Genomic DNA, 57,671 nt, shown 5'->3' with positions numbered 1-57,671 from the left:
ATTTGTCAATGCTCGCCCCGGTAAAGGCCCCTTTTTTAAATCCGAAAAATTCGCTTTCCACAAGGTTTTCGGGGATTCCCCCGCAGTTCACCGGGACAAAGGGCCTCTGTTTGTTTTTTCCCAGGTTGTGGATGGCATTGGCCACCAGTTCCTTTCCCGTACCCGATTCCCCGTAGATGATGATACCGGCGTCCGAAGAAGCCACTTCCAGAATCAAATTGTAGATTTCCTGCATCTGATAACTCTGTCCCACAATCTGATCCAGTCCGTACCGGTTCACCCTGGGGGATTTTAAAAGCAGGTTTTCCTGCTTGAGGTGGTCCTGACTTTTCAGCAGTTCGGCTTCTTTTATCTTCCGTTCATGGATATCCAGGGCAATGATCTGCTGGGCCCGGGTATTTCCCTTTGAATCCAGCTGGGGGGAAGAAACATAGTAGTACCATTTCCCGTCCCTGGGGCTCTGGTGTTCGAAGCTGGCGGTTTCCCCGGCCAGGACCCGGTCCCGGACACACCAGGCACAGGGAGAGCTCAGGCCGTGAAGGGCTTTGAAACAATCTTCGCCAATGGCCCCGTATCCGAGGTTTCTCATCAAAGAGCCGTTCATGAATTCAATTTTATACTCCCTGGATACCGTGTAGATAAACCCTTGGAAATTGTTTACAACCAGATCAAGACTGGCCCCTGTCTGCTTTAGCTCGTCCTCTGTCTGTCTTCTCTGCCGGGCGTCACGGATACTCATGATCAGCGTTTTCCGGCCTTTCCAATCAAAGGGGCGCAAAGAGATTTCCACGGGGAAGAGGGTGCCGGATTTATGCCGGTGGGTGTCTGCCCGGAGTTCCCCGGCCACGAATTCCGGGTTTGAATTTTCAGCAAAAAAACGGGAGAAGTCGGCCAGACAAAGGAATAGAAACTCTTCCCTGGAATACCCGTAGAGTTCAGGCACAGCATCATTGGCCTCGATGACCTTCAATGTTGCCGGGTCTGCCAGGATCATGGGTTCCGGACCTGCCATGAAAACAGACCGAAAAACCTTTGGGTCCATTTTCGAAGAAAGGTCCATGGCTGGGATCGGGGAAGGGTCTTTGGATAAATTTTTCGACTTCATTGGCAATCCCAAAACAGGTTAAGCAAGCAGGCAAACGCCTAAATTATTAAAATTCCGGAAACCCAGGGGGGTATATTCGAAATCGTACGGATCATTCAAACAGCAGGTTGTATTTATATATTTGATTTTTTTGATACTATTAATGATGAAACATACAGCATATGGCCGGACATGACAATTAAAATTATGGTCAAACCTTGACGGCAAAAATGCTGGCGAATATACTTGCACTGGCTAGATGGCAAAAAACAAACCATAGACCAGGGAAAAACATATGTGGAGCAAACTGGGGATATTTTCACTCTTGGCCGGATTTTTTATCGGTGTGTTCAGCGGGATTTCCAATTTCATGGGGTCGGATAATTTCTGGGTGAACCTGACCCTTTCCGATTTGATCGGCGATTTTTCAGACTCCCTTGTGGAAGCGGTTCCTGTCCAGGCTGTCCAGGACGGGCTCAGCTTCATCGTATTTGACCTCCATTTCGGGTGGCTGCTGGCCGGCCTTTCCCTGATTTTCTTTTTGATCAGCACCGTGGTGAAAGAACATTGAAAGGGTTTGATCCGGTAACCTGAATGAAAACAAGGATATCCAATGAATAAATCCATGGGGATGGATTCAGTTGCTCGCCCGGAAACCCGGTTCAGGAGAGAGGAGCCGATCCTACATCTGTCCCGGAGGGGGTTTTTAAAACATTCGGCCCTGGCCGCAGTTTCTGCTGCCGGATTTTCATTTGTCCCCGGTTGTGCCAGGGATCCGGTGACGGGCCGAAGCCAGCTCATGATGCTGTCCCGGGACCAGGAAATCGGAATTGACCGGCAGCAGACCCCTTTTCAGTTTTCTTCGGATTACGGCATTACCCAGGACAGAACTTTAAACGATTATGTGGGGGAGGTGGGAAAAAAATTGCTTCCCCAGGTTCACCGGCCGGACATGCCCTATAATTTTCAATGCGTCAATGGGGTCTATGTCAATGCCTATGCCTTTCCAGGGGGTTCCATCGCCGTTACACGGGGAATTCTGCTGGAGCTTGGGAACGAGGCAGAACTGGCCTCTGTCCTGGGCCATGAGCTGGGCCATGTCAATGCCAGGCACTCGGCCGAACAACTCTCCAGAAACCGGGTTTCGTCCATGGTGCTGGGCGGTCTGTCAATCCTGGCCGGGACCCAGGGCAGCGGACTGGGGGAACTGACCCAGCAGCTCGGTGCCCTGGGACAGGGCCTCTTTCTTTCAAAGTACAGCCGGGACAATGAGCGGGAGGCCGATGAACTGGGCCATGCATACATGGTCAAGTCCGGATACTCCTCCCGGGGGTTTGTGGGGCTCATGGAGATGCTCAACTCCATGAACACGTCCAAGCCCTCGTCTACCCAGATCCTTTTCGCTACCCATCCCATGAGCTCCGAACGCCTGACCTCCGCTGTGCACCGGGATGAAACCGTCTATAAGCAGACCCGTAAATCCCCTTTGAACCGGGACCGGTTCATGGATAAAACCGCATCTTTGCGGAAAAGGAAAAAGGCCGTAAAGCAGATGCAGGAGGGGGAGCGTCTTCTTGCCCGGGAAGATTACGATAAAGCAGAGACTGCATTTAGATCCGCCCTGATGAAATGGGAGGGCGACTATACCGCCCAGGTGCTCATGGCCAAATGCATGCTGATCCGGGAAAAGGCCAAAGAGGCCGCCTCCCATGCCGCAAGGGCCAAAGATCTGTATCCGTCAGAACCCCAGGGACACTATATATCGGGTCTGGCCCATGCCCTGTCCCGGAACTATGACCGGGCATATCAGGATTTCAAGCAGTGTGACCGGCTCCTGCCGGGCAATCCCCAGTTGATCTTCTACAGGGGATATTCCCTTGAAAAGACCGGTAAACAAAAGGCGGCTGCCAATGACTATGCCTCTTATCTGAAGATGATCAACTATCAGTCCAATCAATATTCCCAGTACGCTTATAGCCGGCTGAAAGCATGGGGATATGTCAAGTAAGCCATTGGACCCGAACCCTTTGGACCGGGAAAACTGCCTGAAACTGATCTCTTCGTCGACCGTCATGACACTGGCCACCCAGAGCCGGGGCAGACCCTGGTCGGCCCCGGTCTATTACCTGTTCACGGATCCAGAGTTCTATTTTTTTTCAAGTCCGGATTCCAGGCATGTGAAAGAGGGAGAAAACCAATATTGCGGGGCCTCCATCTTCAGGGACGCCCCCTGTTTTGAGAACCTTGAGGGCATCCAGATGGCCGGAAGGATAGAGCCTGCCCCAAGGGATGCAGAAACAATGAAAATTGCCTGGGCATACTGCCGGCGCCACGGTGTAAAGATCCCCGGGGGAACAGATCCGGCTTCCCAATCCGGGGAAATCCTGAAGATCTTTGCTTCGGCCTTTCATGCCAGGTTTTATTTCTTTGAGCCGGAACTGATATTTTACATGGATAATACAAGGGGATTCGGCACCCGGATAAAGGTTGAACTATGAAATTCAAAAGCCTTGAGCAATGTGTCCTGTTTCTTGAAAAACAGGGAGAGTTGATCCGGATCCCCCAGGAGGTGGATCCTGACCTTGAGATGGCGGAAATTACCCGGCAGGTATTTGACGGGGGCGGGCCGGCCCTTTTGTTCGAGAAGGTCAAAGACTCCCGGTTCCGGGCCCTGTCCAATCTCTTTGGTACATTTGAACGGACCCTGAAGATATTTGATCCCCAGCTGAGCCAGGTCAGGGCCCTGGTAGACCTGGCCTCCACCCCGGGGCGCGTCCTTACATCCGGGGCCGGCATCCCCAGGGCTCTTCCAGCCCTGGCCCATGCCCTGCCGCTCCGGGTAAATCGAGGTCCGGTTCTGTCCGGCCGGACAGGGATAGACCCTTTGCCCCGGATCAAGTGCTGGCCCGATGACGGGGGCGCATTTCTCCTCCTTCCCCAGGTTTTTTCCATGGCCCCGGACAAAAACTCGGTCCTTCAATCCAACCTGGGCATGTACCGGATCCAGATTTCCGGAAACGAGTATGAGGCCAACCATGAAATCGGACTCCACTACCAGCTTCACCGGGGCATCGGCATTCATCATAAAAAGGCCATGGAGCTTAACAAACCCCTGAAGGTCTCCATCTTTCTCGGCGGTCCTCCGGCCCATGCCCTGGCTGCTGTCATGCCCCTGCCCGAGGGCATGCCTGAAATCGCATTTGCAGGGGCCCTGGCCGGCCGCAATTTCCGGTATGCCGTGAAAAACGGGTTCTGCATCTCCACGGATGCGGATTTCTGCATCACCGGCAGGGTGGTCCCCGACCGGACAAAACCGGAAGGGCCTTTCGGGGATCATCTGGGGTATTACTCCCTGACCCATGACTACCCCTATCTTGAGGTTGAATCCGTTTATCACCGGCCCGGCGCGATTTTCCCCTTTACCGTGGTGGGCAGGCCGCCCCAGGAGGATTCCAATCTGGGCCGGCTGATCCATGAAATCACCCGAACCGCCGTACGGAACACCATCCCCGGGGTCACGGCAGTCAATGCCGTGGACCAGGCCGGGGTTCACCCCCTGCTTCTGGCCAAGGCCCATGAACGGTATCTTCCCTATGAACCGCCCATGCCCAGGGAACTGCTCACCCATGCCCACGCCATTCTGGGGACCGGCCAGCTTTCCCTGGCAAAATATCTTTTCATCTGCGCCCACGAAGACGAACCCGGCCTGGACGTTAAGGATGAGCCGGCTTTTTTCCTTCATATGCTGGAACGGGTCGATTTTTCAAGGGATCTTCATTTTATCACCCGGACCACCATGGATACCCTGGACTACTCGGGCCGCCGCATCAACCGGGGATCCAAACTGATCATGGCCGCGGCCGGCCCGAGGATCCGGACATTGTCCCGGGACCTGCCCCGGGATTTTTCCCTGCCCCGGGGGTTCCGGGAACCGAAAATGGCAGGTCCCGGCATGGCAGTGATTTCCGGTCCGAAATTCAGGGATTATCCATCCGGCAGCCAGGAGATCAAGGGATTGAAAGAACATCTCCAAGAGCGGTTCCGGGTTCCTGAAAAAGGTCCGTCCCTGGCCCTGATCGTTGTGGCGGATGATTCCGAATTTGCCGCAGAGTCCTTTGCCAATTTTTTATGGGTGACCTTTTTACGCTCCAATCCCTCCCACGATATCTATGGAATGGAAGAGAAAATAGAATTCAAGCACTGGGGAAGTGATGCCCCTCTGATTATTGACGCCAGGATAAAGCCTTTTCATGCAGCGTCTCTGGTCCCGGATTCCGGGATTGCCGCCAGGGTCAAAGATCGGTTCGGAAGGCGGGGAAGCCCCCTGAACGGGATTATTTAACCTTTGAGGAGAATCTGATGAGCAAGTTACGTCCAATTGGGAAATTAAAACTATGGGTCGGTATTGTCATGGCATTGGTTGCCGTCTATACCTGTTTCGGCTTTTTCCTGGCCCCTGTGCTGGGAAAAAAGATGGCCATAGAAAAGCTGGGCCTTGCCCTGGACCGGACCGTGACCCTTGAAGCCATTCATGTCAATCCCTATACCCTGACCCTGGAGATCAAAAATTTTGTCATAAAGAAGAAAGATCCGGCCCAGGGGGATTTTGTTTCTTTTGACCGGGCTTTTGTGAATCTCTCCCTGGGATCCCTTTTCAAACTCTGCCCGGTGGTCAGTGAACTGAGCCTGGAAAATCCCGTGATCCGTTTAGAGCTTCTCCCGGACCAGAGGTTTAATTTTTCTGATCTGTTGGAGAAAAAAAATGACGCCCCGGCCGGGGAGCCCGGCGCCGCAAAAGAGGATGAATCCGGACCCTTTGAATTTAGTCTGTCCAATATGCACATTTCAAAGGGGGAAGTTCAATTTTCAGACCGGGTAAGGGGGGCAGACCATAAGATAGAGAACCTTGAAATCAACCTTCCCTTTGTCAGCAGCCGGGAAAAGGACCGGGGGAAAGAGGCCAGAATGGATCTGGGATTTCTTTTGAACCGGGACGAGGCAAAAATCAGTATCCAGAGTCTTCCCTTCACGGCCGGGCTCAATACAAAGATGCAGATCAAGATCTCTTCAATGGACCTGCTCAACTACATAAAATATATCCCTGTTCCCGAAAGCCTGGCCATAAAGACCATGAACCTGGGACTCGATCTTCAGGCCGAGTACACAAGGACTGATCCGGATCATCCCTCCCTGGTCCTCAAGGGAAGGGCTGGGCTGGACCATATCAATATCCTGGAAAAAGACGGAAGTCCTGTCCTGGATCTTCCCGAACTCTCCCTGGCCCTGTCCCCCTCGGACCTGTTCAAGGGGCAGGTCACTCTGGACCGGATGACCCTGGACTCCCCCAGCCTCCACATCCGCCGGGACAAGAAAAATATTCTGAACCTGATCTCTTATTTTGACATCCCGGAGGATGGATCCCCAAAGGCAGCCTCAACGCCCCCGGAGAATCCACCCGGAAACGGGGATCCCTCCGGAAAACCGGATAAGGCTCCGGATGCGCCCCCCCCGGGGCCCGGATTCAAGTTCACCCTTGTCCAGGGAGACCTGAACAAGGCCACCCTGGTTTTTTCAGATGATGCCAACGCCTCCCCCTTTAAAACCCGGATTTCTCCACTGGATCTCCAGGTGAAAAACCTGGTTGCCGGTCCTTCTTCAGGGGAGATCTCCGGGGAGTTCACCCTCTCCCTGGAGAGCGAAGTCAGGGAGAGCCTGTCCTGTGAAGGGCGGTTTGCAAGCCTGCCCCTGGAGGCGGAAAGCACGGTTCAATTGTCAGGCCTGGAATTGAAAAAATATGCACCCTATTATGAGAACCTGGTGGGGTTTGATATCCAGGAAGGACAGCTGAGCCTGGATACCGGGGTTCAGGTATCCGGGGCACCCGGTTCTTCGGAGCCCGAAATCAGTCTTGACATGAAAGAGGTCCGGGTCCTGGCCTTGAAAATCGGAGACAGGATCAACAAAGAAACGCCGGTTCAGGTTCCGGAGTTGAAGATCACAGAATCCAGAATCGATTTGTCCGGGAAAAAAGTTGAACTGGGCAAGGTCGTTACCACCCTGGGAAAGATCCTGGTCAGACGCCAGGCCGATGGTTCCGTAAACCTGGCTGAAAATCTCATGGGCAGGGAAAGCAGCCTTCCAAAGGCGGAGACGACAGGTTCAGGATCTGGAAAACCGACGCCAAGGGACACACAGCCTTCCTGGAACATTTCCCTGGTTTCCCTGGACCTGTCCGGCGACGCTCTTGAGTTCAGGGACATGACCACGGAGCCGCCGGTTTCCATTGATCTTTCCAAGATAAGATTCAAGGCCTCTGACCTGGGGACCGATGTTTCCCGCAAGGGTGAAATTGCGCTTTCCATGGACTTGAACAAAAAAGGCAGGATCAGGGCAAAGGGGGATTTTATTCTTCCATCCCTCCAGGCCGGACTGGACCTCTCCCTTCAGGACATTGACGCCAAGTCCCTGGAGCCTTATTTTACGGATGCCGTTCAGATTATGGTCAACAGCGGGCTTCTCAATGTTGAAGGCCGGTTGACCCTGGATTTGAAAGATGAATCCAATCATATGTTTTCCTTTAAGGGGGATACTTTTCTCAATGATTTCCTATCCCTGGACAAGCAGACGGCCAATGATTTTTTCCAATGTGACTCTCTTTATGTCGCAGGACTTGATGTCTCCCTTTTCCCCCTCAAAGTGGCAATCAATGACATTTCCTTAACTGATTTTTATTCCAGGCTCATCATCTCCGACAAGGGGGATATCAACGTCAAGCAGATCTTCAACACAAAGGAAGAGAAGCAGGAACCGGAACCCCGGGAGGCAAAACAAAAAAACGGTCCGGAACCGGAAAACCCGGACCGGCCCGAGATTTCCGTGGCCGACATTACCCTCCAGGGAGGGCGGATCGAGTTTTCGGATTACCTGACCCAGCCCAATTTTACGGCCAATATGAAGGAGATTGCCGGTTCTCTCAAGGGCCTTTCATCCCTGGATACCGCACCGGCCCGCCTCAGTCTGCAGGGCATCCACGGCGCATCTTCGCCCTTGGAAATCACCGGGAGTGTGAGTCCCCTTACCCGTAAAAAATCTGCTGACATCAACGTGTCGTTCCGGGATATTGAACTGGCCAAATTTACCCCCTACAGCTCCAGGTTTCTGGGGTATAAAATAGAAAAGGGCAAGCTGGTCCTGGACTTGAATTATAAGATAGACGATACCCGGCTGGATTCCAGAAACCGGCTGTTTTTCGACCAGTTCACCCTGGGGGAAAGGACAGACAGCAAGGAGGCCACCTCCCTGCCCGTGGCCCTGGCCATTACCCTGCTCAAAAACAAGGAGGGCCGGATCGATCTGGACCTGCCCGTAAAAGGGGACCTGGATGATCCTGAATTCAGGTTCGGCTCCGTGGTTCTCAAGGTGATCACCAATCTTATCATCAAAGTGGTGACGGCGCCTTTTTCCATTTTGGGCTCCCTGTTTGAAGGGGGGGAGAAGCTGGGATATGTGGAGTTTGTCCACGGCCGGGATCAGATTGATGAGGAGAACCGGCAGAACATCGATAAACTGGTGGATATACTGGTGAAAAAGGAGTCCCTGAACCTGGAGATCCAGGGACGGTTTGATCCGGTCAGGGATGCCCAGGCTCTGGCCATAATCAAGAAGGATGATCTGCTAAAGTCTGCCAAACTGAAACAGGCCGGTACAGAAGCCCAGGACATTAAATCCCTCAAGGATGTGGTGATCCTGCCCCAGGAAAAAGAAGCCCTGATCCGGGCAGCCTATGAAAATGCCGAATTTCCCAAACCCATGGGAAAAGACGGAAAAGAAAAAGAGATCTCCGCCCCTGAACAGGAAAAGCTGCTGATCACCAACATCCAGATCAAGGAGTCGGATCTCAAACGCCTGGCCATGGTCCGGGCGGAGCATGTCAAGGATTATATCCTGTCCACCGGGAAGATCGTCCCGGAAAGACTCTTTCTCATGGACCCGGTTCCGGCCGATTCTGAAACGAGCGATGACAGGATTGTTAAAGTTAAATTTTCATTTAAATAAAGAAAGCCTATGCTGAAACGATTGAAGTTCATCATCTATACCCGGCCCTTCATCGCCTTTGCCTATTATCTGATCCGGATCTACAGCCTGACCTTCCGCTTAAAAGTGGAGAATGAAAAGCAATGGCAAAAACTCCTTGAGAACGGAACTCCTGTTCTCCTCTGCGCCTGGCACCAGCAGTTTTTTTCAGCCATCCGCCATTTCAAGACCTATGCTAAGTACAACCCCGGGCTCATGATCAGCCGGAGCCGGGACGGAGAACTGATCTCAGGAGTGGCCAACCGGAGCGGATGGATCACTGCCAGGGGCTCTTCCTCCCGGGGCGGGAGAACGGCCATGAACGCCATGATTGCCCATCTAAAAGAGCATAAGTTCGGCGCCCACATCCTGGACGGCCCCACCGGACCCATGGGAAAGGTCAAATCCGGGATCATCAAAATGGCCAGGGAAACAGACGCCCTTGTGGTTCCATTATATGCCCGGGCGGATCAGGCCTGGTTTTTCAATTCCTGGGACCGGTTCATGCTCCCCAAACCCTTTTCCAGGGTATGGCTATGTTTTGGAGAGGGGATCCGGTTTGAAGGAACCGAAGACCATGGGTTTGAAGAACAGCGCCTTTTGCTTGAAAAGACCATGCTGCCGGGACTTTTCTTCAAAAAACCGTGACGGCTTAGTTCCGGCGGAACCGTGTAAGGAGAAACCGGAGAATGGAATCGGCGCCTGAAGCGGAATCTTTTAAAACCATGGGATGATTAAGACCGATCAGGGCTGGAGTTTTTCCCGGGTTTGGGTTTTAACAAGCAGAAACAACCCCAGAAAAGCAGTGGCGGCCATGGCCCAGAAAGTCAGTCCCCAGGAGGGGATGCTGCTCCCGCCCCCTGTCCTGTCCAGGATAAATCCCACCACAACCGGGGAAAGGGATGCCGAGGCAAATCCTGCCAGGGACTGCAGCGCCATGGTGGCTCCCCTCCGGTCCGGATGGGCCGAGGTAATGACTCCGGCATGGATGGCGGCGGAATCTCCCTGGAAAAAGATGGTGTAGGTGATGCACAGGCAGACCAGGACAGGATAGGGCAGGTCTGCCGAAAATCCAAACCCCAGGCCGATCAGGCCGGAGACCGCCATTGCAGCGGATACGATCCTTGCCCGGCCGAATTTTACGGCAAGTTCACCAAAGAATATACTGGCAATCATCCCGAATATCCCGGCCACGGCCATGACCGAAGTGGGAAGCATAAAAGGGGAAGAACCGGGATGGAGGGCGATGGCAAAGGTCAGGAAGGCCACCATCCAGGAGCGGGCGGCAAACATCTCCCACATATGGCAGGCATAGGCAAGGATATAGATCCGGGATTTGGAATTTTTCCATACCGGTCTGAAATCGAGGATTCCCAGCAGGCCCGGTGATGAATTTTCAGATCTTTGGACAGGTTTTGGAACCAGGATCACAAGGCAGAGAATCAGGACAAAGCCGGAGCAGCCAGCCGCACCGAAAAAAACAATTTTCCATCCAAACCATTTGAAGATGAGGCCTGCATAGTAAAAGGAGATACTCATGCCAAGGCCGAAACAGGCGGTATAAAAGGCGATGGCCCGGGGCAGAAACCGGTTTTCCAGGCGGTCCAGGAGGGCTTTCAAACCGGGAATAAAGGTTCCGGCAAGGCCGAGGCCGCAAAGGGATCTGAAGACAAGGGCGGACCAGAATCCCTGGCTGAAAAGGGCAAATCCCATATTGGCAATCATGCCCACAAAACAGGAAACCAGGTAAATCTTTCGTGAATCCATGCGGTCGGTGAGGCTGGTGAGTACAGGAACGGCAAGGGTATATCCCCCAAAGTATATGCCGCTGATCCATCCGGCCTGACTATTGCTCAGATCCCAGAGCCCGATAAAATGGGGGAGCAGGGCTGGAAATGCAAAGACGCCCAGCATGCCGAGGACCTGGGCCGTGCACATGGCCGCCACCAGGAAATAGGCTTTTGAGGGAGATGAACCGGATGGTGACAAAGGGTTCGTCAATTTTAACAGAATTCCTTTTAACCTTGGTCCGTTATCAATATGGAGGCCTCTGTTTCCCTTGGAAGGGCATCAACGCAGGCTGATCCTGGTGTTCGGTCCGGTGATGAGCAGGTTGTTGCTCAGGGTGGACTGGATCTTTTCCAGTTTGCTGCCAAAGAGTACATCCTTTATCATGCCGTGGCCGTAGGCACCCATAACGATGAGACTGTCATGGGGCATGTCGTAAAGCATGGAATCAAAATCATTTTTTTCGTAGAAATGCCAGTTGCGGATCTGCCGGTCAGCCATTTCCCAAAAGGCCTCCTTTTGGGCAAAATCTTTATAATAGGCCTGGTCTCCCTTTTCCATCAATGTGAAAATATTCAGGTCATACCCCGAGGCAAGGGACATTTTGACCCCCAGCTTCATGGCATTTACGGCATTGTCTGATCCGCCGAAGAGCACGGATATGCATTTCCAGGGCTTAAACACCGGGCTGGAGATCACCACGGGAAAGGTGGTATGCTTGATGACCCGTCTGACCTTGGGGCCGATATGACCCAGGCCTATTTTGGTGGAGATATCGCTCACCGATCTGGGGCAGTTGAAGAAATCAAAATGGGTGGACACATCCGGCAGGGAAGAGGCGGTATAGTTTTTCGGTTTATAAAAAACCGGCTGGAGTCCGGCCTCTTCCAGCAGGGCCCGGGCATGTTTTTCTGCGGTTTCAGGGTCGCCCAGGTAAGAGGGGTCCAGGTCCACCTGGACCACATCCTTGTTAAAATAAAAAAGGAATTTATCATTTTCCGGGATGTAGACCACCGGGGTGGCATGGATGGTTTTGCAAAAATAAAGGGAGTGCAGAAAGGTTTCCCTGCCAAAGGGGGTGTCCCTGAAAATATGGAGCAGCTTATAGTTCATTTTCCGTCCTCATATAATAGATTGAAAGTTAGTGGGGGCTTGTCTGCATCATCAGTTCCCTGCGATACAGGTCAAGGATCCTTGTCTTTGAGATCATGCCGATGAACCGGCCATGGTCGACCACCGGTATATTGTCCATGCGATTGGCATCCATCACATCTACCACCTCCTGAAGTTCGTTGGCCGTGGACACGGCAGGGATATCCGTGTCCATGATCTGATTTAAAAAAAGCATGTCATATATCCCGGGATCCAGGGCATAGCGGCGGATGGAGCTGATCTGGATCATCCCCTTGTACTCTCCGGTATGGTCCCCCACCACGGGGAAAAAATGCTGTTCAGAGCCTTTGAGCAGTTCGATGAAATCCCGGAATACCATGTTTTCCGAGGCGGTTTTGAAATCCGCGTCAATAATCTCTTTGATGTTAAGGTCGGTGAGGATCCGGGCGTCGGTCCCCGGCCGTAAGAATTGCCCCCGCTCAATAAGCTCCTTGAAATAAAAAGAGGCCGGTTCAATATAATGACTGACCGTTGAGGAGACCGAAGAGACCAGAATCAGGGGCAGAATGGTCTCATATCCCCCTGTGATTTCAACGATGAGAAAAATCCCGGTTAAGGGGGCCTGCATGACTCCGCTGATCAGTCCGGTCATGCCCAGGAGGGCATAGGCCCCGCCGCTGGCGCAGCCGGCATCCGGGAACAGGAAGAAAAGGATCTGGTGGAACATGGTGCCGGTGAGACTGCCGATGACCAGGCAGGGGGCGAATATTCCGCCGGATCCACCCCATCCGAGGGTCATGGCTGTGGCAAAGATCTTGGCAAACACGGCCACAAAGGTCAGGAACAAGCCCATGGAAAAGGTATTGGATATCATGGTCTGGATATAATGATATCCTTCCCCCAGGACAACGGGAAACCCCAGGGCAATGACGCCTACGGAACCTCCGCCCAGGGCGGCCCGGATCCATAGCGGCAGGCTGGTCTTTTTGGACAGGGCACCGGATTTCCTCAATACTTTTACAAATATAACCGAGACAACAGCGGTTAATAAGGCAAGACAGACACAGGCCGGAATATCCACAAGCCCCATTTCAAAGGGATAGTGATTGAAAAGGACCTGTTCCGGAATAATGGCATGGCTGGCCTCTGCACCGGCCACCGCGGCAATGGCAATGGGAATGATGTTCACGAATTTCCATTCCCCCAGGATGACCTCAGTGGCAAATATCAGTCCGGCAATGGGGGCGTTGAAGATGGCGGCAATGGCGCCTGCTGTACCGCACCCCACCAGGGTGATCCTCTGCCGGTCGTTCAAGGAAAACACTTTGGCGATGCTGGACCCGATGGCAGACCCGCTCATGACCACCGGGGCTTCAGGGCCGGCGGATCCGCCGCTGCCGATGGTCAGAAAACTGGAGATCAGCCGGGAATAGGAGGAGCGGAACCGCAGAAGTCCGCCGTACCGGGATACCGAGTAGATGACTTCGGGAATCCCGTGGCCTGCAGCCTCCCTGGCAATCTTATCCAGGTAGAGGGAAGAGATCATGGCCCCGCCAGCCGGAAGCAGAATTGCCCAGGTATAGGCCCGGAACGGATGGAGCCATTCAATGGCGGCTTCCAGGGAGAGGCGCAGGGCCACTGCGGCCAGTCCGCTGCATATTCCTGCGGCAGATCCGGCAATGATCATCAGGAGCCTGTCATCCAGGCGGAAGAGTTTATTGTAAAGTAAAATATATAATCTTTTGAAATGGTTCATGCTGGAACTCTTTTCCGGCTTTCCGTAAAACGGCTAATGGGCCAGGAGGGTTTCTATCCTGTCTGAAAGACTGTCCAGGTCCGGTTTTGATGTGAGAAAAATTGAAAATTCTTTGTCTTTTAAACACATGGAAAGGGCTGACAGCAGGGGCAGGTGGCTTTTCAAAGTGTTGGACAAGATGATAAACAAGATGGAAACCGGCTTTTGGTCCAGGGCCTGGTAATCCACCGGGGTTTCAAGAAAACAGGCCATCACCATTGGGTGGGGCAGGTATACAAGGGGATCCCTTGGATGGGGGATGGCAATTCCATTGCCGATCCCGGTGGACAGGGCCCTTTCCCTGTCAAAAAGCCGTTCCAGCAGGTCCTGCTTGAAATCTTCGGGAATATGGTCCAGCTTTTCAACACATGACTTTAGAATGGCGGCCTTGTCATCTCCCTGGATATCGGTATAGACGCCCCCGTTCCGGACGGCCCGGGAAAGTGAGATCACCCTTCCTTCCACAGGGCTGTCTTTTCCATCCTCGGGAATGTTAAGGCGGATATTCTGTCTGGCCGCCCAGAGCTTCACTTCTTTTATGCGGAACTTTAAGTCGTCCTCCCCCTTGCTGTAAGCCAGCAGTTTGCCCTGCTTGACCCAGCGTTCGATGGTGGCCGGTGACACCCCCAGGTATGTTGACAGTTCTGTGATGGATATGGTCATGGATATTTCCTTAAAACAGTTTCTATTTCCTCCAGAAATCAGGAATGAATAAAATGATTATGGTATAAATTTCCAGCCTTCCCACCAGCATGCACCAGGAGAGCAGCCATTTTCCCAGGATGGGAATCTGGGAAAAATTTTCTGCAGGCCCCACGGTCCCGAATCCAGGACCGATATTGCCGATGCAGGCGGCCACGGCGCCCAGTGAGGTGACCATGTCCACTCCCATGGATGCCAGGAGAATGCAGGACAGGACATAGATGCCGATATAAAGACCCAGAAATCCCATGATGCTTCTGAGCAGGTCATCCGAGATCATCACCCCGTTGATGGTTACCTGGCTGATGCTCCGGGGGTGGAGGATCTTGAACAATTCCCGGTAGCAGTATTTAAAACAGACAATGATCCTGGCGCATTTGATTCCGCCTCCGGTGGAGCCTGCCGATGCCCCGACAAACATGCAGATAAACAGGATCAGCTGGCTCAATCCCGGGAATTTTTCATAGTCTGCCGTGGCAAATCCCGTGGTGGTGATAATGGAACTGACCTGAAAGCTGGCAAAACGAAAGGCCTCGCCCAGGCTGTCATAGACCGGCCCGTAAATGTCCCAGGTCATGATGATCATGAGTCCCAGGGTGAGGCCTATAAAAAAGCGGCACTCCGTGTCTTTCCAGAAAGCCAGGGGCTTTCCCCGGATAAGCTGGTAGTGAAGTGAAAAATTGATGCCGGCAACGATCATGAAAACAACGATGACATAATCAAAATAGGGGTTGTTGTAAGCGGCGATGGAGGCGTTCCTGGGAGAAAACCCGCCAGTGGGCATGGTGGTGAACGCGTGGTTCAGGCTGTCATAAAAGGACATGCCCCCGGCCCACAGCATGAGGATCTCCAGCAGGGTAAACCCCAAATATACCATCCACAGGATCTTGGCTGAATCGCTGAGGCGCGGGGTGAGTTTGTCCGGCACCGGACTGGGGACTTCTGCCTTGTAAAGCTGGATGCCGCCGACACCGAGGAAAGGCAGGATGGCCAGGGACAGGACAATGATCCCCATGCCTCCCAGCCACTGGATCAGGCTTCTCCAGAACAAAAGGCTTTTTGATGCCTGTTCAATGTTGGTCATCACCGAAGAGCCTGTGGTGGTAAATCCGGACACAGACTCGAAAAAGGCATCGGTGAATAAGGGGAAGTCCGGGCTCAGGTAAAAGGGCAGGGCACCGAAGGCGCTGATGGCAAGCCAGGCCAGCGCCACGCTGGTCATGCCGGCTTTCTGGTTGATATAATCATCCGGGTCCTGGTTTCTGGAGAGAAGGATCAGGAACAGACCGGCTCCCAGGGTGATCCCCAGGGACTTTAAAAAGATGAGACAATTGCCCTCGTGAAAATAGAGACCCATGGCAAGGGGAGCGGCCATGGTAAGACCCAGAAGAAAGAGGAGAATTCCGATGGTACGGCTTATGAACTTATAGCGCATCAGGAGGGTCCCAGTTCTACGGCCAGTAACTTCTCAAGTTTTTTAACCGCCTGTTTTACGGCAAAGAGGATGATGCGGTCCCCGGGATTCACAATCGTGTCCCCTACAGGGATAACGACCTGGCCGTTCCGGATGACGCAGACCAGGAGGGCTCCCTTTGGAAAGGGGACATTTTTCAGGGGGGTGGCCGTTATGGGGGATGCATCCAGGGCAACGGCTTCGATGAACTCCCCCCTTTCCCCGAAAATGGAGATGTCTGACAGGACCTCTCCTTTTCTTACACTCTGTAAGATGGAGCTGATGGCCGACAGCCGGGGGCTGACCACCTTGTCAATTCCGATGGCCGGGAGCAGGGGAAGGTAGTTGGTCTTCCCGATTCTTGTGACCGTATCCCTGACCCCCATATTTTTGGCCAGCAAAGAGACAAGGATATTGGTCTCATCGTCGTTGGTGACCGAAATAACGACATCGGAGAGATGGATGTCCTCTTCCAGGAGCAGGGTCTGGTCTGAGCCGTCACCGTGGAGGACTACGCTGTTTCCGACTTTGGTGGACAGGGCATGGCACCGTTCCAGGTTGGATTCGATGATTTTGGTTTTAATGCCTTCGGAGGAAAGGACATTGGCCAGCCGCTCGCCGATGCGTCCCCCGCCGATGATCAGGGCATTTTTGACCGGATGGGGGGTGATTCCGAAAAGCTTCAGGTTCTGGGCCAGGGATTTTTTTTCACAGACAAAATAGACCAGGTCCCCTTCCATGAAACGGGTATTGCCCCTGGGAACGATGACCTGGTTATTCCGGATAATGGCGGCGATCAGAGGGTGATTCTCTCCCAGGCCCGAGGAGAAGTTCACCAGTTTAATGCCTGCCAGTTTGGACTTTGCATTGATTCTGACTCCGGCATAGTTGACCAGACCCTCCACGAAATAGCCGACATCAACGGCGCCCGGGACGTTCATCAGCCTCCGGATGGTCCCCACCACTTCCGTTTCCGGGTTGATGATGGTATCGATTTTGGGGTTTTCTTCCTTGAATCTCTGGTGAAAGGGGGCCAGCCCGGCATTCCTGACCCGGGCCAGTTTCTTGATGCCCGGGGCAATGAAATTGGCCAGAAGACAGGTCATGATATTGACCTCATCGCTGTCTGTGACGGCCAGCAGGATGTCGGCCTCCTGGATGCCCGCCTCCGTCAGGACCTTGGGATTGCTCCCGGATGCTTTGATGGTCTGCACGTCCAGGTTCTCGGCCAGACGCCGGATAGCGGTTTCATCCTTGTCGATGACCGTTACCCTTTTATGTTCGGCGGACAGGCGGTTGGCAATATTATATCCAACCTCTCCGGCTCCGATGATGATGATCCTCAAAAGGTCTCTCCCCTGCTTGAGATGAAAAAACGTGGACTAACTTACTAAATTGGATTTGGACTGTCAACTCGGCGCAAGGCCCTGATCTGCCATCAAAGTACCGTCTGCTTCCTTGTATTCGGACCTTTCTCCAGGGTGAGGGGTAGGGGCGGGATATAAAAGAAAACCGCCCCTATTCGCCGGGAATAGGGGCAGTCGATGTTTCAATACAATTTCAGGTTTATTCCAGGATCTCGCAGACCAGGTCAAAGAGATCGGCCAGCCGGATCACACCCACCACCTGGTTGTTCTTTGTCACCAGAAGGGACTGATGACAACCCAGGATAAACTGGTGAACGGCTTCGGCCACCGGTGCCTCTTCATCCACATATTCGCCGTTGGACGGGGTATGCATGATATCCTTTACTTTTCGTTTGCCCCCCTTTTTTACCAGCTCCTCCAGGGTTTCATCCCAGAGGTTGAGGTTTTCAATAAGGGAGGTTAAAAATTGGGTGCTGAACCCGAATCTGGACAATCCAATGGTTTCGGGATTTTCAAGCTGGCCGTACTTGGGCTCCAGGGCCTTGAAGATGCAGCGGAAACTGACCTTCCCGGTAACTTTGCCCTCGCTGTCATAGGCCAGTACGGCCCTGTGCTTGCGGACATACCGGGTGTCGTCCTGGGCTTTTTTCAATTGTTTTACGGCGGCGACAAGATTGTCGTCTTCAGATACCGTTGCATAATCAGACAGCGGAATCATGAGATCTTTTACTTTTTTTTCTTTCATGGGTCTATATCCTTTATCTCAAGATTATTGCACCAGGATCGGCATGCCCATAAGGGGCCAGATAATAAAGACCGCCATCCCGACCGCGATCATGAGGATGATGCTGGCCGGAATACCGGTAAGGAAAAACTCCCCGGTAGTGAACTGTTTGGAGTCGTAGGCAATGGCATTGGGTGCCGCACCCACCAGGAGCAGAAAAGGCATGCCCGCCGTTACGAGGGCGGCAAAGAGAATAACTTCAGGTGCCACCCCCAGGTAGGGGGCGATGACCAGGGCCACGGGCAGGGAAATGGCAATGGCTGCCACGTTCATGATAAAATTGGTCATGATCATGACAAAAAAGGCAATGCCCATCACAAAGATGAACCAGTGGGAGTCCTTGAACATGGTCAGCCAGTTGATGGCCAGCCACTCTGCGGCTCCGGTTTCCCAGAGGCAGAACCCGATGCTCATGGCTCCGCCGAAGAGCAGGATGATATTCCAGGGAATGGATTCAAGGTCCTTGATGTCCAGGATCCTGAACACGAAAAACAGGACGGTGGATACCAGGATGATGCCGTTTTTATCCAGGGGCTTCAAAGCCGGGACAAACTGCTTGATCGACATGAGAAAAATACAGGAAAAGATGATGACCGCCGCCAGGACTTCGTTGCGGGTGATCCCGCCGATGGCGGCGCTCAGTTTTTTTGCCTTTTCCCGCAGTCCGGGAATGGTCTTTCTTTCCGGCTTGAAAAAGACCATGAAAAACCCCCACAAAATGAATGTCATGACCCACCCAATGGGAAACATGTAAAAGGTGAGTTCAAAAAAGGAAACATCCCTTCCAACGATATCCTTGAAGAAACCAATGGCCACAGCCCCCCGGGCCGCCCCGAGAAGGGTGACGATGCTGCCGGCACCTGCGACGAATGCCATGCCCATGAAAAGCCCCTTGCCGAATTTGGTGGGGGTCTTGTCATCTGCGTACATCTCGTAAATGGTGATCAGCAGGGGATACATGGTTGCGGCAACGGCTGTATGGGCCATGATATGGGTCAGGGCGGCCGTGACTAGAAAACAGCCCAGGTAGATCATGCTGGTTTTTTCCCCGACGATGATCAGCATCCGGTATGCCAGGCGCCGGGTCAGCCCGGTCTTGGTAAAGACCATTCCGATGACCAGGGACCCGAAGATAAACAGGACCGACGGGGTCATGAAATCCTTGAGTGCCTTTTCCGCAGGCCGGATCATGAACAGGACCTGGAGTGTGCCGATGGCCAGGCTGGTCACACCGATGGGAATGACCTCAAACACCCACCAGGTGCCTGCCAGAAGAAAAACGGCCAGGGCGCCTTTGGCCTCCTTGGTTAAAATAAAATGTTTTCCCGTGGGATCAACGGCATCGGGCCAGGGCGGGGAGTAAAACACGATGAAAAAAAGGCCGAGCCCCAATACAAGGAAAAAGATCCGCTTCCAGTCCACGGTGGTTTTTGTCGCTGTCAATGTCTGAGTTGTCATGTGATCTGCCCCCTATGCTACCAGCCGCGGGTTTTGAGAATGTTTTCGATTTCAGCCTGGCGGATCCGCTCCTCATGACGGTGCTTGACCTCGTAGGCCGCTTTGATCTTTTCGGAAAGCTTGTCCGCCTCCGTGGGCTTGATGAGAAAATCAAAGGCACCCAGTTTCATCCCCTGGATGGCATTGTCCACGGTAGCTTCTCCGGTGAGCATGATGACCGGGGTGGTGGGTTTGAGGGTTTTTATCTGTTTGAGCGCCTCAAGCCCGTCGATTTCAGGCATCAGAACATCCAGGATGATGACGTCAAAATCGATTTTTCCCGCCATTTCTATGGCCGCTTCTCCGGACATCACCGGGGTGACGGCAAAGTCCCTGATTTCGAGGCGCTGGGCCAGGGTTTCAATGAATTCTTTTTCATCGTCTGCGATCAGAACATGTATTTTCATCTTTAATCGGTCTCCTGTTGAGTTGTAAACCAACCGAAATTTCCTAGGCGGTCGGCGTATTTTCCCTTTCAAGGATCTTGGCATGGGCCTTTTTCATGGTTTCAGTGAGCAGGTCAATGTCGGCAGGTTTCTGGAGGTAGGCAAAGGCTCCCATTTCCAGGCAGGTCTTTTTGTCTTTTTCCGTTCCGTGTCCGGTCAGGATAATGACCTCAATATCCGGCTGGGTCTGCTTGATCCTCTTGAGAACCTCCACGCCGTCTATGCCGGGCATTTTAAGATCCAGTACCATGACCTGGGTATCTTCGGCTTCCGTAAAGTCAAGGGCCTCCTGGCCGTTATAGACGATTTCACTGGTGAACTGGCGCATCTTTAACCGTTCGGAAAGGGTGTGGACAAATTCTTTTTCATCATCCACCAGAAGGATGCGCAGGGGGGTTTCAAATTCGTACTGCCTGACAATGGTGTCTTTATAGTAGTGCTTCCCGATTTTGGTTTCCACGGACAGGACACCGGGGATTTTTTCAACGGTTTCGACGATCTTCTGTTGAAAACTAGAGAGCATCAGGACCTTTTTATCGATGGTCACCGTAACATGGCCTTCCTTTGCCCTTGCAGAAAGTCCCTGGCCGATATGGTTCAATGCGATCTCCACTTCGGATATGAGTTTGAAATCTTCCAGTTCTTTTTTGATCAGGTCTTCTTCGGTGAACAGAAGTTTTTCAATGTTTTTGGATATCAGGTCCACGGATTCATCCGCCCTCAGTTTGTCGCTGGCGATCACCATATCGTAAAGGGAGGGATCCCAGGCTTTTTTCTTGAACAGGGAATTGGTCCAGAGCATGGCGTATTTGTCGGACAGGTCAATGTTTTTCTGGGCCTCGCTTTCTGAAAGTCCGTGTTCTTCAACACCTTGTGTCATGCGGGTTTTTTTGTCCGTGATTATCAAGACTTTCAGCACATGGGAGATCTCTTCGGGGATCAGGTGTCCGAGCAGGCCGTGGAGAATCAGATCCCCCTGGGAAGCGCATTCCGAGAGGGTCCTTTTGATAAAAGCCAGGCCTTTTTCTTTTTCATGGGTGAAATCGTTAAAGGCAATGGGCTTGCTCTGAACCACCTTTTGAAGGACGGTCAATTTGATATCATGGGTTTTGTGGGTTAATTCAAGAATTTCTTCATCGGTCATGATCCTGGAACCGGTTTTTTTAGCCAGTCCCTGAACAATGTTGTCCGCGTTGGAGTATAAGCCGTTGGTAATGGTAATAAGTGACATGATCGCCTCCCATTTATGATTATCTGTTTTTAGCTGTTCATCTGTCGCATTGAACAGATTAAAAGCAATAGATGTGCCAACGATTAAATGACATTTGAATTCAATTGGTTACGAATTCGATATCTCGAGCTTTAAACAAATTGATACAAATAGAAACAGAAGAGACGAATCAATATGGAACAAATCAGAACAATTTATCGGGGAGCGTTGGACAGAGTTAGGTCAATACCGGCCGGATTGCCGGTAATCTCAACCCTTCCGCCAAGCATCTGGCAGGTGCGGCTGATGTTTTCCGGAATCGGCATCTGTTCTATATTTTCCTCTTTGTCTGCCGGGGCAGATAAATTGACAATGGTATTTCCGCCATCAGACCTGAGTTCCACGGAGATGATTTCAGGGGAAAACTTCTTTACAAGAAATTCCAGGCAGGAAAAGATCAGCATTTGAAAGACAAGGGGATCTGTGGTGAGGGAGGCAACTGAATCCGGCCCTGAAAAGGAGATCGTTGTTCCTTTGAGTTTGAAGATCCGTTCTGATATCCCAAGCAGTTTTTGGATGGTTTCCACTGGATTAAAGGTGGAGACGGGATTGTCCGGAGAGTGGGCAAAGGCATTGAGATTCGAAGTCAGGCTGACTCCCCGGTAGGCCTGCTTCTTGATGGTATCCAGGCAGGAGGCCAGTTTTTCTTCCATTCCGGGAACACCTTCATTCCGGTTCATCATCAGGGTCAGGTCTTCCATTAACCCGGCGCTTTCCTTGATCACCGCCAGAACGTTCTGGATTTCGTGGGTGACGGAGGCGGTCACTTTTCCCATGAATTCCGGGGCAAGATCCTTTGGAGGCATTTTATATTTCCTTTGTCCCTTTTTCCAGGGCCAGTTTGATTCTGTCCAGGAGTTCGTTGATATCCAGGGGTTTCATTAAAAAGTCAAAGGCACCGATACGCATGCCCTCCATTCCTTCCTTGGTTGAGCCGTGACCGGTCAGGAGAATGACGGGAAGGCGTGGATCAATCCTTTTGATCTGGTTTAATGTGTCGATCCCGTTGAGTCCCGGCATCATGAGATCAAGAATGGCAACATCAAAGGAAGACTTGGCCATAAGGTCAATGCCCGATTCCCCGCTTTCTGAAGTCTCGACATCGTATCCTCTCAGTTCCAGGCGTTCGGCCAGGGTTGTAATGAATTCGATTTCATCGTCGATCAAAAGAATCCGTGGTTTTTTATTCATTGGTTGACTCCAGGTCGTTGGGTTTTTCAGGCAGATTAAAGGTGAATACCGAGCCTTTTCCCAGCTGGCTGTCCACGCTGATCTGACCCCCGAGTTTTTTTATGATTCCATAGGTGATGGAAAGCCCCAGGCCGGTCCCTTTTTCTTTCTTGGTCGAGAAAAAGGGATCAAAGATATTTTTTAAAACATCCTTGGGCATTCCGCATCCATTGTCACTGATGATTACACGGATACCGTTGTCTACAGTGTTTTCCGTCTGGATTTCCACCCGCCCCAAATCTTCAACAGCTGCAAATGCATTGCTCAGAAGGTTGATCAGGATCTGCTGGATCTGGCCGTGGTCGGACTGGATCAAAACCAGGGATTCCGATAAATTAAGACTGATATCGATTTTCCGGTAGAGAATATCCTTTTCCATGAAGGCCAGGACTTCATGGATAATATTGTTCATGTCGATTTCTTCAATCTTGATGTCGATGCGTTTTGAAAACCCTAAAAGCCGGTGGGTGATTGTCCTGCATCTGTTTACGGAATCAAGGATGGACTGGGTCAGGCCTGAAAATTTTGTTTTTTGGTGAAAGTCCTTTGACAGGTCGATCAGATCGCTCATCAGTCCGGCTTTTTCATTGATAATGGCCAGGGGATTGTTGATTTCATGGGCAACGCCGGCGGCCAGCCTGCCGATGGAAGACAACTTCTGGGCATGCTGGAGTTCTTCCAGCATGGTTTCTCTGTTTTCATCGGATGTCCTGATTCTGTTCACCATGACCGTTGCCATTTTCAATATGGAAAAGATGATGACGAAAAGGCTGATGAAAAAGATGACGATCATCTCCGTTTTCAGGGCATACCAGGATTTGAGTGCCACGGACTGGGGCTGAACAATGACAAGGACGTAATCTGCGATGGAAAATGCCGAAGATACGATAATATAATCCTGTTTCTGATCGTTCAGTTCCCTGAACCGGGAAGTCCCGGAGGGCGTCATCCTGGGGAGGCAGATATTGCAGTTTTCCAGGGTGTTGCCGAAATAGAGGGAGTTTGTCTGGAGGGTTCCCTCCCGGTTGACCAGAAAAGCGTCCGTGAGCCGGGGCAGCCCCATACTGGAGATCAGGGCGTCAAAGAAGTCCGTATCCACAGTGGCCCGAATGATCCAGCTTTGTCCTGATTCGGACAGGTGCTGAACGGCAATGACGATATGGGGATATTTTCTGTGGCCCATGAAGACGTTGGAGATATATTTGCCTTTGACCTGGGTCTCCTGGAAGGAGATCTGTTCTGAATAGTTTTTACCCACAAGGGAGTAAGGTCCGGCATAACTGACCAGGGTTCCCTCTCCGTTGATGAGACCGATATCCACAAAGCCCCTCCATTCTTTTTTCAGGGAGATGAGGATCTTGCGGATGTTCTTTTCGTCGTTGAGGTCATCGTAGTTGTACGTGGCGGAAATGAATCGGATGGTAGCCAGGTGCTGGTCCAGAAAAAGCTCAAAGGAGTGGCGGGTTTTTTCCGCCATGGCATAGAGCGGGGAAATGATCTGGGTTCTCAAATGGGAACGGTATTGAAAATAATTGATCATCACCATGGTGGCAAGGGGGAGGGTGGTGATCACCAGCATGACGATGATAAAGTTTCGTTTCAGGATGGTGTAGTGTTCCTGGGGACTTCCATTGATCAGGAACAGGGAATTGATCAATTTTTTAAACATATTTCCCCTCAACCATTCTTCGGGATAGAATTGCTCCGGAGGTCAGCTTTTTCTTGCTCCAGAGATGAAAGGCCTTTGACCAGTTGCCGCAGACAGAGTCATAGATCTTGATCTTTTTCCATTTGAGGAACTGGAAGTATTCATCCTCGATGGCGCCGCAGATCAAGGTGTTGATCTTTTCCGAGAGCAGCATGTGGCAAAGGTCGTCTGCCGAGGGCCTGGGCAGGGCAATGGTCCGTTTTTCCTCTATGACGTTTCCCTTTGTGATCAGCAGGAAAAGGACTTCCGGTGCCAGGTCGAATCTGGGGCAGATTTCTTCATGGTAGAGGGGGATGGTCAATTTGTGGATCATCGGCAATTCCCTGTTTTGCTTACTTTTAATGGAATGTTTCAGAATGTAACATATTGATTCAGATCTGTATAGAAAAAAAGATCATTCATCCAGTTTCAACTGCTTCATCTTTCGCCACAGGGTACTTCTTCCCCAGCCCAGAAGCTTTGCCGCTTCCCCTTTTCTGCCCTTGGCCTTGCGCAGGGCATTCATGATCATATCCTTTTGAACATCGGTCCAGGTATGGTGGGCCGGTGGGTTTTTTTCCAGGGGGCTCTCCCCGGGGAAATGGGGATTGTCCGTAAACGGGTCTGAAACCGGTTGCGGAAATCCCGGGTTCCCGGGATCGGCCGTCTCCAGCAGATAGCTCGGCAGGTGCCGGGGGTGAATGAAGGGCTCGGTGGTTACGTTGACGGCGTATTCCACAATATTTTTCAATTCTCTGATATTGCCATCGTAGGGGTAGTGTAAGAGGACAGCCAGGGCCTCATCGGAAAGTCCGTTGATCTTTTTATCCAGCTGCCGGCTGTAAAAGACCAGAAAGTGGTCGATTAAGAGACGGACGTCGCCTTCCCGCTCCCGCAGGGGAGGCAAATGGATCCGGGCCACGTTGAGTCGGAACATGAGATCCTTTCTGAACCGGCCCTGTTCCACCATCTGTTCCAGGTTCCTGTGGGTGGCGGCGATGATCCTGACGTTGGCCTTGAATCCTTTTGTGCTGCCCAGGGGGAAAATGATCTTGTCATCCAGAAAGGTCAGTAGCTTGACCTGGAGGGGAAGGGGAAGATCCCCGATCTCGGTTAAAAAAATGGATCCGTTGTGGGCCAGTTTGAACCGGCCGGGTTTGTTTTCCACAGCCCCGGTAAAAGCCCCTTTCTGGTGGCCGAAGATCTCCGACTCCAGAAGGGTTTCCGGCAGGGCCCCGCAGTTGATCTTTATGAAGGGGCCGGCCTCCCTTTCCGATGTCTGGTGGATGGCCTCGGCAACCAGGTCTTTTCCGGTCCCGGTTTCTCCGGTAATCAGGATGGAGGCGTCGGACTGGGCCAGGATCGGCAGGGTCTGAAATATTTTTTCCATCTGGGGACTGCGGCCCACGATATTGGAAAAGCTGTAAGCCTCTCCCACGGCCCGTCCCGGTTTTTGGGAACTCCTGATATCATCGATGGTTTCGATATATCCGATAACCCGGCCGTCTTCGGCAAAAAGGGGGGCGGTATTCATCCGGATGGGCAGCTGCTGCCGGTCCAGGTTGATCATATCGGTTTCTTTGACAATGGATCTGGGCTCATCTTTCATGGCCAGGACCGGGCAGCTGGAGATGCAGGCGCCCCCCCTCAGGATGTGGTGGCAGGGCACCCCCCGGGCCATGGAGGGGGAAAATCCTGAAAGGGCCTGGAAAGACCGGTTCAGAAAAACAACCCTGCGGTGGGTATCCAGAATCAGGACACCCGTGGGGAGTTCATCCATCATCCTTGTAAAGTCAAGGCCTTGGGACATGACGTCAATAATCTGGGGGCAAGGGACCATGGGGATTATTTTCCTATGATGTTCCTGTTTTTGTCATCCTTTGGGGTTATTAACATCTCAGGTGGGATTTATCAAACAGATTGTATTTTCAAAGGGATGCAAACAAGGCTGTTGTGCTGAATTTTGACCTGTGGTATGAAGTTTCCCATGAAGAGAAAAAACAGACAGATATCCATAAATTTTAAAAGATACGGAAACAGGGGGATGAGTCCATGAAAAATCTCAAGCTGTTGAATGATCGCATTATATCCAGGGTCAATGCCAACCTTAAAGAATTTGAATATGATACATCCCGGTTCATCCGGGGCACCATAGAATACGAGAAACTTGCCAAATTTTATTGTTTTTACGGGATCACCTCCTTTCATCCCATTGATTTTAATTTTCGCAATGCCAGCATGGCCGGAAGCTATTTCCTCGGCAAATGTTCCGTTAATCAGTCCATCATCTATAAAAGCGATATCCGGGGAGATGAACTCAAACGCGAGGGGGAGATCATGGACCATACCAATCCCCTTCCCCTGGTCGATGACGAGACCATCGTGATCAACGGGAGCCTGCTCTACAAGACATTGGTTCACAATAACTCCCATAATCCAGAGACACCTGAGGAATTCACCATCCGGAATACGGTTTCCGCCCACTATGCCAATATCCACGGAGCCACCACCGAAGGTTGTTTCCTGGGCGCCTTTTCAACGGTGGACCTGATGAACCTGCATTCCTGCATTATTGGAGAGTTTTCCTATATCCAGGCCGGTGATTTTTACCATGAAAAGATCGATCCCGGTGTGATCCATATTGAGTCCGAGGATTTCATCTTTCTCTATAAATATGAGAAAGAGGTCATTGACAAGTATATCGGTGTGAACGAGTCTTTCCAGCCCCGGGGCCTGATTTATGATTTTGTCCGGGAAAAGGAACCCGTATACGAGCGCCTTTTTAAAGTGGTTGACCTGCCGCCCATAGATGCGCCTGAAAGCTCGGCGGTCAATCGGTACGCCGTTATCAAGGGACAGACACGGATCGGGGAAAATGTACTGATCTCCCAGCGGGCATACCTGGATAACGCCCATATGGGCAACGGGTCCAATGCCCAGGAGAATTCCTTTATCATCAATTCCCATCTTGTGGGCATGAATGTGACGGCCCACGGCGGAAAAATTATCAACGCCCGGATCGGCCAGAAGACCTTTGTCGGGTTTAATTCCTTTCTCCACGGAAAGGAAGATGCAAAGCTTGCTATAGGCAAGAAATGTATTGTCATGCCCCATACCATCATCGATATCGAAGAGCCCTTGACCATCCCGGACAAGTGTCTAGTCTGGGGATATATCACCTGTGAAAAGGACCTGAAGACCAATACCCTTCCCATTGAGTTCTTTTCCGAGTTTGACGGGGATTATAGTTCCGGTTCTATGCGGTTTGCCGGAGACGGAAAGACCTTTGTGGAAGGCTTCAGCAACAGAATCGAGCATATCCTGGAGGCCAACGGCGCCTATTGTGATTATGATCACGAGCTAAGAGGGCATGCCCAGGAAGGACAGCAGATCTCCTTTAACACACTCCAGCCATATCCCACCGGAGAAAAAGAAGGCTTGTATCCTTCCATTCGTATCCAGCCCTAAAGGATTGCGGTGATATAAAAAGGGCTTTATATGATATTCAAGATCATGATCATAGATGATGATCCGGTTACCCTCAAACGGCTGAGGCAATTGCTGGAGCGTCAGGGATATGGGGTATCTTCCTATTCAGACCCGGTCCGGGCCCTGAAACACATGGAAAAAAACGCCTATCACCTGGTTGTGACAGACGTGAAAATGGCGGGTATGGACGGCATGGATCTGATGATTACCGTCAAGACCCGGTTTCCCGGAACCGATGTCATCTTGATGACCGGGTATGCCAGTATCGGACACGCTGTTGAAGCCACCCGGGAGGGGGCAACCGATTATCTTGAAAAGCCCTTTACCCCGGAAGCCTTTCTTAAAGCGGTCAAAAAGACCCTGGAAAGGATCGGCAGCCAACAGGAAAAAGGGATACTGGAGGACCTGAAAAGCGATTCTGCAGACATACCGGTGATCATCGGAAACAGCCCCAAAATAAAGGAAATTGAAAATCTGGTTCAACAGATCGCCCCGACAGACTGCAACGTCCTGATCACCGGGGACTCGGGCAGCGGAAAAGAACTGGTGGCAAAGCTCATCCATGCGGCAAGCTCCCGATCCAAAGGGCCCTTTGTCGCGGTTAACTGCGGAGCCTTCACGGAAACCCTTCTGGACAATGAATTGTTCGGACATGAAAAAGGGGCCTTTACCGGAGCGGTTGCCACCCACCCGGGGCTGCTGGAATCTGCGGACAAGGGAACCATTCTTCTGGATGAAATCGGGGAAATGCCCCATTCCATGCAGGTAAAGCTCTTGCGCGCCCTTCAGGAAAAAGAACTGATCCGGGTGGGAGGCAACAACGCTGTCTCCTTTGATGTCCGGGTGATCTCTGCAACGGCCAAAGACCTGAAAGCCGAGGTCGAAGCCGGCGGGTTCAGAAAAGACATGTTTTATCGCATCAATGTGGTAAACATTGAACTGCCCGGTCTCAAGGAACGGCCGGAAGATATTCCCCTGCTGGCCTACCATATTCTAAACCGGCTCAACCAAAGACAGGGCAATCAGATCCGTAGAATTTCAAGCCGGGCCATGTCTTTATTGGAAAATTACGTATTTCCCGGAAATGTAAGAGAGCTTGAAAATATTTTGGAGCGGGCGGCCGCCATTTCAACGGGCCAGGATATCCGGGCCTGCGATCTGCCCCCGGATCTGACAGACCTTGAACTCCATGCCTACCAGCGACCCAGGGATCATATGATGACCCTGGCGGAGCTGGAAAAAGACTATATTTCCCATCTTTTGAGAAATACCCACCATACCCGGACCAGAATCGCCCAGATCCTGGGGATCGACCGGGCCTCCCTCTGGCGGAAAATCAAAAAATTCGGCTTGGACTGAGACGTTCGAAATCGCAACATCTCTGTTGAATTTTGCAACATCTTTTTCTCTGCCATGGACGGGCCAGTCCTTGCCTGGATGTTCATCCGGGTTGCATTGTGCAACAAATTGATCTTCCAGCGGGGCTCTGTTTCATTGAAATAGCATAAAATCAGATACTTATATCTTAATTATTTCCGGCACGGATCTTGTAATCTCAACCCAGGGAAAGGAAGATTCAATGAAAAATGAAGTGCTGGTGATTTTTGAAAATGAAAAGGTTTATCCCGGTGCATTGATTTACGCCAGGGAATATGCCCTGCGCACAGACGCCAAGGTAACATTCCTCATGCTGGTGGCCATGTCTTTTTCAACACAGGATGGTATCGGCGCCAAAAGAAATGCACTTCACAAGATTGAGGCCCGGGTCGGGAAACGACTGGCAGAATTGACGGAAACCTTTATTCAGAAAGGTCTTGAAACCAGCTCCGCCCTGAAAATCGGTGATCCGTCCCAGGAACTGCTCAAGTTCCTGGCCGACAGGCCGTCCTTTCAGGCCATTGTCTGGGGAAGCGGCCAGGATTTTTCCACGTCGGGAAAATCCAGGGGCAGGCACTGGCTCAAAAATCTTTCATCCGGTCTTGAATGTCCCCTTCTAACACTCAGCCGGCGGAAAAAAAATAAGCATTAAGCGGGGAAAAAGGGGGATGCCCTTCCGCATGACAATAGCAGTTTATATGTAGAAAATCTTGAACATGGAGAGACTATGGAACAACTGACACCGGATATGATATGGGTTCTTCTGATGATTGCCCTGGCCATTTTCCTTTTCATCGTGGAGTGGGTCAGGGTGGACGTGGTAGCAATAATGATGATGGTCTGTCTTCCGCTTCTGGGGCTGGTCACGCCGAAGGAAGCCTTTGTGGGATTGAGTTCCAACGCCGTGGTTTCCATCATTGCGGTGATTATCATCGGCGCAGGTTTAGACAAGACCGGGATGATCAACAAACTGGTAAAACCGGTCCTGGCCATTGCCGGGAAAAGCACCTCCCGGATCATCGTGGCCATCTCATTTACCGTGGCCATTATTTCAAGTTTTATGCAGAATATCGGGGCTGCAGCCCTTTTCCTGCCGGCCATCCAGCGCATCAGCAAAATGCAGAACATTCCTCTCAGCCGGCTGCTCATGCCCGTGGGGTTCAGCGCTATCCTGGGCGGAACCATTACCCTGGTGGGCTGCTCCCCTCTGATTTTATTGAACGATCTTTTGATCCCGTTCAACCTTGAACCCTTTGGTCTTTTTGACGTGACCCCCATCGGGCTTGCCCTGGTGGCGAGCGGGATTTTCTGTTTCATTCTCCTGGGTCGGTTCATCCTCCCCCAGGGGGAAGTATCTGAAACCGATGAGGATAAAAATACCTGCAGCCTGGATGGGGCAGATGGATCGGGGAGCGATGAAAACTGCTTTTTTGAATTAAAAACCGCTGAGGATTTTACCCACTACCGGGATACGGTCCGTGTGGGGGATATTGGCCGCCGGTATCTGGTCCATACCGTTGCCCTGACGGAACCGCCGGAGTTTAAAACCCTCTCCCCGGGATTGGATTCCGAGATCCGTTCCAATGTGGACATGGTGGTCTGGGGATCCGGGACAGACATCAAACGGATGGTCAAGGACATGGAGATGCTTCTCAAGGACGACATTGAATCCTACTCACAGGAGTTTGATCCGGCCAACTCCGGGATCGTCGAAGCCGTCATCGCCCCCAGGTCCAATTATATCGGGCGGACCCTGGGGGAGAATATGTTCAATGACCGGTTCCGGATCACTCCGCTGACCATTCACCGCCAGGATGAAATTTTCCGGGCCAAGCTGGATGATATTGTCCTGCAGACAGGGGATGTGATCGTATTCTACGGAACCTGGGACCGTATGGAAGCCCTGCACCGGGAAGGAGGGCTTTTGTTCAGCCTTCCCTCGGACCTGGAGGAGATGCGGCCGGAAAAGGCCCTTTGGGCCGGCGGGTGGCTGGTCCTTTCCCTGGTTATGATCATGGGATTTCACATTCAGTTGTCCGTTGCTCTGATGTCCGGAGCCCTCGGCATGATTCTGACAAAGGTTTTGAGCATTGACGAGGCCTACCAGTCCGTTGACTGGCGGACCATTTTTCTTCTGGCAGGGCTTATTCCCCTGGGTATTGCAACGGAAAAGACCGGAACCGCGGCCTGGATTGCAGGCACCATCCTCAATATCATCGGGGATGTGCCGCCCATTGTTTTATTGACGGTGATCGGCATCCTTTCCACCCTGTTTACCCTGGTCATCTCCAATGTGGGGGCCACGGTTCTCCTGGTGCCCCTGGTGGTGAACATGGCCATCGCGGCCCATGCCGATCCCAGGATGGCCGCCCTGGTTGTCGGCCTTGCCACCAGCAATTCTTTTGTTCTTCCCACCCACCAGGTCAACGCCCTTTACATGGGACCGGGCCGGTACCGGACCATCGACTTTATCAAGGCCGGTACCCTGGTCAGCATCCTCTTTCTGGTGGTGATGATTGCAATGATAACCTTGATTTACGGGATTTAATAAGGAGCAGAATCAATGGCAATAATTACCATCTCCCGCGGGACCTATTCCATGGGAAAATTTGTGGCAGAAAAGGTGGCTGAGAAGCTTGAATTTGATATCATAAGCCGGGATCTTTTGTTTGCAACCAGTGACCGATTCAAGATCCCCAGAAAGAAACTTGAAAAGGCCATCCATGATGCACCTGGAATTTTTGAGCAGTACCGCCATACCAAGGAGATCTATCTGGCCTATATCCGGGCCACCCTGATCGAAAGGGTAGCCAAGGGGAATATCGTCTACCACGGTCTGGCCGGTCATCTGCTGTTGAACCGCCTGCCCCATGTTTTCCGTGTCCGGCTGACGGCCAGTCTCAAGAGCCGGGTGCAGCGGAAGATCCAGGAGGGGCTGTCCGAAGTTCAGGCCAGAACAAAAATACTGGAGGATGATGAACACAGAAAAAAATGGACCCAGAAAATTTATCATGCAGACCCCACCAACTCCACCCTGTACGATCTCGTGGTCTGTATCGATAAGTTCTCCCTGGAGGATGCCGTGGACCTGATCTGCCAGGGAGCCCTGAAAAAACCCTTTGAACCGACCCCGGAGTGCAAGCAACAGACCCAGGATCTTCTTCTGGCCTGTAATCTGAAGGCAGTGCTGGTGGAGAGTTTTCCCGAAGCCGGTGTGACCTGTGAGTATGGAAATATCCTGGTATATGCCAGGGAAGGGGACTCACAAACCTCAAAGTTTAAAAAATGCCTGCAAGCATTTCAGCAGGAAAACAAAGGTGTACACAACCTGGAAGTCCATACGGGGCTTCCCATGCCTGCTGATGCTGTATAGACTCGTCCCTTTGACCATGCAAAGGGTCTGAAAAAAAGGAGGAAACCCATGCCAGTTTTAATTTTAACATCGGACAATGAAGAAATCGAGACCGAGATCGCCCGGAAAACAGCCCGGCGTCTGGGATATAAGGCCTTAAATCGGGAGTTTCTGGAGGAGGTTGCAAATACCCATGGCCTTGACCCTAAAAAATTGGCCCATGCCATGGACAATACCCCGTCCCTGCTGAAGCGGATGCCGGAAAAAACATGGAACTATTTTCTTTCCTGTGTGGAGATGGAGGTTCTTGGGAAGCTTCTGGAGGATGACTGGGTCTGCTGGGGTCTTGGGGCCCATCTCTATGTGATGGTGGTATCCCATGTGCTGAAGGTCAAGCTTATCGGTAATCTCAACACGGGATCTCCAAAGGAAAACTCCGGCAAATCCGGCCAAGTTCGTAAAAAAATGATTGCAGACGAGACTGGCAAAAAGGATAAGTGGTCCATGGCTGCCTTTAACCGGAAACAGAGCGATGCGGATCTCTATGACATGGTCATCAACCTGGAGCAGATCCAGGAGGAGGAAGTCATTGAAACCCTGGTGACCACCCTGGGGTATCCCCGGTTCAAGGCCATGACCTATTCTAAAAACACCCTGTCGGACATGGCCCTTGCGGCCCGGGTAAGAAATGCCCTGCTCAAGACCCTGACCGATATCCGCGTCACTGCCGACAATGGTACGGTGGTGGTAACCACAACTTCGGTTAAACGGGAAAAAACCAAAAAAATTGAGGCCATCAAACGCATCTCGGAAAAAATAGAGGGTATCGGGTATCTTGAAGTTCACTGGAACAAAGATATACTGACGGAAGCCTCGACCAGTTTCCGCTGATCAAAAAGGCAGCAGACCTTTTGGCTCGGCCGATTGTTGTCCGGGAATGAATGTGATAAGAAAACTGTAAAGAAAAAAGGAGATTCCAATGTCCAGCCCTCTTGAAATTCTTTTGTTGGATGATGAAGCCATTGTGGGGAAACGACTCAAACCTGCCCTTGAAAAAATCGGCTGCAAGGTAGAGGTCTTTTTAGATCCCCAGCTCGCCGTGGCCCGAATCCAGGAAAAAACCTTTGATATCGTTGTCACGGATATTTATATGGATGAAATGGACGGCATGCAGGTGATGGATCTGGTCCATGAAAAATCCCCGAGGACAAAGGTGATCATGATCACGGGATATGCCATGATATCCCTTGCCAGGGATGCCATGGAAAAAGGAGCCTTTGATTTCATTGCCAAGCCGTTTAAACCCGATGACCTGAGGGCTGTCATTGCAAAGGCGGCCAAGGCCCTGGGGATGGATATCGATCCGGCCCCGGGGACCCAAGGATAAGATTTTGAAATTTCTGGGGTATGAAAATACCGATCCGGCCATGGAAGATCCGGATATTCAGGAAAACACCCGGGCGGTGTACGGCCGTATGGAAGAGATCAAAAAAGCCCAGGAAACCTTGCTGGCCCGGCGTCATTTCAGTGTACGCAACCAGATTTACATGGGCAATGTCATGGTCTTTATCCTGGCCCTGATCATGGTGGTGGTGGTGGTGGTGAACAATGATCAGGTTGAGAAGCGGTTGGAATTTCTGGAATTCGTCAATGACTTTGCCTCTGAAATCCAGCAGGCCCGGCGGTATGAGAAAAATTATTTTCTTTACGGCACCAATCTCAACGATGCCATTGAAAATATTCACCTGGCTGAATCCATTTTCACCTCAGAGTCGGACCGGTTTTCAAAGCTCCTGGGCGGGCAGCATGCCCGCAGGGAGATTCTGACCAAGATCGGATCCTATGAATCTCTTCTGGATCAGCTTTTTCAACGGGAACAACAGGGAGAGTCCGGGATCCATACATCAGACTTTTCCAAAAAAATCGAACTCCAGCTCAGGGACCGGGGCAAGGAGATCCTGACATCGGCCCAGACCATGATGAGCATTGAAAAGCAGGCCCTGGAAAAGACCCTCAGCCGGTCCAGGTACATTCATATGCTCTCCATCCTGGGGCTGCTCATCTTTCTGGCCATCAACACTTCGCTTCTGGTCAAGCGGATTTACAGGACCCTGAACCGGTTTGCCGCCTATGCCAAACGGATCGCCGCCGGGGATTTCAGCCCCATTGTGCCCCAGAGGGATTTTAGGGACGAGTTTACAGATCTGGCCCTGGCCATCAACGATATGATCCGGGAAATAGACGCCAGGGAAGCGGTCCTGATCCAGACCCATAAGCTGAAAGCCGTGGGAACCCTGACCGCCGGGGTGGCCCATGAACTGAACAATCCCCTCAACAATATCATGCTCACCGCCCACATGCTCCTGGAAGACTACGACAATTTATCCAGGGAGGAAGCCGTTGACATGCTCCGGGACGTTGTCGAGGAGACGGACCGGTCCAAGAAAATCATCCGGAATCTCCTTGATTTTGCCAGGGAGAGCAGTTCGACCATGGAATCCCTGAACCTGTCCAACCTGGTAAAGAATACGGTTAAACTTTTGGAAAACCAGCTCCGTTTTTCAGGAATCCTGGTGGATCTCAAGTTTACCGACAACCTGCCCAAGATCCAGGGAGACCGGCAAAAACTGGAACAGGTGTTCGTGAATCTTCTGCTCAACGCAGTGGATGCCTCCCCAAAAGGGGGAAAAATCCAGATTCTGGGAAGGGTCGGGGAAAAGGGAGATACGGTCAAGGTCAGCGTGATCGACTATGGTCACGGCATCCCCAAGCACATTCTGTCTTCCGTGTTTGATCCCTTTTTTACCACCAAAGAGAAGGGCAAGGGAACAGGGCTTGGATTAAGTGTATCCCAGGGAATTATCGCCAGGCACGGAGGAAAGCTCACCGTGACCAGCGAAGAAGGTTCGGGTTCCTGTTTCACCATCACCTTTCCGGTGATTGGGTTTTCATCCACAGAGGCTGTGATTTGATAAAAAAAAAGGCGGCCTTTCAAGGAATCTCCTTGAAAGGCCGCGGTCTCTGCAAACAGGATTACGGATTAATCCAGCAGGAGAAGATCACCCCTGGATTTCCACCGGCATATAGCTTTTCAGGGGGCAGTCTCCGCAGTCACCCTTGGAGTGGATCTGCTGGTAAATGGATTCAAGGGCTGCCCGGGAATCCGGATAGATATTGTCCCGTCCCAGTTTATCGATGAGATGGGTTCTTTCCATCACGGCCATGACCTCTTCCTTTACCCCGCAGAAGGAGATTTCCCTTCCAGAGCTTCTCACCGTATCAATGAGAATGGAAATGGCGTCCTCGCCAGAAGCATCAATATCATTGATCCCCCTGGAGGCGATCAGAATATGTCTCAGATCGGGCTTGTCTGCAATATACTCCAGGACCTTGTCTTCCAGGTAGGTGGCATTGGTAAAGATCAAAGAGCCGTCGAACCGGACCACGGCAATGTGGCGGCATTCCCTGAGTCCCGCTTTTAATGCGTCCTTCAGGCTTTGGTCCTTGGCTCTGGAGAGCAGGGCCACCCGGGGCCTTAAGTGTTTGTAGATAAATAGGGCAAAGGTCAGGCCCACACCGACCATGATGCCTTTATCCAGATGGGGGGCAAAGTAGAGGGTGCAGACAAAGGAGATCACCGAGATGATGCCCTCTGATTTCTTGGCCTTCCAGGCATGGATAAACCCGGATGTGTTAACAAGCCCGATCACGGCCATCATGATGACGGCGGCAAGAACGGCCTGGGGCAGGTGAAAGAGAAGGGGGGTAAAAAAGAGCAGGGTCAGCGCGACCATGATACTGGTGACCACCGAGGAGACTCCGCTCACCGCATTGGCCTGGAGGTTGACGGCGGACCGGGAAAAAGAGCCGGATACGGCATAGCTCTGGCCAAAGGCACCGATAATATTGGCCAGCCCCTGGCCGATGAGTTCCTGGTTGGGATCCAGTTTCTGTCCGGTTTTGGCTGCCATGGATTTGGCAATGGCAATGGCCTCCATAAACCCCAGCAGGGAAATGATCACGGCAAAGGGGAGAAGCTGTAAAAAAGCGGCCAGGTAAGATGTGTTTTCAGGGGCCTTGGGGATGCCGATTTTCAATCCCTTGGGGATCTCGCCCACTATGGCTCCGGCACCGATCATCTTCAGGTTAGCTGTGTCCAGGGTCTTGTTGGAAATCTTGAGCCGCCATTTGCGGCCGTCGGTTTCAAGACCTTCCGGTAATGTGGCATCCGTATAGAAAACAGGGGATTCTCCGGCATCTTTAGGCAGGGAAAAGTGGATCAGTCTCAGGTTTTCGCGCTTGATGTGGGCCGCTCCCTTGAGCTGTTCGATCCTGGCCTGGAGCAGGGCCAGTTCATGCTCAATGTCCAGTTCTTTTATCGATGCAATGTGCACCCCGTGTTCTTTTTCTTCTTTTTTCACGGCGGCAAGATCGTTGTTCAGGTTTGCCCGAAGAGTCCCCAGTTCTTTTATGGCCTTTATGTCCCCATTGAACAGGGAAATGGCCTCCACGATCCTGGCATCCTTGATCCGGTCAACAGGGACAAAGGTGTCGTTGTTGAACCCGGTGAACTTGGATATCAAAATGGTGACGGCCACGGCCACAAGCACATTGGGAATTCTCGGGTTCACCCGCTTGAGAACCACCATGATGGTAATGGCCAGAATGCCTATGGCCAGGGTTGGCAGATGGGTATAGTGCAGGGCGGACTTGCAGACATTGATGATGGTCTGGTAGTGGTGGGGGGCCTTGTCCACATAGACACCGAACAACTTTGAAAACTGGGAAGAGGCAATGACAATGGCGGCCGCATTGGTAAATCCGTTCACCACGGGATGGGAAAGCAGGTTGACCATCAGGCCGAGCCGGAAAACGCCTAAAAAGAGCTGAAAGGTTCCCACGGTAAGGGCCATGATAATGGAGTAGGCGATGAACTGGGAGCTTCCGGCGGTGGCAAGGGGTTCCAGGGAGGCGGCAGACATCAGGGAAACAATCGCCACCGGACCGGTGGCCAGCTGGCGGCTGGATCCGAAAAGGGAGGCCACCATGGGCGGCAGAAATGCCGCATAAAGACCAAAGTATGCGGGAAGGCCGGCCAGCTGGGCATAGGCCATTGACTGAGGGATCAGAACCATGGCCACTGTGATTCCGGCAATCACGTCTGCGCTGAGCTTTTCCTTGTTGTAGTTCGTAAACCACAAAAGGAAAGGAAATAACTTATAGATCATGTTTTTCTCCTAGATTAAAATGGTATGTCTTTTTATGTCTTTGAACAACAGCACCTCGGCCTTGTCCATTAAAATCTAAAAAACGTCAGATGTTTTGCATCTGGCGACTCAGGTTAACCTAATTATATGAGGATATTTTGTTTGTCAACGGGAAGAAAATCTAAAACCCGCTTCTGGAACATTATAAGACATTATGAATCAAGCCGCAAAAAAGACATAGTTTTCAGTGAAAACAGGTTGAAAAGCCCCTCTTATTCATTTGTCCCATGGGGGATATCTTCCCGGCGCCCATCTGTCCTTTTTTTTCTTCATGCTTGAGTGGCAGGCCGACTTGTGAGATAGTCGGGTTCAGCCTTTCCCATGCAAAGGTTTTGAAGAGGCGGAATAGGGACATTATTCGGATACGGGAGGTTTATATATGTTTGCAACCCATACCCGGCAAGGCTATGCCGAGCCGGTCGAGGGAATCAGGATGAAGACCCTGGTCCATGGGGAAAAGAGTCTGCTGGCCCGGTTTGAACTCACCAAGGGGGCCAGCCTGCCGGCCCATTCCCATGCCCAGGAGCAGACCGGTTATCTGGTTTCCGGAAAAATTATTCTCCACATCGGTGATGACTCTTTTGAGGCCGGTCCGGGCGATTCCTGGTGCATTGGCGGGGATGTGGAACACAGGGCCGAGATACTGGAAAACAGTGTGGCCATTGAGGTCTTTTCTCCGGTGAGAAAGGATTATTTGCCGGGGAACTCAAACGCCTGAAACCCATTGACCCTTATGTGGAGAACTTGAAATGCCAGAGTTTCGACCCGTAAAACCCGGGGATACCATCGGGGTGGCCGCTCCTTCGGCCCGGTTTGAATCCGGCCGGTTTGAAAAGGGGGTAGCCCGCCTGGAGAACCTTGGGTTTAAGGTCCATGTACCCGAGGGGGTCTTTGAAAAAAAAAGGTATCTGGCAGGGGAAGACCCCCTTCGGGCCCGTATCCTCAATGATCTGTTCAAAGCTCCGGACATCAAGGGTATTATCGCTGCCCGGGGGGGATTCGGATCCATGAGAATGCTCGAGTATCTGGACTGGAAAAGCATTCAGGCTCATCCCAAGCCGGTTATCGGTTTCTCCGATGTCACGGCCCTGCTGAACAGCCTGATCCAGAGGGCCGGACTTGCCGGGATCCACGGGCCGAATCTGGTTTCCCTGGCAGATGCCTCTTCCCAGACCCTGTCCTCTTTTGTCCGGGCCCTGTCCAATCAACCCCTGGATATTGAACTGGAACAGGGAATCTGTCTGGCGCCGGGCAGGGCAGGGGGGATACTCAAAGGCGGCAACCTGGCCACCCTGGTCCACATGATCGGAACCCCGTATCCGCCTGATTTCAGCGGAGCGGTTTTATTCCTTGAGGACACGGGCGAGCCTGCTTATAAGATCGACAGGATGCTCTCCCAGATGAGGCTGGCCGGCCTTTTTAAAGGGATCCGGGCCCTGGTGGCCGGCTCCTTTGCGGATTGCAGGAATTCCGAGTATATCCCTGAAATTTTTTCAGAGATCTTTGAACCCTGTAATATCCCGGTACTCATGGGACTTAAATCGGGACACGGCCCCTGCAACCTTTCCCTTGTCATGGGCAGAAAGGTGGAGGTTGACGCCTCGGCCCGAACCATCAGGTGGGAGTAAGACAATGAGGTCCAATCCTGTCGGAGATATTATGGAAAACGGAGTCAGGGAATCCGTGTTTCCGGGAGGGGTTATCCTGGTGGCAAGGGGGAAGAAGATCCTCTTTCATGAAGCCTATGGTATGGCCGATCCCAAAGAAAACCGTAGGGTTAGAAAGGATTCGATCTTTGACCTGGCCTCCCTGACAAAGCCCCTGGCCACGGCAGCCCTCATCAATATCCTGGTGAAGCAAGGAAAACTCGGGCTGGAAACAAGACTGGGGGAGGTCATTCTCGAGGCCGGATCCGGCCCCAAAGCAGGGATTACCATTGATATGCTCCTGCGCCACACCTCGGGTCTGCCTCCATACCGGGAGTACTACAGATCCCTGATCCGCACCGGTGCCATGTCCCGTAGGGATCTGCGGAATATGATTTTAAAGGAACCCCTGGAAGGATCTCCCGGAAAACACCAGAATTACAGCGATCTTGGATACATGTTTCTGGCCTGGGTCATTGAAAGGCTTATGGAGTTGAGACTGGACCGGGCCGCAGCCCGGTTCATATATGAGCCCCTGGGCATCCGGGATCTTTTTTTTGTGGAACTCAAGGCCCGGGAAGGGGATGGGTTTGATAAACTACCGGTGAAGGAATCCGGTAATAAGCTTCGCATGGTATCCACCCAGTCCTGCCCCTGGCGGGGGAAAATCCTTACCGGTGAGGTGGATGACGACAATGCCTGGGCCGTGGGCGGAATCGAGGGACATGCCGGTCTTTTCGGGGATGCCCCGGCCATCCATGCCTTCTGCTGTGAGGTCCTGGACGGCTTGCACCACCGGTCATGCAAGGTCCTGAGTCCCGGGGTGCTGGCCTCTTTTGTAAAAAAATACAGGGGCCAGGACATGGTGGCCGGATTTGACAGTCCGTCACCGTCCCGGTCCTCTGCGGGCAGGTTTTTCTCCAGGGCCTCGGTGGGTCACCTGGGGTTTACCGGGACCTCTTTCTGGATCGATCCTGAGTCGGATTTTATCGTGATCCTCCTCACCAACCGGACCTATCCGTCCAGGGCCAATGAGGAGATCAAGAAGTTCCGCCCGAAAATTCATGATGCCGCGGCTTTGTTTTTTTTATAAAACTGATGCGACCCATCTTTTGTTCTTGTAAAAAAGATGCAATTTTGTTAGCAAATATCTTTTAGCAACCTTTTAAAAACGGACCAACCAACACACTATTTCTTGAAAGAGGTAAAATGAACTTTATAACAGACTCTTTACTCGGGGCTTTTTCCAATGACCTGGCCATTGATCTGGGTACGGCCAATACGCTTGTTTACGTTAAGGGAAAGGGGATTGTACTGAGCGAGCCCTCGGTTGTGGCCGTGAGAACGGACAAGCGGTCAAAGAACAAGGTCCTGGCAGTGGGTCTTGAAGCCAAGCGCATGCTTGGAAGGACTCCCGGGAACATAGTGGCCATAAGACCCATGAGAGACGGTGTGATTGCGGATTTTGAAGTGACCGAAGCCATGCTCAAGCACTTTATCCGGAAGGTTCATAACAATAGGAAAACTTTGGTCCGTCCCAGGATCATCATTGCCGTGCCTTCGGGCATCACCCAGGTTGAAAAACGGGCGGTCAGGGAATCTGCCGAATCAGCAGGGGCCAGGGAGGTCTTTCTCATTGAAGAACCCATGGCTGCCGCAATCGGAGCCGGCCTTCCCATTACCGAACCCACCTGCAACATGGTAGTGGATATCGGAGGGGGTACCACGGAAGTGGCCGTGATTTCCCTGGCCGGTGTGGTCTACACCCGTTCCCTTCGGGTGGCCGGGGACAAGATGGACTCTTCCATCAGCCAGCATATTAAACGCAAGTATAATTTACTCATCGGAGAACGCACAGCAGAGATCATCAAAACCACCATCGGAAACGCCTATCCGGATATGGAAAACCTTGAGACCATTGAAGTCAAGGGAAGGGATCTTGTCTCGGGTATTCCCAAGATCCTGGCCATTGATTCCGAAGAGGTGCGGGTGGCCATATCCGAACAGATCGATGCCATTGTCGAGACCGTGCGCATTGCCCTGGAACAGACCCCGCCGGAACTGGCCGCCGACATTGTCGATTCCGGGATTGTTCTCACCGGAGGCGGGGCATTGTTGAAAAATCTTGACAAGCTTCTCCGGGAGAAAAGCGGTCTTCCCATTGTGGTCACGGAGGACCCCCTGTCAACGGTGGCCCTTGGGTGCGGCAAGGCGCTGGACTGCATTGATATCCTTAGAGAAGTGGTCATAAGCTGATCGAATGTTTTCACGGAAAATGTTTATCTTTATCGGCCTGGCAGTTTTTCTTGCCGTCAACCTGACGGTGATTACCCTGACAAGCCGCCAGACCGTGCCTGCCACGGGTCTGGAAAGATTTGCCATTACCCTGACTTCCCCCTTTCAATTTTTGTTTACCCGCACCGTGGGAATTGCCGAGTCCCTGTGGCAGACCTACTTCATGTCGGTCCATGCAGTGGAGGAAAATAAAGACCTCAGGTTAAAACTCTCCCGGACCATGGAAATCCAGAACCGGAATGAAGAACTGGAACTTGAAAATTCCAGATTGAAAAAACTGGTCAATTTTACCCGGTCGGTTTCAGACACCTATGTGGCGGCCCAGGTCATTGCCAGGGACCCCTCTCCCTGGTTTAAAACCATCATGATCGACAAGGGCGGGAATGACGGACTGGAAAAAGGAGCCCCTGTCCTGGTTTCCGAAGGGATCGTGGGGCAGATCACCAAGGTGGCGGACAGCTTTTCCAGGGTCTTGCTCATCATTGACCGGAACTCGGCAGTGGATGCCCTGGTTCAGAATACCCGGGTTCGGGGGATGGTAAAGGGAAGCAACAAAGACACCTGCACCTTTGTCTACGCCCTGAGAAAAGATGTGGTCAAACCCGGTGAGATGATTGTTTCATCCGGGCTGGATCAGGTCTTTCCCAAGGGCTTGAAAATAGGCCGCATACTCGACGTAAAAAAGGAACACTCCCAGCTTTTCCAGGATATCACCATTGAGACCAGTGTTGATTTTGACAAACTGGAAGAGGTGCTTGTGTTAAAAAATGGAGACTGACCCCCTTGGCAGATTTCAAGGGCTTTTGCATGTACAATGAACGGAACATCCTTGAATGAACCTTGCTTTTTTCATCATATCGGCTCTTTTTTTTATCATCGTTCAGACCATTGTCCTGCCTTCGTTTCCATGGTTTTCCCACTGCTTTGATCTGGTCACCGTCAATATCATATTTTTAAGCCTGCTCTATTCCCATTACGGGGTCCTGGCCGCCGTTATCCTGATGGGCCTGATCATGGACAGTATTTCAGGATGTGCCTTTTTCTACCATGTCTTTTCCTATGCCTGGATTTATCTGGTCATCCAGTTGCTCAAACAATTTGTCTTCCAGAAAAGTGTGGTCTTTATTCTGGTGATCAGTATGGTTTCCGTCATCATCCAGCAGGCCCTGATTTTTTTTTCCATATTCATCATCCAGGGCAGGGCCTCCCAGACCGACTTTTCCATGCTGCTCAACCAGATCATATGGGCCCTGATCGTCATTCCGCCCAGCCTCTGGCTCCTCAACCTATCCAGGAGTCAATGGCATATTGCGGGCCATACCCTTAAAAAGAACATCATACGGAAATACAGGGATTAATTTGGGCAGTTTAACCAAAAATCAGGACAGGGACTGGCTCAAACAGAGACTCATGGGAGTGAGCCTTTTCATTCTCATGATTTTTGTCCTTTTGTTTTTGAGATTGATTTACCTTCAGCTCATCAAGGGAGAGGAGTTTCGGCGTCTGTCTGAAACCAATTGTATCCGGCTCAAGAGCATTAAATCCTCCAGGGGGCTGATCTATGACAGGAATATGAAACTGCTGGTGGACAACCGCCCGGCCTTTGATCTGAATATCGTTCTGGAGGATGCCCGTCCATTGGAGGAAACGGTCCAAAAGCTTTCCTCCCTGATCCGGGTTCCCTTTGAGGATTTGATGGAAAATATCTCCAAGGCGGGAAGGTCGGCCTTTTACAAACCCATCACCCTGGAAAAAGACGTTTCAAGGGATCAGCTGGCCATTGTAGAGGCCCATAAGTTTGATTTGCCCGGCATCCAGATCGATATTGAGCCCACCCGTCATTATATCTACCCCAAAACCGCCTCCCATCTTCTCGGTTATCTGGGACAGATCAACCGGGAAGAACTCGATTCCGGGAAATACCCCAACGTGAAAGCCCAGGATGCCATTGGCCGGTACGGGATTGAAAAGAGCTTTGAATTCTTTCTCCAGGGAAGGAGGGGAGGGCGCCAGGTGGAGGTGGACGTCAACGGCAGGGTGATCAAGGAACTCGAACGGGTGGAGCCTGTTTCGGGAAACGACCTTTACCTCTCCCTGGATCTGGAACTTCAGCAGACGGCCGAAAAACTGCTTGAGGGCCAGCAGGGATCCGTGGTTGCCCTTGATCCTACCAACGGGGACGTGCTGGTCATGGCCAGTGCCCCGGGGTTTGACCAGAATGATTTTATCGGGGGGATCTCCACAAAGAAATGGAGGGCCCTCATGGATGACCCGGGCCGGCCCATGAACAACAAGGCCATCCAGGCCGAGTATCCCCCGGCATCGACCTATAAGATTCTCACCACCCTGGCCGCCCTGGAAGAAAAGGTGATTGATCCGCACACCACCACGTTCTGTCCGGGATTTTACCGGTTCGGCAACCGGCGTTACAATTGCTGGAGCAAATACGGTCATGGCGATTTGTCTGTGGTGGATGCCCTGACCCAATCCTGCGATGTCTTTTATTACCAGGCCGGGGAAAAGCTGGGGGTGGACAAACTGGCCCAGTACGCCAGGGGATGCGGACTCGGCCAGCGGACCGGAGTCGATCTCGACCATGAAAGGTCCGGCCTGATTCCCACGGCTGCCTGGAAAAAGAAACGGTTCAAAGAACCCTGGCAGGCCGGAGAAACCCTATCCATCAGCATCGGCCAGGGGTTTAACCTGGTGACCCCGATGCAGATGGCCGTATTCATCGCAGCCGTGGGAAACCGCGGGACCCTTTACAAACCCAGGGTTGTAAAATCCATTATGGACACCAAGGGCAATGTGATCAAGAAAATAGAGCCCGAGATCATCGGAGGCCTGCCCGCCGGCGAGGACACTCTGGATCTGGTGAGAAAAGGGCTTTATCAGGTTGTCCAGGGAAACCGGGGTACGGCAAGGGGCATCCGGATAAAGGGAGTGGATATCTCGGGAAAAACCGGTACTGCCCAGGTCTTCTCCAGAAAAAAGGGGGAGAAATTCGACAATGAAAGCCTTGGCCGGGAGTTGCAGGACCATGCCTGGTTTGTCTGCTATGCCCCTTCCGAAGATCCGAAGATTGCCATTTCCGTGATCATTGAGCACGGGGAGCATGGGTCCAGCACGGCTGCACCTGTTGCCGGGGCATTGATCCGGCAGTACCTGGGAGTTGACGGGTCCGGGGGAGACGAAAAAATAAAGGAGGATATTCCTGAATAACTCCGGTTTTTTATACCGGGCGTTTTAACGGGACAGACCTATGTTTGACAGGCGGCTGATAGAAAATTTCGATTGGGGATTCCTGGTGGTGGTTCTGCTCATAGGAGGAGCCGGCCTGGTCATTCTCTACTCTGCAGTGACCGCAGGGTATGGGGAGAGCGGCATTCATTATCTGTTCAAGAAACAGGTGATCTGGATGGGGGCCGGGTTTCTGGTGATGCTGAGCATCCTGGTGATCGATTTCAGGCAGTTTGACAAACTAAATTCTCTGATCTACGGACTCTGCGTGGCCATGCTCATCGCTGTTCAGGTTTTCGGTCACACGGGCGGCGGTTCCCAACGCTGGCTTGTGCTGGGCGCCATCCGGGTCCAGCCCTCGGAACTCATGAAAATCGCCCTGATTATCAGCCTGGCGTCCCTCTACTCCAATATTGTCTCCCAGGAGGGGCTGGGATTTAGAAATCTTGTAAAGCCGGCGGTGATATGTCTGATTCCCTTCTGTCTCATCGTTATCCAGCCGGATCTGGGAACCGGGCTTCTTCTTCTGCTCATCGCCGGGTCCATCACCCTGTTCATTAAAGTTGAAAAACGGGTGTTTTTTACCTTTCTGGGGCTGGGTCTGCTCATCGTTCCCCTGGTCTGGTTTGTGGGGCTCAAGGACTATCAGAAAATGAGGATCATGACCTTTCTCGATCCGGACCGGGACCCCCTGGGTGCCGGTTACCACATTATCCAGTCAAAGATTGCCATTGGTTCGGGCATGATCACGGGCAAGGGGTTCCTGCAGGGGACACAGAACGCCCTTTCCTTTCTTCCGGAGCAGCACACGGATTTTATTCTTTCGGTCCTTGCCGAAGAGTGGGGTCTCATGGGATGCAGCGTGCTCTTGATCCTCTACTTTATCCTTCTTTTCTGGGGACTCAATATCGCCTATACCTGCCGTTCCATGTTCGGGTCGATTCTCGCCTTTGGGGTGACCATCATGATTTTCTGGCAGATTTTCATCAATATCGGAATGGTCATGGGGCTCATGCCCGTGGTGGGAGTTCCCCTGCCTCTGGTGTCCTACGGGGGATCCTCGGTGATTACGAATATGGCGGGATTCGGCATCCTTTTAAATATCAGCATGCGCAAATTTTCAGGCTAGTAAAGGGGCGATATCATCCGGATAAACAGGCCGTCGCAAAGGGCTTGTCAGGGGCCCAAAGTTTTTATTATTCCGTGTTGACAAATTATTACCCTAGTGGTACTCAAGTCACGATTTATGCTGAATTTAAGGCTGTTTTGGCGAAAAACAGCCGGTAAGATATAAGTAGTTGATTTTTTTATAATTATTAACTGGCGGAGGGAATTTTATGATAACTGTTATCCCTGATATATCCTTATTATATCAGATGATTAATTTCCTTATCCTCCTCTTTGTCCTGAACCTGGTTCTGTACAGACCCATCCGTAATGTTCTTCTGGAAAGAAAAGCAAAAGTGGAAGACCTTGAAAATGGTGTAGACAAGGCTTCTTCTGATCTGTCTTCCCAGAAGGAATCGTACAAAGACGGTCTGAAACAGGCCAGGACCCAGGGCCTAAAAGAGAAGGATGCCTTCATTGAAGAGGCATCCCAGGAGGAAAAGGAGATAATCGAGCAGATCAACAAGAAAGCTCAGGCCAATCTTGCACAGATCAAGGAACAGGTTGCAGGAGAGACCGAGCAGGCCCGAAAAGCCCTGGAGGGTGAGGTTGAGGCGTTTGCCAAGGCCATCGGCGAAAAGATCTTGGGGAGGGCCTGCTGATGAAAAATTTTAATCCCAAAAGGCAATGTTTGAAGATTGCAGGTATTGCGGCGGCTCTTGTGGCCGGTATCTGCTCCCTTGTCTGGGCATCTACGGAAGGCGGTCATGGCGGAGTTCATAACAGCTGGCTGACCGTTGATACCTGGAAAGTGTTGAATTTCGGCATTCTTGCCGTAGCCTTGTTCGTTATCGGTAAAAAGCCTGTTAAAGAGTTCTTCTCATCCCGTGCCAAGAGCATCGAGGATGAGCTGAACGAACTGGAACAGAAAAAAGCCGAGGCTGTAAAAGAACTGGCTGAGTACCAGGCCAAGTTCAGGAATCTGGACCAGGAATCCAAGCAGATTGTTGAAGATTATATTCAACAGGGCCAGGATGCCAAGAAAAGAATCCTGGCCGAAGCCGAAGCTCAGGCGGCAAAACTGGAAGATATGGCCAAACGGAATATCGAACAGGAGTTCAAGGCTGCCCGGACTCAGCTCCAACAGGAAATTGCTGAAAAGGCCATGGAAAAGGCTGAAGAAATCATTAAAGGATCCATCTCGTCTGAAGATCAGGATAAACTTGTTGACGATTATTTGAAAAAGGTGGTGGCATAATGAAAAATTTAGCAGTTTCAAGGCGTTATGCCAAGGCATTGATTCTTATCGGCCAGGAGGACGGCCAGGCGGAACAATACAACGAAGAACTGAAATCCCTGGTCGGTCTTTTTGATACCCAGGAAGGGTTTGAAAAGGCATTGATCAATCCCCTGTTTAACAAAAACGACAGAAAAAAGGTGCTTGAAGCGGTTTTGGCCGCCATTGACCCCTCTGCCGTGATGAAGTCATTTATGATTCTCTTGTTTGACAAGGGCAGAATCGGTTTTTTAAGGGAAATCGCCTCGTATTACAATGATCTGGCCGACGAACTCAAGGGAGTGGTCAAGGCCAGTATCGTCTCTGCAACCGAACTCTCGTCGGAGGCAGTGGAAAAAATCAAAGGCGCCCTGTCTAAAAAGACCGGTAAAACTATTGTTCTGAATGTTGAGCAGGATCCAAGCCTTATCGGCGGTGTAGTTACAAAAATTGGCGATCTTGTTCTGGATGGCAGCGTGAAAACTCAGCTGATCAATATGAGGGAAACTTTAAATAAAGGTGAGAGTGTCTAATGGAAATTAAAGCAGAAGAAATAAGCCAGATAATAAAAGATCAGATCAAAGGATTTGATGCCGAGGTTGATCTGAGTGAGACAGGTGTCGTTCTTTCTGCGGGTGATGGTATTGCCCGTGTATATGGTCTGGAAAAGGTCAAGGCAATGGAGCTGGTCGAGTTTCCCGGTGGAATCCTGGGCCTTGCCCTGAACCTTGAAGCAGACAACGTGGGTGTGGCCATCCTGGGAGATGACAAGGTCATCAAGGAAGGCGATGTGGTAAAAAGAACCGACCGTATTGCATCCGTTCCCGTGGGCGAGGCCCTTCTGGGACGAGTCGTCACCACCACGGGCGAGCCTGTTGACGGTAAGGGACCCATTAATTCCGATATCTACATGAACATGGAGCTGGTTGCTCCGGGTGTTATTGCCAGAAAGTCCGTACATGAACCCTGCTACACCGGTGCCAAGGCAGTCGACGGAATGACACCGGTTGGCCGCGGTCAGCGTGAGCTCATCATCGGTGACCGTCAGATCGGGAAGACTGCCGTGGCCGTTGATGCCATCCTTGCCCAGAAAGAAACGGACATGAAGTGCATCTACGTGGCCTGCGGTCAGAAAAAATCTACTGTTGCCCAGGTTGTTGCTGCCCTTGAAGAGCATGGTGCCATGGAATACACCACAGTTGTTGTGGCTTCCGCGTCTGAATCTGCTGCCATGCAGTACCTGGCTCCCTACGCCGGCTGCGCCATGGCTGAGTACTTCAGGGATAAAGGTGAGCATTCCCTGATCATCTACGACGATCTTTCAAAACAGGCGGTTGCCTATCGTCAGGTGTCATTGCTGCTGAGACGTCCGCCGGGACGTGAGGCCTTTCCCGGTGATATTTTCTACAACCATTCCCGTCTGCTTGAGAGATCTGCAAAACTGAGTGATGAGAAAGGTGCCGGTTCAATGACTGCCCTTCCCATTATTGAAACCCAGGAAGGGGACGTATCTGCATTTATCCCGACCAACGTTATCTCCATTACCGACGGTCAGATTTTTCTGGACAAAGACCTTTTCTTCGCCGGTATCCGGCCGGCCATTGATGTTGGGCTTTCCGTATCCAGGGTTGGCGGCGCCGCCCAGGTAAAGGCCATGAAACAGGTGGCGGGTACCCTTCGTCTGGATCTGGCCCAGTTCCGGGAACTGGAAGCCTTTGCCGCATTCGGTTCCGATCTTGATGCTGCCACCCAGAAACAGCTGACCCGTGGAGAGAGACTGGTTGAACTGCTCAAACAGCCTCAGTTTAAACCCCTGCCCATGGAAAAAATGGTAACAGCCCTTTATGCCGGCACCAAAGGGTATATTGATAAATATCCCAGAGAAGCGGTTGCCAAGTATGAAGAAGGTCTGTATGTCTTTGTTGAAAACAGATTTCCTGAAGTGTTCTCCGGTTTGAAAGAAAAACAGGAGATCACCGCAGACATCGAAGCCAAACTCAAAGAGTGCCTGGAAGCCTATGACGAAGAGTTCAAGGAGACCGTTTAAGGGTCTTTGGGAATTGTCGTGAAAATTAATATAAATAATAGGCTTGAAAGGTAGATCATATGGCTACATTAAAAGAAGTACAATCGAAAATAGTCAGTGTAAAAAAGACTAAACAGATTACCTCTGCCATGAAAATGGTCGCCACTTCAAGATTGCGCGGTGCACAGAACTCAATGGAGCAGTTTAAGCCCTATGCCTCTAAATTTTCAGAGGTTCTGGGCAGTATTGCCGGCAAATCCGGCGGTGATGCAAGCCCCCTGCTGGTTCCCCGCGAAGAAGTTAAAAAGGTGGCCCTGATTCTCTGTACATCGGACAGAGGTCTTTGTGGCGGTTTTAACAATAATCTGATTGATAAAGCTGAAAAATTTGTTAACTCCGAGCTTGAGGGTAAGGATGTTTCTTTTTACTGTTTTGGTAAAAAGGGTAGAGACTGGGCAAAGAAAGGTCCTGTCCCCATTGATGAGCAATACATCGGTGTGGTGGGCGGATCTGTTGAGTTCTCAGTGGCATCCACCTCCGGGCAAAAACTGATTGACAGTTTCCTTGAAGGAGCTGTTGATGAAGTATATCTGATTTATTCCGAGTTCCAAAGCATGGCACGCCAGGTGGCGACTCTCAAACAGATTCTTCCCATTCCCTCCCTTGACGAGATGGTGGAAGAAAAAGAAGTGGTCCAGGACGATGCGTTTCTTCCGGAACACATTTGTGAGCCTTCTTCTGAAGCGCTTTTGAGTGAAATGCTGCCAAAGAATATTTTTATTCAGATATATGATGCGCTGCTTCAGACCAGCACCAGCGAGCATGCCGCCCGTATGCGGGCCATGGAAAATGCAACCAAGGCATGCGAAGACATGGTGGATGAGCTCCAGACCATATTCAATAAAACAAGACAGGCCGGTATTACAGCCGATCTGATGGATATTGTCGGCGGTGCAGAGGCACTTAAGGGATAAATTAGGTTACTTTAATAGATAAAACAGCTTTTAAGGAGAAAAAAATGGCTGAAAATATAGGAAAAATAGCACAGGTCCTCGGTGCTGTCATTGATGTTGAGTTTGAGCCCGGAAACCTTCCTCCGGTCTTAACCGCCCTGACCGTAACTAACCCCACCATCGGTGACGAGGAAGATAACCTTGTCGTTGAGGTTGCCCAGCATCTGGGTGACAATGTGGTTCGCTGCATTGGTATGGATGTCACCGATGGTCTTCAGAGAGGAATGCCCGTAAAGGATACAGGTTCCCCCATCATGATGCCTGTTGGCGAAGCATCTCTTGGCCGGGTCCTCAATGTTGTGGGCAAACCTGTTGACGGTCTGGGTGAGATTTCCCAGGAAAATATGCTGCCCATTCACAGGCATGCACCCAAGTTTACCGAGCAGGATACAACGGTTAAGGTTCTTGAAACCGGTGTAAAGGTTATCGATCTTCTGGTTCCCTTCCCCCGGGGTGGTAAAATGGGGATGTTCGGTGGTGCCGGTGTGGGTAAAACCGTTATCATGATGGAAATGGTTCACAACATCGCCATGCAGCACGGTGGTATTTCTGTTTTCGGCGGCGTAGGTGAGAGAACCCGTGAGGGGAATGACCTGTACCATGAGATGAAAGACTCCGGCGTTCTTCCCAAATGCGCCCTGGTATACGGCCAGATGACTGAACCTCCCGGAGCCCGTGCACGGGTTGCCCTGTCTGCCCTGACCTGTGCCGAGTATTTCCGTGATGTGGAAGGCCAGGATGTGCTTCTCTTTGTGGATAATATCTTCCGTTTCACCCAGGCCGGTGCAGAAGTTTCCGCCACCCTGGGTCGTATGCCTTCTGCTGTTGGGTATCAGCCCACTCTGGCCGTTGACATGGGTGAGCTTCAGGAACGGATCACATCAACGGATAAAGGGTCCATTACAGCGGTTCAGTGCGTTTACGTACCTGCCGATGACTTGACCGACCCTGCCCCTGCCACGACCTTTGCCCATCTTGACGGAACCGTTGTTCTGTCCCGTCAGATTGCAGAGCTGGGTATCTACCCTGCTGTGGACCCCCTTGACTCCACCTCCAGGATCCTGGATGCAGCCTACATCGGTGAAGAGCACTACGGGGTTGCCCGGGTGGTTCAGCAGACCCTGCAAAAATATAAAGAGCTTCAGGACATCATCGCCATCCTGGGTATGGATGAGCTGTCTGACGAAGATAAGATCACGGTTCAGCGCGCCAGGAAACTGCAGAAGTTCCTGTCCCAGCCTTTCCATGTTGCAGAGACTTTTACCGGCATGCCGGGTAAATTTGTAAAGGTTGAGGATACGGTAAGATCATTCAAGGAGATCATCGACGGCAAACATGACGATCTTCCTGAGAATGCTTTTTATATGGTCGGTTCAATTGAAGAGGCCATTGAAAAGGCTAAATCCGCTTAATTAATTCGGAGGAATATTATGGCCGAGAAACTGATTCTTGAGGTCGTAACCCCTCAGAAAGCAGTGGTGAGTGAAGAGGCTCAGATTGTTGTGGCGCCAGGTTCGGAAGGTGAATTTGGAGTTCTCAAGGGGCATACGACCTTCCTGACTTCTCTGAACATAGGGACCATGCGATATGAAGATGCCAGTGGAAAAGAGAGGTATCTTTTTGTCAACGGAGGGTTTGCCGAGGTGCTGCCGGATAAGGTGACCATTTTGGCTGAATCTGCTGAAAGACGGAAAGATATCGACCTTGACCGGGCAGAAGAGGCCAGGCAACGGGCTGAAAAACGGCTGGCAGATCAGTCTGAGAAAGTCGATATTGCCCGGGCCGAGGCTGCCTTGAGAAGAGCCGTACATCGGATATCAATCAAAAACATATAGAAGCATGAGCAGAATGGGGTAACCTCTGTTTTGATTCTGTAGCCTTAAAAGGGAATGCTTTCCCAATCAAAGCATTCCCTTTTTTTGTTTTCCCAATCAATAGGACACAATTTATGAGCCATGAACAATATGAATACCTATAATAAGTTGGCAGTGATTGTTCTCGCAGCAGGCAAGGGAACCCGGATGAAGTCGGACCTGGCCAAGGTGCTTCACAAGGTGGCCGGCAAAAGCATGGTGAATCATGTGATTGGGTGCGCCCGGAAACTTGCCCCGGAGCATATCCACGTGGTGGTGGGACACCAGGCCGGCAAGGTGAAAGAGGATATCGAAAAATATTTTAAGGTGGGCTTTTCCCTTCAAAAAGAGCTGAAAGGAACCGGAGATGCGGTGAGATCCGCTCTTCCCGACCTGGCCGATCCCATTGAAGACGTCCTGGTTTTGTGCGGGGATGTCCCTTTGATACAGGAAGACACCCTGGGCCGTCTGGTCAAAGACCATATTCGGGAGAGGGCCCGGGTCACCGTGCTGGCCGTTGATGTGGAAAACCCGTTGGGATACGGACGCATCGTCCTGGATGAACAGAAGAATATGGTCTGTATCCGGGAAGAGGCAGACGCAAATGAAGATGAAAAAGAGATCAAAAAGGTAAACACCGGGATCTATTGTTTTAACAGGGCCTTTCTTGTGTCGGCCATTGATCAAATCAAACCGGACAACAATCAGGCGGAATATTACCTCACCGATCTGGTTGAAATTGCCCGGAGCCAGGGAGATAAAATTCATGTGGTTTCCATGGATGATCCGCGCCAGGTCATCGGCGTGAATACCCTGGATGAGCTGACCACAGCCGGGGCCCTGATTCTCCAGCTTGAAAATGAATTATCTTGACTTTGAGCAAGATTCTGAACTATACTGAATACCGACTAAAGGCTTTGTGGGACTATGAAATTGGATAATGAACTCATTAAAAACAGGTTTGATGACATTGGGCTTAAAGTCGATGCGATGATTGATCTTTGCCAAAGGCTTCAGGAGGAGAAAACCCAGATGCTTTCAAGGATAAAAGAACTTGAGGCAGAGTTAAAGGAGAGGCAGGAAACAGAAATACAAATCTCTGAGCAGGACGCCTTGATTCAATCAAAGATTGACGGACTTTTGACAAAACTGGATGATTTTGGAAATGAACAGCCCTCTGATCGTTCACTCAACCTGGGGCCCTAAAAAGTAGAGCAAAGGAATTTCATTGGATGAAATTGTTAAAATTGATCTTTTCGGTGAGGAGTTCAGATTCAAACCCGATGAGAAGGTAAAGAATCCGGACAGGGTTGCACAAGATTTAGAGGCGTATATAGACCAAGCCCAGGACCTGGTAAAGAACAAATCAGGTGCCAGAAACAAGCTGATCATCCTTCTTCTGGCCGCCATGAACCTGTCCCGGGATTACCACGAATTGAAACTGCAACATACCCAGCTTGAGAAAGATGTGGAAAAAAAGATTTCATCACTGATATATAAAATTGAAAAAGGACTTGATAAACAAAAACCTTAAAAACCCCTGCAATGTGCGTGATTGTACGACAGACTTTGTCCCAACGCATTGTAAAAAGGGAGTCCACCCTTATGCTGGTGTGCAGGTTCCTGACTGCAAGGAAAAGCCTAAAGGCATAATTGGACGCCCACCTTTTGGACCAACGGTTCAAAGCCTATTAAAGCAACACGGCAGCCTGTGGGGGTAATTGTCCTTCCAATATTTTTATTGCCCTGCCTTAAGAATCATTATCCCATTCCATATTTTCATGAAGTGATGCCGAATACCTGTATTGGCGGCATTGCCATAACAATCTTAGGAGATCTTTAATGGAATATATAGTAATCCTTTCTTTGATCATAGCGGTGTTGCTGGGGTTGGGTGTGGCTGGTATCTTAATATTAAAGAAAAAGGTCAGCCGGGAAAATCTCAACCTTGAAGAAGAACAGAGCAGGCTCATTGAAGAGGCAAAAAGAAAAGCGGAAACACTTTTAAAGGAAGCAAAACTGGAAGCCAAATCCAGGCTCCTGGAAATGAAAAGTGATTTTGATACTGAAACGGAAGAGACCCGTGCCGAACTCAAGACCGAGGCCCGCCGGCTTTCGAAAAAGAGCGAAAAATTAGATGTATTGGAGGATCAGTTTTCCAAGCGGGAGGCTGAGCTCCAGAAAAAAGAAAAAGAGACCGGCCGGAAGTTCGATACTGCCACCAGAAAAGAAAAAGAGTACTCAGTCCTTTTGGAGGAGACCAAAAAAGAACTTGAGAAAGTGTCCGGTCTTACCCTGGAAGAGGCAAAGGCCCTGCTGCTCAAGGCCATGGAAGAGGAGGCCAAGCATGAAGGTGCCAAGCTGATCAAGAAGATCACCTCCGAGGCAAAGGAAAAGGCAGACAAGGAAGCCAAGAAGATCATATCCACGTCCATCCAGCGCTATGCCGGTGAGTATGTGGCCGAAAGAACCGTTTCCGTGGTCCATCTGCCCGGCGATGAGATGAAGGGCAGGATCATCGGCAGGGAAGGGCGCAACATCCGGGCCCTTGAGGCTGCCACAGGCATTGATCTTATTATCGATGACACACCCGAGGCCGTGATCCTCTCCGGGTTCAACCCGGTCCGGAGGGAGGTGGCCAGACTCTCCCTTGAGAAGTTGATTTCAGACGGCAGGATCCATCCTGCCAGGATTGAAGATGTGGTGGAAAGGGCTGCCGAAGAGGTGGATCAGACCATTAAAGAGTCCGGGGAACAGGCTGCTTTTGACCTGGGTGTCCACGGAATCGATCCCGAGTTGATCAAGGTGATCGGCAAGTTGAAGTTCAGGACCTCCTATGCCCAGAACGTTCTCCAGCATTCGGTTGAGGTGGCTTTTTTGTCCGGCGTAATTGCCGCGGAACTGGGCCTTGACGTCAAACTCTCCAAGCGGATGGGGCTGCTCCACGATATCGGCAAGGCTGTTGACCATGAGGTGGACGGTGCCCATGCCATTATCGGGGCCAAGCTGGCCAAAAAATACGGGGAGTCCGAAGCCGTAGTCAATGCCATTGCCGCCCATCATGAAGACAGAATGCCGGAATCGGTTTACGATTTCATTGTCCAGGCGGCCGACGCCCTGTCCGGGGCCCGGCCCGGTGCCAGAAAAGAGAGTCTTGAAAATTATGTCAAGCGTCTTGAAGATCTGGAAAATATAGCCAATGCATTTGACGGGGTTATCAATACCTATGCCATCCAGGCCGGTCGTGAGATACGGGTGATCACGGAAAGCGAAAAGATCAGCGATGAAGATGCCGTGCTTCTTTCCAGGGATATTGCCCGGCAGATCGAAGAGAATTTAACCTTTCCGGGACAGGTAAAGGTGGTGGTGATCCGGGAGACCCGGGCGGTGGAGTACACCAAGAAATAAAAAAACATTTCCAAAGGATCAGCTAACATGAGCGTGTTGGACATATTAAAAGACCGCGGGTTTATCGACGCAACCACCCATACCCAGGAATTGGAAGAATACCTGGCCAACAACCGGGCCACCTGTTATATCGGGTTTGACCCGACCGCCTCAAGTCTTCATGTGGGAAGCCTGGTCTGCATCATGGCTCTGGCCCATATGCAGAGAAACGGGCACAGACCTGTGGGGCTTGTGGGGGGAGGAACCGGTCTGATCGGAGATCCTTCCGGGAAAACCGAGCTGCGTAAGGTCCTGACCCAGGAAGAGATCAATGAGAACAAGGCCGGGATCCGGAAACAATTGGAACGGTTCATTGATTTCTCCGAAGACCGGGCCCTGATGATCGATAATGCAGAGTGGTTGACCCAACTGGAATATATTCCTTTTTTACGGGATATCGGCCGCCATTTTTCCGTCAACCGGATGGTTAAAGCGGAGAGCTACAAGGCCAGGATGGATTCCGAAGACGGCCTGACCTTTATCGAGTTCAACTACATGCTTCTCCAGGCCTATGACTTTATGGTTTTGGCAAAGGAAAAGGACTGTCTCCTTCAGATGGGGGGCAGTGACCAGTGGGGCAATATCGTGGCAGGGATTGATCTGATCCGCCGGACCCTTGGAAAGCAGGCCTTCGGCATCACCTTTCCCCTGATCACCACGGCCAGTGGAATTAAAATGGGAAAAACCCATAAGGGAGCGGTCTGGCTGGATCCAAACCGATTTTCTCCCTATGATTATTACCAGTTCTGGGTCAATGCCGATGATGCGGATGTGGTCCGCTTTCTTAAGCTGTTCACCTTTCTTGATTTGCCGGAAATTGAAGCCGTGGACAAGCTCCAGGGAGCCGACCTGAACAAGGCCAAGGTGGTCCTGGCCTATGAGGCCACCGGGATCGCCCATGGCCGGGATGAGGCCGTCAAAGCCTTAAAGGCGTCCGTGGCCATGTTCGGCAGCATTGAAATCCCGGAAGAGCTTCTTCCGGGCAGTTCAATCCCCAGGGGAATCCATTCTGCAGAGGACGCAGACTCCGTACCCTCTTCCAGCCTCATCCACGGGGATGTGGTGGATACGCTTCCCGTGGTGGATCTTTTTGTCCAGACCCAACTCTGCAAATCCAAATCCGATGCAAGGCGTCTGATCCAGCAGGGCGGGGCCTATATCAACGGAGACCGGGTGGCCGAATCGGGTCAGCTCATCCGGGAAAATGATGTCAGGGATGATGAAATCCTGATCCGGGCGGGCAAGAAAAAATACCATAAAATTATTTTGGCATGATGGTAAATATCAATTGACAACCATTTCTAATGCCTGTATATTATCTTGGTTTTTTGGTCACGGAAAATTGTGACCTCAGGTTTGATCTTTGAAAATTGGTCAGTGAAGAAGTTTTGAAGCGGGTCTTGAAAAGACCTTAAAGTTTTAGTTAAAGGATTATAACTGGAGAGTTTGATCCTGGCTCAGAATGAACGCTGGCGGCGTGCTTAACACATGCAAGTCGAACGAGAAAGGGATTGCTTGCAATCCTGAGTAGAGTGGCGCACGGGTGAGTAACACGTAGATAATCTACCCACAAGCCCGGAATAACTATTCGAAAGGATAGCTAATACCGGATGAAGTTTGTTTACACAAGTAGACAAATGAAAGATTGCCTCTTCCTGAAAGCAATTGTTTGTGGATGAGTTTGCGGACCATTAGCTTGTTGGTGGGGTAAAGGCCCACCAAGGCTGCGATGGTTAGCTGGTCTGAGAGGATGATCAGTCACACTGGAACTGGAACACGGTCCAGACTCCTACGGGAGGCAGCAGTGAGGAATTTTGCGCAATGGGGGCAACCCTGACGCAGCAACGCCGCGTGAGTGAAGAAGGCCTTTGGGTCGTAAAGCTCTGTCAACAAGGAAGAAGTTAAGATTGTTTAATAGATGATCTTATTGACGGTACTTGTGGAGGAAGCGCCGGCTAACTCCGTGCCAGCAGCCGCGGTAACACGGGGGGCGC

Annotated in this window: 51 protein-coding genes, 1 rRNA gene and 1 other RNA gene (1 of these 53 running past the window's edge); 36 read left to right on the top strand and 17 right to left on the bottom strand. The window is 51.4% G+C overall.

Annotation, left to right across the window (positions count from 1 at the left end; all coding sequences use genetic code 11):
• A protein-coding gene (locus F608_RS34260) for a sigma-54-dependent Fis family transcriptional regulator (RefSeq protein ID WP_084680932.1) crosses the window boundary here: on the bottom strand, positions 1–1,105 show its 5' portion. Its footprint begins 674 nt before the window's first position; only the first 1,105 of its 1,779 coding nucleotides appear in the window; the start codon lies at positions 1,103–1,105; its stop codon lies beyond the left edge, outside the window.
• Between the two features lie 274 nt (positions 1,106–1,379).
• Between F608_RS34260 and F608_RS0100260 the strand changes: the two genes are divergently transcribed.
• Genes F608_RS0100260 through F608_RS0100235 form a run of 6 tightly spaced genes read left to right on the top strand, consistent with a single transcriptional unit; the run spans position 1,380 to position 9,805 of the window.
• A complete protein-coding gene (locus F608_RS0100260; RefSeq protein ID WP_022663608.1) occupies positions 1,380–1,655 on the top strand; it encodes a hypothetical protein in 276 nt (91 codons plus the stop codon).
• 42 nt (positions 1,656–1,697) lie between these two features.
• Complete coding sequence (locus F608_RS0100255) at positions 1,698–3,092, top strand: M48 family metalloprotease (RefSeq protein WP_022663607.1); 1,395 nt, start codon at positions 1,698–1,700, stop codon at positions 3,090–3,092.
• A complete protein-coding gene (locus tag F608_RS0100250; RefSeq protein WP_084680930.1) occupies positions 3,082–3,582 on the top strand; it encodes a pyridoxamine 5'-phosphate oxidase family protein in 501 nt (166 codons plus the stop codon). Before F608_RS0100255 ends, F608_RS0100250 begins: the two co-directional genes overlap by 11 nt.
• On the top strand, positions 3,579–5,426 hold the full coding sequence (locus tag F608_RS0100245; RefSeq protein WP_022663605.1) for a UbiD family decarboxylase: 1,848 nt from the start codon (positions 3,579–3,581) through the stop codon (positions 5,424–5,426). Before F608_RS0100250 ends, F608_RS0100245 begins: the two co-directional genes overlap by 4 nt.
• A gap of 17 nt (positions 5,427–5,443) precedes the next feature.
• Positions 5,444–9,139: a DUF748 domain-containing protein gene (locus tag F608_RS0100240; protein ID WP_022663604.1), complete on the top strand. Its 3,696-nt coding sequence runs from the start codon at positions 5,444–5,446 to the stop codon at positions 9,137–9,139.
• 9 nt (positions 9,140–9,148) lie between these two features.
• Entirely contained in the window at positions 9,149–9,805 is a 657-nt protein-coding gene (locus tag F608_RS0100235; RefSeq protein ID WP_022663603.1) for a lysophospholipid acyltransferase family protein, read from the top strand.
• A gap of 96 nt (positions 9,806–9,901) precedes the next feature.
• Here F608_RS0100235 and F608_RS0100230 read toward each other — a convergent pair whose 3' ends face one another.
• From F608_RS0100230 to F608_RS0100160, 15 genes are all read right to left on the bottom strand, one after another.
• A complete protein-coding gene (locus tag F608_RS0100230) occupies positions 9,902–11,158 on the bottom strand; it encodes an MFS transporter (RefSeq protein ID WP_244154214.1) in 1,257 nt (418 codons plus the stop codon).
• Between the two features lie 69 nt (positions 11,159–11,227).
• Entirely contained in the window at positions 11,228–12,058 is an 831-nt protein-coding gene (locus F608_RS0100225) for a universal stress protein (protein ID WP_022663601.1), read from the bottom strand.
• A 28-nt stretch (positions 12,059–12,086) separates the two neighbouring features.
• On the bottom strand, positions 12,087–13,814 hold the full coding sequence (locus F608_RS0100220) for a chloride channel protein (RefSeq protein WP_022663600.1): 1,728 nt from the start codon (positions 13,812–13,814) through the stop codon (positions 12,087–12,089).
• Positions 13,815–13,847: 33 nt separating this feature from the next.
• A complete protein-coding gene (locus tag F608_RS0100215; RefSeq protein WP_022663599.1) occupies positions 13,848–14,516 on the bottom strand; it encodes a PTS sugar transporter subunit IIA in 669 nt (222 codons plus the stop codon).
• A gap of 22 nt (positions 14,517–14,538) precedes the next feature.
• Positions 14,539–15,990, bottom strand: a complete 1,452-nt coding sequence (locus F608_RS0100210; protein WP_022663598.1) for a TrkH family potassium uptake protein — start codon at positions 15,988–15,990, stop codon at positions 14,539–14,541.
• On the bottom strand, positions 15,990–17,354 hold the full coding sequence (gene trkA, locus F608_RS0100205; protein WP_022663597.1) for a Trk system potassium transporter TrkA: 1,365 nt from the start codon (positions 17,352–17,354) through the stop codon (positions 15,990–15,992). The genes F608_RS0100210 and trkA overlap by 1 nt, the downstream gene beginning before the upstream one ends.
• Positions 17,355–17,574: 220 nt before the next feature.
• Positions 17,575–18,120, bottom strand: a complete 546-nt coding sequence (locus F608_RS0100200; RefSeq protein ID WP_022663596.1) for a CBS domain-containing protein — start codon at positions 18,118–18,120, stop codon at positions 17,575–17,577.
• 24 nt (positions 18,121–18,144) lie between these two features.
• Positions 18,145–19,617 carry an SLC13 family permease gene (locus F608_RS0100195; RefSeq protein ID WP_022663595.1) on the bottom strand — a complete coding sequence of 491 codons (1,473 nt, stop codon included), beginning with the start codon at positions 19,615–19,617 and terminating at the stop codon, positions 18,145–18,147.
• 17 nt (positions 19,618–19,634) lie between these two features.
• Positions 19,635–20,063 (bottom strand): response regulator, encoded by a 429-nt coding sequence (locus tag F608_RS0100190; protein ID WP_022663594.1) that lies wholly within the window; start codon positions 20,061–20,063, stop codon positions 19,635–19,637.
• 43 nt (positions 20,064–20,106) lie between these two features.
• Positions 20,107–21,333, bottom strand: coding sequence for a response regulator (locus tag F608_RS0100185; protein WP_022663593.1), 1,227 nt, complete (start codon positions 21,331–21,333; stop codon positions 20,107–20,109).
• Between the two features lie 194 nt (positions 21,334–21,527).
• Positions 21,528–22,178 carry a sensor histidine kinase gene (locus F608_RS0100180; protein ID WP_022663592.1) on the bottom strand — a complete coding sequence of 217 codons (651 nt, stop codon included), beginning with the start codon at positions 22,176–22,178 and terminating at the stop codon, positions 21,528–21,530.
• A gap of 1 nt (position 22,179) precedes the next feature.
• Positions 22,180–22,563 (bottom strand): response regulator, encoded by a 384-nt coding sequence (locus tag F608_RS0100175; RefSeq protein WP_022663591.1) that lies wholly within the window; start codon positions 22,561–22,563, stop codon positions 22,180–22,182.
• Positions 22,556–24,271 carry a sensor histidine kinase gene (locus tag F608_RS0100170; protein ID WP_022663590.1) on the bottom strand — a complete coding sequence of 572 codons (1,716 nt, stop codon included), beginning with the start codon at positions 24,269–24,271 and terminating at the stop codon, positions 22,556–22,558. The genes F608_RS0100175 and F608_RS0100170 overlap by 8 nt, the downstream gene beginning before the upstream one ends.
• Positions 24,264–24,623, bottom strand: a complete 360-nt coding sequence (locus tag F608_RS0100165) for a NifB/NifX family molybdenum-iron cluster-binding protein (protein WP_022663589.1) — start codon at positions 24,621–24,623, stop codon at positions 24,264–24,266. The genes F608_RS0100170 and F608_RS0100165 overlap by 8 nt, the downstream gene beginning before the upstream one ends.
• A gap of 81 nt (positions 24,624–24,704) precedes the next feature.
• Entirely contained in the window at positions 24,705–26,129 is a 1,425-nt protein-coding gene (locus F608_RS0100160; RefSeq protein ID WP_022663588.1) for a sigma-54 interaction domain-containing protein, read from the bottom strand.
• A 212-nt stretch (positions 26,130–26,341) separates the two neighbouring features.
• Here F608_RS0100160 and F608_RS0100150 point away from each other — a divergent pair, with 212 nt between their 5' ends.
• The 8 genes from F608_RS0100150 (at position 26,342) to F608_RS0100115 (ending at position 35,479) form a co-directional block, all read left to right on the top strand.
• A complete protein-coding gene (locus F608_RS0100150; RefSeq protein WP_022663586.1) occupies positions 26,342–27,757 on the top strand; it encodes a transferase in 1,416 nt (471 codons plus the stop codon).
• 30 nt (positions 27,758–27,787) lie between these two features.
• Positions 27,788–29,137, top strand: a complete 1,350-nt coding sequence (locus F608_RS0100145) for a sigma-54-dependent transcriptional regulator (protein ID WP_022663585.1) — start codon at positions 27,788–27,790, stop codon at positions 29,135–29,137.
• A gap of 220 nt (positions 29,138–29,357) precedes the next feature.
• Positions 29,358–29,807 carry a universal stress protein gene (locus F608_RS0100140; protein ID WP_022663584.1) on the top strand — a complete coding sequence of 150 codons (450 nt, stop codon included), beginning with the start codon at positions 29,358–29,360 and terminating at the stop codon, positions 29,805–29,807.
• Between the two features lie 75 nt (positions 29,808–29,882).
• Positions 29,883–31,703, top strand: coding sequence for an SLC13 family permease (locus tag F608_RS0100135; protein ID WP_022663583.1), 1,821 nt, complete (start codon positions 29,883–29,885; stop codon positions 31,701–31,703).
• 15 nt (positions 31,704–31,718) lie between these two features.
• Positions 31,719–32,528 (top strand): cytidylate kinase-like family protein, encoded by an 810-nt coding sequence (locus tag F608_RS0100130; RefSeq protein WP_022663582.1) that lies wholly within the window; start codon positions 31,719–31,721, stop codon positions 32,526–32,528.
• Between the two features lie 48 nt (positions 32,529–32,576).
• Positions 32,577–33,398 carry a cytidylate kinase-like family protein gene (locus F608_RS0100125; RefSeq protein ID WP_022663580.1) on the top strand — a complete coding sequence of 274 codons (822 nt, stop codon included), beginning with the start codon at positions 32,577–32,579 and terminating at the stop codon, positions 33,396–33,398.
• A gap of 88 nt (positions 33,399–33,486) precedes the next feature.
• A complete protein-coding gene (locus F608_RS0100120; RefSeq protein WP_022663579.1) occupies positions 33,487–33,894 on the top strand; it encodes a response regulator in 408 nt (135 codons plus the stop codon).
• Positions 33,895–33,898: 4 nt separating this feature from the next.
• Positions 33,899–35,479 (top strand): sensor histidine kinase, encoded by a 1,581-nt coding sequence (locus F608_RS0100115; protein ID WP_022663578.1) that lies wholly within the window; start codon positions 33,899–33,901, stop codon positions 35,477–35,479.
• An 87-nt stretch (positions 35,480–35,566) separates the two neighbouring features.
• Here F608_RS0100115 and F608_RS0100110 read toward each other — a convergent pair whose 3' ends face one another.
• Positions 35,567–37,735: a SulP family inorganic anion transporter gene (locus F608_RS0100110; RefSeq protein ID WP_022663577.1), complete on the bottom strand. Its 2,169-nt coding sequence runs from the start codon at positions 37,733–37,735 to the stop codon at positions 35,567–35,569.
• A 418-nt stretch (positions 37,736–38,153) separates the two neighbouring features.
• On the opposite strand from F608_RS0100110, the gene F608_RS0100105 reads away from it, so the two are divergent.
• The 22 genes from F608_RS0100105 to F608_RS0100005 form a co-directional block, all read left to right on the top strand.
• Positions 38,154–38,492: a cupin domain-containing protein gene (locus F608_RS0100105; RefSeq protein ID WP_022663575.1), complete on the top strand. Its 339-nt coding sequence runs from the start codon at positions 38,154–38,156 to the stop codon at positions 38,490–38,492.
• A 31-nt stretch (positions 38,493–38,523) separates the two neighbouring features.
• The gene (locus tag F608_RS0100100) at positions 38,524–39,402 is read left to right on the top strand and encodes a S66 peptidase family protein (protein WP_022663574.1); all 879 of its coding nucleotides are present in this window, start codon (positions 38,524–38,526) and stop codon (positions 39,400–39,402) included.
• 31 nt (positions 39,403–39,433) lie between these two features.
• On the top strand, positions 39,434–40,513 hold the full coding sequence (locus tag F608_RS0100095) for a serine hydrolase domain-containing protein (protein ID WP_244154213.1): 1,080 nt from the start codon (positions 39,434–39,436) through the stop codon (positions 40,511–40,513).
• A 116-nt stretch (positions 40,514–40,629) separates the two neighbouring features.
• Positions 40,630–41,676: a rod shape-determining protein gene (locus F608_RS0100090; protein ID WP_022663572.1), complete on the top strand. Its 1,047-nt coding sequence runs from the start codon at positions 40,630–40,632 to the stop codon at positions 41,674–41,676.
• A gap of 19 nt (positions 41,677–41,695) precedes the next feature.
• Positions 41,696–42,493 carry a rod shape-determining protein MreC gene (mreC, locus tag F608_RS0100085; RefSeq protein WP_022663571.1) on the top strand — a complete coding sequence of 266 codons (798 nt, stop codon included), beginning with the start codon at positions 41,696–41,698 and terminating at the stop codon, positions 42,491–42,493.
• 55 nt (positions 42,494–42,548) lie between these two features.
• Entirely contained in the window at positions 42,549–43,073 is a 525-nt protein-coding gene (locus F608_RS0100080) for a hypothetical protein (protein WP_022663570.1), read from the top strand.
• A 1-nt stretch (position 43,074) separates the two neighbouring features.
• Positions 43,075–44,937 (top strand): penicillin-binding protein 2, encoded by a 1,863-nt coding sequence (gene mrdA, locus F608_RS0100075; RefSeq protein WP_022663569.1) that lies wholly within the window; start codon positions 43,075–43,077, stop codon positions 44,935–44,937.
• Between the two features lie 40 nt (positions 44,938–44,977).
• Positions 44,978–46,084: a rod shape-determining protein RodA gene (gene rodA / locus F608_RS0100070; RefSeq protein WP_022663568.1), complete on the top strand. Its 1,107-nt coding sequence runs from the start codon at positions 44,978–44,980 to the stop codon at positions 46,082–46,084.
• 208 nt (positions 46,085–46,292) lie between these two features.
• Positions 46,293–46,724: an ATP synthase F0 subunit B gene (locus F608_RS0100065; protein WP_022663567.1), complete on the top strand. Its 432-nt coding sequence runs from the start codon at positions 46,293–46,295 to the stop codon at positions 46,722–46,724.
• On the top strand, positions 46,724–47,320 hold the full coding sequence (locus tag F608_RS0100060) for a F0F1 ATP synthase subunit B family protein (RefSeq protein ID WP_022663566.1): 597 nt from the start codon (positions 46,724–46,726) through the stop codon (positions 47,318–47,320). The genes F608_RS0100065 and F608_RS0100060 overlap by 1 nt, the downstream gene beginning before the upstream one ends.
• The gene (gene atpH, locus F608_RS0100055; RefSeq protein ID WP_022663565.1) at positions 47,320–47,871 is read left to right on the top strand and encodes an ATP synthase F1 subunit delta; all 552 of its coding nucleotides are present in this window, start codon (positions 47,320–47,322) and stop codon (positions 47,869–47,871) included. The genes F608_RS0100060 and atpH overlap by 1 nt, the downstream gene beginning before the upstream one ends.
• Complete coding sequence (gene atpA / locus F608_RS0100050; protein ID WP_022663564.1) at positions 47,871–49,385, top strand: F0F1 ATP synthase subunit alpha; 1,515 nt, start codon at positions 47,871–47,873, stop codon at positions 49,383–49,385. Before atpH ends, atpA begins: the two co-directional genes overlap by 1 nt.
• Positions 49,386–49,444: 59 nt before the next feature.
• Positions 49,445–50,338: an ATP synthase F1 subunit gamma gene (gene atpG, locus F608_RS0100045; protein ID WP_022663563.1), complete on the top strand. Its 894-nt coding sequence runs from the start codon at positions 49,445–49,447 to the stop codon at positions 50,336–50,338.
• 44 nt (positions 50,339–50,382) lie between these two features.
• On the top strand, positions 50,383–51,789 hold the full coding sequence (atpD, locus tag F608_RS0100040; RefSeq protein WP_022663562.1) for a F0F1 ATP synthase subunit beta: 1,407 nt from the start codon (positions 50,383–50,385) through the stop codon (positions 51,787–51,789).
• Between the two features lie 18 nt (positions 51,790–51,807).
• Positions 51,808–52,212 (top strand): F0F1 ATP synthase subunit epsilon, encoded by a 405-nt coding sequence (locus tag F608_RS0100035; protein ID WP_022663561.1) that lies wholly within the window; start codon positions 51,808–51,810, stop codon positions 52,210–52,212.
• Positions 52,213–52,332: 120 nt separating this feature from the next.
• Complete coding sequence (locus F608_RS0100030; RefSeq protein ID WP_027362307.1) at positions 52,333–53,103, top strand: sugar phosphate nucleotidyltransferase; 771 nt, start codon at positions 52,333–52,335, stop codon at positions 53,101–53,103.
• 54 nt (positions 53,104–53,157) lie between these two features.
• Positions 53,158–53,436, top strand: coding sequence for a hypothetical protein (locus F608_RS0100025; RefSeq protein WP_022663559.1), 279 nt, complete (start codon positions 53,158–53,160; stop codon positions 53,434–53,436).
• 22 nt (positions 53,437–53,458) lie between these two features.
• Positions 53,459–53,764 (top strand): cell division protein ZapA, encoded by a 306-nt coding sequence (locus tag F608_RS0100020; RefSeq protein ID WP_022663558.1) that lies wholly within the window; start codon positions 53,459–53,461, stop codon positions 53,762–53,764.
• A non-coding RNA gene (gene ssrS / locus F608_RS35505) (6S RNA) lies at positions 53,765–53,952 on the top strand.
• Positions 53,953–54,072: 120 nt separating this feature from the next.
• Positions 54,073–55,638, top strand: a complete 1,566-nt coding sequence (gene rny / locus F608_RS0100015) for a ribonuclease Y (protein ID WP_022663557.1) — start codon at positions 54,073–54,075, stop codon at positions 55,636–55,638.
• Between the two features lie 27 nt (positions 55,639–55,665).
• Positions 55,666–56,952 (top strand): tyrosine--tRNA ligase, encoded by a 1,287-nt coding sequence (gene tyrS / locus F608_RS0100010; protein ID WP_022663556.1) that lies wholly within the window; start codon positions 55,666–55,668, stop codon positions 56,950–56,952.
• A gap of 159 nt (positions 56,953–57,111) precedes the next feature.
• Positions 57,112–57,671: ribosomal RNA gene (locus F608_RS0100005) — 16S ribosomal RNA — on the top strand; the annotation flags it as partial.

Source organism: Desulfospira joergensenii DSM 10085 (genome assembly GCF_000420085.1).
In the GTDB taxonomy this organism is placed as follows: Bacteria; Desulfobacterota; Desulfobacteria; order Desulfobacterales; family Desulfobacteraceae; genus Desulfospira; species Desulfospira joergensenii.
This window is presented reverse-complemented; position numbering and strand designations above follow the sequence as displayed.

Bases quoted from the DNA above. Each gene is read 5' to 3' on its own strand.
- atpG (WP_022663563.1), top strand. From the start codon at position 49,445: ATGGCTACATTAAAAGAAGTACAATCGAAAATAGTCAGTGTAAAAAAG.
- F608_RS0100145 (WP_022663585.1), top strand. From the start codon at position 27,788: ATGATATTCAAGATCATGATCATAGATGATGATCCGGTTACCCTCAAA.
- atpD (WP_022663562.1), top strand. From the start codon at position 50,383: ATGGCTGAAAATATAGGAAAAATAGCACAGGTCCTCGGTGCTGTCATT.
- F608_RS0100255 (WP_022663607.1), top strand. From the start codon at position 1,698: ATGAATAAATCCATGGGGATGGATTCAGTTGCTCGCCCGGAAACCCGG.
- F608_RS0100095 (WP_244154213.1), top strand. From the start codon at position 39,434: ATGGAAAACGGAGTCAGGGAATCCGTGTTTCCGGGAGGGGTTATCCTG.
- rodA (WP_022663568.1), top strand. From the start codon at position 44,978: ATGTTTGACAGGCGGCTGATAGAAAATTTCGATTGGGGATTCCTGGTG.
- F608_RS0100180 (WP_022663592.1), bottom strand. From the start codon at position 22,178: ATGCCTCCAAAGGATCTTGCCCCGGAATTCATGGGAAAAGTGACCGCC.
- F608_RS0100025 (WP_022663559.1), top strand. From the start codon at position 53,158: ATGAAATTGGATAATGAACTCATTAAAAACAGGTTTGATGACATTGGG.
- F608_RS0100220 (WP_022663600.1), bottom strand. From the start codon at position 13,814: ATGAACCATTTCAAAAGATTATATATTTTACTTTACAATAAACTCTTC.
- F608_RS0100210 (WP_022663598.1), bottom strand. From the start codon at position 15,990: ATGCGCTATAAGTTCATAAGCCGTACCATCGGAATTCTCCTCTTTCTT.
- rny (WP_022663557.1), top strand. From the start codon at position 54,073: ATGGAATATATAGTAATCCTTTCTTTGATCATAGCGGTGTTGCTGGGG.
- F608_RS0100240 (WP_022663604.1), top strand. From the start codon at position 5,444: ATGAGCAAGTTACGTCCAATTGGGAAATTAAAACTATGGGTCGGTATT.
- mreC (WP_022663571.1), top strand. From the start codon at position 41,696: ATGTTTATCTTTATCGGCCTGGCAGTTTTTCTTGCCGTCAACCTGACG.
- F608_RS0100135 (WP_022663583.1), top strand. From the start codon at position 29,883: ATGGAACAACTGACACCGGATATGATATGGGTTCTTCTGATGATTGCC.
- F608_RS0100235 (WP_022663603.1), top strand. From the start codon at position 9,149: ATGCTGAAACGATTGAAGTTCATCATCTATACCCGGCCCTTCATCGCC.
- F608_RS0100215 (WP_022663599.1), bottom strand. From the start codon at position 14,516: ATGACCATATCCATCACAGAACTGTCAACATACCTGGGGGTGTCACCG.
- F608_RS0100120 (WP_022663579.1), top strand. From the start codon at position 33,487: ATGTCCAGCCCTCTTGAAATTCTTTTGTTGGATGATGAAGCCATTGTG.
- F608_RS0100080 (WP_022663570.1), top strand. From the start codon at position 42,549: ATGAACCTTGCTTTTTTCATCATATCGGCTCTTTTTTTTATCATCGTT.
- F608_RS0100100 (WP_022663574.1), top strand. From the start codon at position 38,524: ATGCCAGAGTTTCGACCCGTAAAACCCGGGGATACCATCGGGGTGGCC.
- F608_RS0100140 (WP_022663584.1), top strand. From the start codon at position 29,358: ATGAAAAATGAAGTGCTGGTGATTTTTGAAAATGAAAAGGTTTATCCC.
- F608_RS0100185 (WP_022663593.1), bottom strand. From the start codon at position 21,333: ATGTCACTTATTACCATTACCAACGGCTTATACTCCAACGCGGACAAC.
- F608_RS0100160 (WP_022663588.1), bottom strand. From the start codon at position 26,129: ATGGTCCCTTGCCCCCAGATTATTGACGTCATGTCCCAAGGCCTTGAC.
- F608_RS0100165 (WP_022663589.1), bottom strand. From the start codon at position 24,623: ATGATCCACAAATTGACCATCCCCCTCTACCATGAAGAAATCTGCCCC.
- F608_RS0100035 (WP_022663561.1), top strand. From the start codon at position 51,808: ATGGCCGAGAAACTGATTCTTGAGGTCGTAACCCCTCAGAAAGCAGTG.
- F608_RS0100225 (WP_022663601.1), bottom strand. From the start codon at position 12,058: ATGAACTATAAGCTGCTCCATATTTTCAGGGACACCCCCTTTGGCAGG.
- F608_RS0100060 (WP_022663566.1), top strand. From the start codon at position 46,724: ATGAAAAATTTTAATCCCAAAAGGCAATGTTTGAAGATTGCAGGTATT.
- F608_RS0100200 (WP_022663596.1), bottom strand. From the start codon at position 18,120: ATGAAAGAAAAAAAAGTAAAAGATCTCATGATTCCGCTGTCTGATTAT.
- F608_RS0100195 (WP_022663595.1), bottom strand. From the start codon at position 19,617: ATGACAACTCAGACATTGACAGCGACAAAAACCACCGTGGACTGGAAG.
- F608_RS0100250 (WP_084680930.1), top strand. From the start codon at position 3,082: ATGTCAAGTAAGCCATTGGACCCGAACCCTTTGGACCGGGAAAACTGC.
- F608_RS0100030 (WP_027362307.1), top strand. From the start codon at position 52,333: ATGAACAATATGAATACCTATAATAAGTTGGCAGTGATTGTTCTCGCA.
- F608_RS0100125 (WP_022663580.1), top strand. From the start codon at position 32,577: ATGCCAGTTTTAATTTTAACATCGGACAATGAAGAAATCGAGACCGAG.
- F608_RS0100170 (WP_022663590.1), bottom strand. From the start codon at position 24,271: ATGTTTAAAAAATTGATCAATTCCCTGTTCCTGATCAATGGAAGTCCC.
- F608_RS0100190 (WP_022663594.1), bottom strand. From the start codon at position 20,063: ATGAAAATACATGTTCTGATCGCAGACGATGAAAAAGAATTCATTGAA.
- F608_RS0100175 (WP_022663591.1), bottom strand. From the start codon at position 22,563: ATGAATAAAAAACCACGGATTCTTTTGATCGACGATGAAATCGAATTC.
- F608_RS0100150 (WP_022663586.1), top strand. From the start codon at position 26,342: ATGAAAAATCTCAAGCTGTTGAATGATCGCATTATATCCAGGGTCAAT.
- F608_RS0100090 (WP_022663572.1), top strand. From the start codon at position 40,630: ATGAACTTTATAACAGACTCTTTACTCGGGGCTTTTTCCAATGACCTG.
- F608_RS0100260 (WP_022663608.1), top strand. From the start codon at position 1,380: ATGTGGAGCAAACTGGGGATATTTTCACTCTTGGCCGGATTTTTTATC.
- F608_RS0100065 (WP_022663567.1), top strand. From the start codon at position 46,293: ATGATAACTGTTATCCCTGATATATCCTTATTATATCAGATGATTAAT.
- F608_RS0100245 (WP_022663605.1), top strand. From the start codon at position 3,579: ATGAAATTCAAAAGCCTTGAGCAATGTGTCCTGTTTCTTGAAAAACAG.
- atpA (WP_022663564.1), top strand. From the start codon at position 47,871: ATGGAAATTAAAGCAGAAGAAATAAGCCAGATAATAAAAGATCAGATC.
- F608_RS0100130 (WP_022663582.1), top strand. From the start codon at position 31,719: ATGGCAATAATTACCATCTCCCGCGGGACCTATTCCATGGGAAAATTT.
- F608_RS0100110 (WP_022663577.1), bottom strand. From the start codon at position 37,735: ATGATCTATAAGTTATTTCCTTTCCTTTTGTGGTTTACGAACTACAAC.
- F608_RS0100105 (WP_022663575.1), top strand. From the start codon at position 38,154: ATGTTTGCAACCCATACCCGGCAAGGCTATGCCGAGCCGGTCGAGGGA.
- atpH (WP_022663565.1), top strand. From the start codon at position 47,320: ATGAAAAATTTAGCAGTTTCAAGGCGTTATGCCAAGGCATTGATTCTT.
- tyrS (WP_022663556.1), top strand. From the start codon at position 55,666: ATGAGCGTGTTGGACATATTAAAAGACCGCGGGTTTATCGACGCAACC.